Source organism: Nitrospira sp. (genome assembly GCA_005116745.1).
Lineage (GTDB): Bacteria > Nitrospirota > Nitrospiria > Nitrospirales > Nitrospiraceae > Nitrospira_D.
On sequence record SWDS01000010.1, the window covers coordinates 57,672 to 115,342 of the forward strand.

Annotated in this window: 55 protein-coding genes (2 of these 55 cut by a window edge); 42 read left to right on the plus strand and 13 right to left on the minus strand. The window is 55.9% G+C overall.

Annotated elements, in window-relative coordinates; genetic code table 11:
- The 12 genes from E8D52_15060 to E8D52_15115 form a co-directional block, all read left to right on the plus strand.
- A protein-coding gene (locus E8D52_15060; GenBank protein ID TKB65719.1) for a glycosyltransferase crosses the window boundary here: on the plus strand, positions 1-2,230 show its 3' portion. 4,235 nt of this gene lie to the left of the window's left edge; the window shows 2,230 of its 6,465 coding nt (coding positions 4,236-6,465); its start codon lies off the left edge, out of view; the stop codon is at positions 2,228-2,230.
- 75 nt (positions 2,231-2,305) lie between these two features.
- Positions 2,306-3,481 (plus strand): glycosyltransferase family 9 protein, encoded by a 1,176-nt coding sequence (locus E8D52_15065; protein TKB65720.1) that lies wholly within the window; start codon positions 2,306-2,308, stop codon positions 3,479-3,481.
- A gap of 12 nt (positions 3,482-3,493) precedes the next feature.
- On the plus strand, positions 3,494-5,311 hold the full coding sequence (locus E8D52_15070) for a hypothetical protein (GenBank protein ID TKB65721.1): 1,818 nt from the start codon (positions 3,494-3,496) through the stop codon (positions 5,309-5,311).
- Entirely contained in the window at positions 5,308-7,023 is a 1,716-nt protein-coding gene (locus tag E8D52_15075) for a glycosyltransferase family 9 protein (protein TKB65722.1), read from the plus strand. Before E8D52_15070 ends, E8D52_15075 begins: the two co-directional genes overlap by 4 nt.
- Before the next feature lie 27 nt (positions 7,024-7,050).
- Positions 7,051-7,578: a hypothetical protein gene (locus tag E8D52_15080; GenBank protein ID TKB65723.1), complete on the plus strand. Its 528-nt coding sequence runs from the start codon at positions 7,051-7,053 to the stop codon at positions 7,576-7,578.
- Between the two features lie 192 nt (positions 7,579-7,770).
- Positions 7,771-8,598: a flagellin FliC gene (locus E8D52_15085; GenBank protein TKB65724.1), complete on the plus strand. Its 828-nt coding sequence runs from the start codon at positions 7,771-7,773 to the stop codon at positions 8,596-8,598.
- Positions 8,599-8,674: 76 nt separating this feature from the next.
- On the plus strand, positions 8,675-9,025 hold the full coding sequence (locus E8D52_15090; GenBank protein ID TKB65725.1) for a flagellar protein FlaG: 351 nt from the start codon (positions 8,675-8,677) through the stop codon (positions 9,023-9,025).
- A 21-nt stretch (positions 9,026-9,046) separates the two neighbouring features.
- Positions 9,047-10,444 (plus strand): hypothetical protein, encoded by a 1,398-nt coding sequence (locus tag E8D52_15095; protein TKB65726.1) that lies wholly within the window; start codon positions 9,047-9,049, stop codon positions 10,442-10,444.
- 20 nt (positions 10,445-10,464) lie between these two features.
- Positions 10,465-10,857 (plus strand): flagellar export chaperone FliS, encoded by a 393-nt coding sequence (gene fliS / locus E8D52_15100; GenBank protein TKB65727.1) that lies wholly within the window; start codon positions 10,465-10,467, stop codon positions 10,855-10,857.
- Entirely contained in the window at positions 10,854-11,180 is a 327-nt protein-coding gene (locus E8D52_15105) for a hypothetical protein (GenBank protein ID TKB65728.1), read from the plus strand. The genes fliS and E8D52_15105 overlap by 4 nt, the downstream gene beginning before the upstream one ends.
- Before the next feature lie 22 nt (positions 11,181-11,202).
- Entirely contained in the window at positions 11,203-12,357 is a 1,155-nt protein-coding gene (locus E8D52_15110; GenBank protein ID TKB65729.1) for a GGDEF domain-containing protein, read from the plus strand.
- A 19-nt stretch (positions 12,358-12,376) separates the two neighbouring features.
- Positions 12,377-12,982, plus strand: a complete 606-nt coding sequence (locus tag E8D52_15115; protein TKB65730.1) for a PilZ domain-containing protein — start codon at positions 12,377-12,379, stop codon at positions 12,980-12,982.
- A 289-nt stretch (positions 12,983-13,271) separates the two neighbouring features.
- Here E8D52_15115 and E8D52_15120 read toward each other — a convergent pair whose 3' ends face one another.
- Together E8D52_15120 and E8D52_15125 are read right to left on the minus strand one after the other, a co-directional pair.
- The gene (locus tag E8D52_15120) at positions 13,272-13,670 is read right to left on the minus strand and encodes a hypothetical protein (protein TKB65731.1); all 399 of its coding nucleotides are present in this window, start codon (positions 13,668-13,670) and stop codon (positions 13,272-13,274) included.
- 391 nt (positions 13,671-14,061) lie between these two features.
- The gene (locus tag E8D52_15125) at positions 14,062-14,961 is read right to left on the minus strand and encodes a MinD/ParA family protein (GenBank protein ID TKB65732.1); all 900 of its coding nucleotides are present in this window, start codon (positions 14,959-14,961) and stop codon (positions 14,062-14,064) included.
- A gap of 179 nt (positions 14,962-15,140) precedes the next feature.
- Between E8D52_15125 and E8D52_15130 the strand changes: the two genes are divergently transcribed.
- The 26 genes from E8D52_15130 to E8D52_15255 all read left to right on the plus strand — a co-directional run bounded on the left by E8D52_15130 (position 15,141) and on the right by E8D52_15255 (position 43,140).
- Complete coding sequence (locus tag E8D52_15130; GenBank protein TKB65733.1) at positions 15,141-15,374, plus strand: helix-turn-helix domain-containing protein; 234 nt, start codon at positions 15,141-15,143, stop codon at positions 15,372-15,374.
- 338 nt (positions 15,375-15,712) lie between these two features.
- Positions 15,713-16,075 carry a response regulator gene (locus tag E8D52_15135; protein ID TKB66354.1) on the plus strand — a complete coding sequence of 121 codons (363 nt, stop codon included), beginning with the start codon at positions 15,713-15,715 and terminating at the stop codon, positions 16,073-16,075.
- A 47-nt stretch (positions 16,076-16,122) separates the two neighbouring features.
- Entirely contained in the window at positions 16,123-16,710 is a 588-nt protein-coding gene (locus E8D52_15140) for a hypothetical protein (GenBank protein TKB65734.1), read from the plus strand.
- Positions 16,711-16,723: 13 nt separating this feature from the next.
- Positions 16,724-17,494, plus strand: a complete 771-nt coding sequence (locus tag E8D52_15145) for a flagellar motor protein (protein TKB65735.1) — start codon at positions 16,724-16,726, stop codon at positions 17,492-17,494.
- 64 nt (positions 17,495-17,558) lie between these two features.
- On the plus strand, positions 17,559-18,398 hold the full coding sequence (locus E8D52_15150) for a flagellar motor protein MotD (GenBank protein TKB65736.1): 840 nt from the start codon (positions 17,559-17,561) through the stop codon (positions 18,396-18,398).
- Positions 18,343-18,795: an STAS domain-containing protein gene (locus E8D52_15155; GenBank protein TKB65737.1), complete on the plus strand. Its 453-nt coding sequence runs from the start codon at positions 18,343-18,345 to the stop codon at positions 18,793-18,795. The genes E8D52_15150 and E8D52_15155 overlap by 56 nt, the downstream gene beginning before the upstream one ends.
- 31 nt (positions 18,796-18,826) lie before the next feature.
- Positions 18,827-19,426: a hypothetical protein gene (locus tag E8D52_15160; protein ID TKB65738.1), complete on the plus strand. Its 600-nt coding sequence runs from the start codon at positions 18,827-18,829 to the stop codon at positions 19,424-19,426.
- Between the two features lie 49 nt (positions 19,427-19,475).
- Positions 19,476-19,853, plus strand: coding sequence for a response regulator (locus tag E8D52_15165; protein TKB65739.1), 378 nt, complete (start codon positions 19,476-19,478; stop codon positions 19,851-19,853).
- Positions 19,854-19,969: 116 nt separating this feature from the next.
- On the plus strand, positions 19,970-22,171 hold the full coding sequence (locus tag E8D52_15170; protein TKB65740.1) for a chemotaxis protein CheA: 2,202 nt from the start codon (positions 19,970-19,972) through the stop codon (positions 22,169-22,171).
- Positions 22,172-22,304: 133 nt separating this feature from the next.
- Positions 22,305-22,823: a chemotaxis protein CheW gene (locus E8D52_15175; protein TKB65741.1), complete on the plus strand. Its 519-nt coding sequence runs from the start codon at positions 22,305-22,307 to the stop codon at positions 22,821-22,823.
- Between the two features lie 23 nt (positions 22,824-22,846).
- Entirely contained in the window at positions 22,847-23,050 is a 204-nt protein-coding gene (locus E8D52_15180) for a hypothetical protein (GenBank protein TKB65742.1), read from the plus strand.
- 295 nt (positions 23,051-23,345) lie between these two features.
- Positions 23,346-23,591, plus strand: coding sequence for a type II toxin-antitoxin system Phd/YefM family antitoxin (locus tag E8D52_15185; protein ID TKB65743.1), 246 nt, complete (start codon positions 23,346-23,348; stop codon positions 23,589-23,591).
- Complete coding sequence (locus tag E8D52_15190; GenBank protein ID TKB65744.1) at positions 23,588-23,974, plus strand: type II toxin-antitoxin system VapC family toxin; 387 nt, start codon at positions 23,588-23,590, stop codon at positions 23,972-23,974. Before E8D52_15185 ends, E8D52_15190 begins: the two co-directional genes overlap by 4 nt.
- Positions 23,975-24,286: 312 nt before the next feature.
- Entirely contained in the window at positions 24,287-26,872 is a 2,586-nt protein-coding gene (locus E8D52_15195; GenBank protein ID TKB65745.1) for a PAS domain S-box protein, read from the plus strand.
- Entirely contained in the window at positions 26,862-27,620 is a 759-nt protein-coding gene (locus E8D52_15200; GenBank protein ID TKB65746.1) for a response regulator, read from the plus strand. Before E8D52_15195 ends, E8D52_15200 begins: the two co-directional genes overlap by 11 nt.
- Positions 27,621-28,161: 541 nt before the next feature.
- Positions 28,162-30,954, plus strand: coding sequence for a PAS domain S-box protein (locus E8D52_15205; GenBank protein TKB65747.1), 2,793 nt, complete (start codon positions 28,162-28,164; stop codon positions 30,952-30,954).
- Positions 30,955-31,016: 62 nt separating this feature from the next.
- On the plus strand, positions 31,017-33,845 hold the full coding sequence (locus tag E8D52_15210) for a PAS domain-containing protein (GenBank protein ID TKB65748.1): 2,829 nt from the start codon (positions 31,017-31,019) through the stop codon (positions 33,843-33,845).
- A 273-nt stretch (positions 33,846-34,118) separates the two neighbouring features.
- Positions 34,119-36,881, plus strand: coding sequence for a PAS domain S-box protein (locus E8D52_15215; GenBank protein TKB65749.1), 2,763 nt, complete (start codon positions 34,119-34,121; stop codon positions 36,879-36,881).
- Between the two features lie 286 nt (positions 36,882-37,167).
- Complete coding sequence (locus E8D52_15220) at positions 37,168-37,986, plus strand: protein-glutamate O-methyltransferase CheR (GenBank protein TKB65750.1); 819 nt, start codon at positions 37,168-37,170, stop codon at positions 37,984-37,986.
- A gap of 7 nt (positions 37,987-37,993) precedes the next feature.
- Positions 37,994-38,611 (plus strand): chemoreceptor glutamine deamidase CheD, encoded by a 618-nt coding sequence (gene cheD, locus E8D52_15225; GenBank protein ID TKB66355.1) that lies wholly within the window; start codon positions 37,994-37,996, stop codon positions 38,609-38,611.
- A 63-nt stretch (positions 38,612-38,674) separates the two neighbouring features.
- Complete coding sequence (locus E8D52_15230; GenBank protein TKB65751.1) at positions 38,675-39,739, plus strand: chemotaxis response regulator protein-glutamate methylesterase; 1,065 nt, start codon at positions 38,675-38,677, stop codon at positions 39,737-39,739.
- A 16-nt stretch (positions 39,740-39,755) separates the two neighbouring features.
- The gene (locus tag E8D52_15235; protein ID TKB65752.1) at positions 39,756-40,094 is read left to right on the plus strand and encodes an STAS domain-containing protein; all 339 of its coding nucleotides are present in this window, start codon (positions 39,756-39,758) and stop codon (positions 40,092-40,094) included.
- 51 nt (positions 40,095-40,145) lie between these two features.
- Positions 40,146-40,496: an STAS domain-containing protein gene (locus E8D52_15240; GenBank protein ID TKB65753.1), complete on the plus strand. Its 351-nt coding sequence runs from the start codon at positions 40,146-40,148 to the stop codon at positions 40,494-40,496.
- Between the two features lie 161 nt (positions 40,497-40,657).
- Positions 40,658-41,854 (plus strand): response regulator, encoded by a 1,197-nt coding sequence (locus tag E8D52_15245; GenBank protein ID TKB65754.1) that lies wholly within the window; start codon positions 40,658-40,660, stop codon positions 41,852-41,854.
- A gap of 30 nt (positions 41,855-41,884) precedes the next feature.
- On the plus strand, positions 41,885-42,244 hold the full coding sequence (locus E8D52_15250; protein TKB65755.1) for an Hpt domain-containing protein: 360 nt from the start codon (positions 41,885-41,887) through the stop codon (positions 42,242-42,244).
- Positions 42,241-43,140, plus strand: a complete 900-nt coding sequence (locus tag E8D52_15255) for a response regulator (GenBank protein ID TKB65756.1) — start codon at positions 42,241-42,243, stop codon at positions 43,138-43,140. Before E8D52_15250 ends, E8D52_15255 begins: the two co-directional genes overlap by 4 nt.
- Before the next feature lie 86 nt (positions 43,141-43,226).
- On the opposite strand, the gene E8D52_15260 is transcribed toward E8D52_15255, so the two are convergent.
- The 11 genes from E8D52_15260 to E8D52_15310 form a co-directional block, all read right to left on the minus strand.
- The gene (locus tag E8D52_15260) at positions 43,227-44,171 is read right to left on the minus strand and encodes a general secretion pathway protein GspK (GenBank protein ID TKB65757.1); all 945 of its coding nucleotides are present in this window, start codon (positions 44,169-44,171) and stop codon (positions 43,227-43,229) included.
- Positions 44,158-44,706: a type II secretion system protein M gene (locus E8D52_15265; protein ID TKB65758.1), complete on the minus strand. Its 549-nt coding sequence runs from the start codon at positions 44,704-44,706 to the stop codon at positions 44,158-44,160. Before E8D52_15265 ends, E8D52_15260 begins: the two co-directional genes overlap by 14 nt.
- A complete protein-coding gene (locus tag E8D52_15270) occupies positions 44,703-46,286 on the minus strand; it encodes a hypothetical protein (protein ID TKB65759.1) in 1,584 nt (527 codons plus the stop codon). The genes E8D52_15265 and E8D52_15270 overlap by 4 nt, the downstream gene beginning before the upstream one ends.
- Before the next feature lie 93 nt (positions 46,287-46,379).
- Positions 46,380-47,372, minus strand: a complete 993-nt coding sequence (gene gspN / locus E8D52_15275) for a type II secretion system protein GspN (GenBank protein ID TKB65760.1) — start codon at positions 47,370-47,372, stop codon at positions 46,380-46,382.
- A complete protein-coding gene (locus E8D52_15280; GenBank protein TKB65761.1) occupies positions 47,261-47,884 on the minus strand; it encodes a prepilin-type N-terminal cleavage/methylation domain-containing protein in 624 nt (207 codons plus the stop codon). The genes gspN and E8D52_15280 overlap by 112 nt, the downstream gene beginning before the upstream one ends.
- Complete coding sequence (locus E8D52_15285) at positions 47,856-48,293, minus strand: prepilin-type N-terminal cleavage/methylation domain-containing protein (protein ID TKB65762.1); 438 nt, start codon at positions 48,291-48,293, stop codon at positions 47,856-47,858. The genes E8D52_15280 and E8D52_15285 overlap by 29 nt, the downstream gene beginning before the upstream one ends.
- 9 nt (positions 48,294-48,302) lie before the next feature.
- Positions 48,303-48,857: a hypothetical protein gene (locus E8D52_15290; GenBank protein TKB65763.1), complete on the minus strand. Its 555-nt coding sequence runs from the start codon at positions 48,855-48,857 to the stop codon at positions 48,303-48,305.
- 142 nt (positions 48,858-48,999) lie between these two features.
- Positions 49,000-49,515 (minus strand): type II secretion system protein GspG, encoded by a 516-nt coding sequence (gspG, locus tag E8D52_15295; GenBank protein ID TKB66356.1) that lies wholly within the window; start codon positions 49,513-49,515, stop codon positions 49,000-49,002.
- Between the two features lie 100 nt (positions 49,516-49,615).
- Positions 49,616-50,908 carry a type II secretion system protein GspF gene (gene gspF, locus E8D52_15300; protein ID TKB65764.1) on the minus strand — a complete coding sequence of 431 codons (1,293 nt, stop codon included), beginning with the start codon at positions 50,906-50,908 and terminating at the stop codon, positions 49,616-49,618.
- 44 nt (positions 50,909-50,952) lie between these two features.
- Entirely contained in the window at positions 50,953-52,674 is a 1,722-nt protein-coding gene (gspE, locus tag E8D52_15305; GenBank protein ID TKB66357.1) for a type II secretion system protein GspE, read from the minus strand.
- Between the two features lie 224 nt (positions 52,675-52,898).
- A complete protein-coding gene (locus E8D52_15310; GenBank protein TKB65765.1) occupies positions 52,899-53,810 on the minus strand; it encodes a hypothetical protein in 912 nt (303 codons plus the stop codon).
- A gap of 147 nt (positions 53,811-53,957) precedes the next feature.
- Here E8D52_15310 and gmd point away from each other — a divergent pair, with 147 nt between their 5' ends.
- The 4 genes from gmd to E8D52_15330 all read left to right on the plus strand — a co-directional run.
- Positions 53,958-54,965, plus strand: a complete 1,008-nt coding sequence (gene gmd, locus E8D52_15315; protein ID TKB65766.1) for a GDP-mannose 4,6-dehydratase — start codon at positions 53,958-53,960, stop codon at positions 54,963-54,965.
- A 14-nt stretch (positions 54,966-54,979) separates the two neighbouring features.
- Positions 54,980-55,942 (plus strand): GDP-L-fucose synthase, encoded by a 963-nt coding sequence (locus tag E8D52_15320; protein ID TKB65767.1) that lies wholly within the window; start codon positions 54,980-54,982, stop codon positions 55,940-55,942.
- A 244-nt stretch (positions 55,943-56,186) separates the two neighbouring features.
- Positions 56,187-57,287 (plus strand): UDP-N-acetylglucosamine 2-epimerase (non-hydrolyzing), encoded by a 1,101-nt coding sequence (locus E8D52_15325; GenBank protein TKB65768.1) that lies wholly within the window; start codon positions 56,187-56,189, stop codon positions 57,285-57,287.
- A gap of 215 nt (positions 57,288-57,502) precedes the next feature.
- Positions 57,503-57,671, plus strand: the 5' portion of a protein-coding gene (locus tag E8D52_15330; GenBank protein TKB65769.1) for an AbrB family transcriptional regulator. The gene runs 32 nt beyond the window's last position; 169 of the gene's 201 nt are visible here — the first part of the coding sequence; its start codon is at positions 57,503-57,505; the stop codon falls past the right edge of the window.

Consider the following 57,671-nt stretch of genomic DNA (forward strand, 5'->3'; position numbering starts at 1 on the left):
CACGACGATCTGCCATGATCGAAACCGTGGGTTGGCCGCGGCGCGAAACAGTGGACTGCGCGTGGCGAAGGGCACGTACGTAGCCTATCTTGACGATGATGATCGGTATCTCTCGAATCATCTGGAAACGCTGGCTGCGTATCTCGATCGCCACGAATGCCGTATTGCCTACACCGATGCGTGGCGCGTGCATGAACGACAGATCGACGGCCAGTATGTCGAGACTGCGCGAGACGTGCCGTACTCGAAGGAATTCAGTCCGGCTGATCTCCTGGTCAGCAACTATTTTCCCGTGTTGTGCGTCATGCATGCGCGGCAATGTGTGGACGAGGTAGGGGGATTCGACGAATCGCTGTTTGCGCACGAGGATTGGGATCTCTGGATTAGAATGGCGACCAGGTTTCCTTTCAAGCATCTGCCTGTGACGACGGCGGAATTCACATGGCGAAGTGACGGCTCGTCCATGACAAGCGGAACCAGGGATGCCTATTGGCGCACAACCGAGATCATCTATCGTAAGTATGCGCCCTACGCGGAACGCATTGCCGGTGTACGGGAGGGCCAGCAGCGGAATCTCCAAAAGTTCCAGGCCGAAGCGTCCGCGAAGTCCTACGTCTGTTCGGTAATCATTCCCGTATGGAACTGCTGTGAGTTGACTCGTCAATGTTTAGCGGCTCTAGTCAAGACGACCGAGGGAATATCATGGGAACTGATCGTCGTCGACAACCACTCGACCGATGATACGGCTTCCTTCCTCTCTAGCCTTGCTGGCGACGTTCAAATAATCAGCAACCAGGAAAATCTTGGATTTGCGAAAGCCTGCAACCAAGGGGCACGAGTCGCGCGCAGCCAATATCTTGTGTTCTTGAACAATGACACGATCCCACAGCCAGGCTGGCTTTCCTCACTGGTGTCCGAAGTGGACGCCCATCCGGAAGTGGGTATCGTCGGTAGCAAGCTCTTGTATCCTGATGGCACGGTGCAACATGCTGGCGTCGTTCGGGACCTGGAGCATCGCTTGCCCTATCATATCTATAAATCCTTCGCTGGTGATCATCCGGTCGTCAATCAACGGCGTGAATTCCAGATCGTCACGGCTGCTTGTCTGCTGATCCGGAGATCTTTGTTCGAGGAAGTGGGCGGGTTCGACGAAGGATATGTGAACGGATTCGAAGATGCGGATCTGTGTCTGAAAGTGCGGGAGCGCGGCTATGTGATCGTCTATCAACCCCGAAGCGTTGTTCTTCATCTCGAAAGCCAAACTGCCGGAAGGAAGATTCACGACGACACAAACGCGATTCGTTTCTTGGATCGGTGGGAGGAGCAATGGTGGGCGGCCGACGAAGATCTGCACTTCTATATCAGTGGCTACAAATTTAAACGCATCTTCCGTAATGGGCAACTGGGTGGCGATATTGTGCGATTGGACGATGTGAAGGATGGGGCCATTTGGGCGCATGTGGCGGCAGTCCAAACCGCTGCACTGAAGAAGGATTGGGAATCTGTCAAACGTGAACTACAATTGGTGGAGAATTGGCCGAACGACCAGTTTGTGCTGTCCTGGGGCGCGATGGTGGCCGAGCGTCTCCAAGCGCCGATCAGCCGTACTAAGTTTCTCTCGCGCTATGTGGCGTTGGTCGATGCGCCCACAGAACGGCTCGCGCTGATCCGAGCCTTGCTGGAACAGAAGGATTTGGTGGGGGCAGAGGAACAGCTCCGGGTCTTACTCGCGTCTTCCCCGAGTCATGCAGAAGGACTGTTGCTGAGAGGCATCCTGTGCATGCAGCGGGAACAGTATGAGCAAGCGGAGATGGCCTTTGGTTTGGCGATGCGAGAAGGAGCCGATCGCAAGAAATGTCTCATGGGAATGGGAATGGCCGCAATGGGACGGGCCTACACACAGGGAGCCTGGGAGCATTTTCTACACGTGTTAGAGGAGCATCCAGACGATGCCGAAGCCATCCATTGGCTCTTACGCGCCGGTACGGCACAAAACCGCTGGGATGAGCTGAGCCGGCATTTGTGCAAGTATTTGGTGCGCAATCCGGCCGACTTGGCGATCCGTTTTGCGCTGGCGGGTGCGTTGGTTCGGGGAGAGCACATCGAGGCGGCAAGTCTGGAATACGAAACGCTTCGTACGCTTGCGCCGACATTCGATGGTTTGAACGAACTTGGTCAAGTTATCGCAAGAAAACAAGCCGTCTCCACAATGGAAGCCGCGCACTCTTGAATGGATTCAGCGTGCCGTGTGTGCTGAACCCGACGCGTTCTCCACTGGCTTAGTGCGAATAGAAGGTAAAAAGAAATGCCACGCGCACTTGTCATACAACTGGCCCGATTGGGAGATCTGGTGCAATCGCTGCCGGCCATTACACAGCTCCGCGTCCGTCATCCCGAGACGCAATTGGATCTGCTCTGTCCGTCTCATCTTGCTGAGGTGGGACGTCTGCTGCCTGGCATTGAGAAGGTCCTTGAGTGGGATGGAGCGGCCTGGCAGCGCCGGGCAATGGCTGCCCAGCAGGACGTACGCGCGGAGCATCTTGCCGAGGTCGAAACAACCTTGATGGCGCTGGCGCCGGACCGCTACGACTGCGCGTATGTCCTCAATCAACATCGTCGGGCGCTGGTGGCCGGCTCCTTACTTGCTCGAGAGGTGAAAGGACCATTGCTATATGGGCCGCTCGGCGAGACGCTGACACCTTGGGCTGCCTACGTACGTGATGTGGCGCAGCGGCGTCTAGGGCAACGTGTGCATTTGGCTGATGCCTTCTGCGGACTCTGTGGAGTTTCTCCGCCTGGGCATATCACTCCCCTCGTTCCTCCCGCTGTCCGATTGCCTGAGGACTTGGAACTGATCGGCAAACATGGTGATCCATGGATCGCGCTTATTGTCGGAGCAGGGGAGGTCGAGCGGTGTGTGCCCACGGAGGTCTGGCGCCGGTGGATCACCTCATTTCTTGCGTCCACGTCGCGGGGACGTGTCGTACTTGTCGGAACAGAGTGCGAACGAGCCGCAGAGATTCAATCGCTGCTGCCTCCATCGGCTCTGGGTCGGATTTGGGACACGACGGGTCGCACGTCGCTGTCGCAGCTTGCGGCCATTCTCGTTCGCTGTCATCAAGTCGTCGGTTCGGATACAGGTCCCCTGCATCTCGCTGCGGCGCTTGGCAGGCCGGTGATCGGTTGGTATTTTGCGCGGGCACGGGTCCATGAAACGGGACCGTATGGAACGAACCATTGGGTGTGGCAATCAGAGCATGGAGATGTGGACGAACGGGGGGTGCTCGCGCCATGCCAATGGCCGGTCGATGAGACCATCTCGCTTTTGTCTCATCAAGTTCCCACATCCACAGAGAATTGGTCGTTGTGGGCAAGCCACCGGGATGAGTTGGGAGCCTACTATGTTGAGGCAGGGCATGAAGCGATCGCGCCGCTTCAGCGAACGCAGATCTGGAAGGAACTACAACCATCTCCGGTGTGACAAGAGGTTTCGGTGGAGTATCTCAATCAAAATATAGAACGCCTACATCACTCCTCATCGGCTCTTATTCGTGCTGTGAAGGAAAGTTCCGGTGGGGTACTCGCGGTTGTACCCTCTCGCGAAGGCTCTCCTTCGGCCATGTACCAAGGGCAATGGGTCCATAGCGCGTACGATCCGAAGAAAGAGGCCAGATCGTGGGCTGAGCAACAAGTCAAGGAATGGAAAACCGGAGAGTTGGGCGTTGTTCTCGGCGTCGGGCTGCTCTATCACGTGGAGGCACTGGCGATTGTGAAGCCCCACGATTCGCGCCTAGCCGTCGTGATTCCTGATGTTGCGGTCTTCAAAGATGCGCTTGGCATTCGCGCTCTTGGAACATGGCTCGATACGGTTCAGTGGATGATCGGCACACCGGAGGAAATGGCCGAGCAGCTAGCGTCACAATCAGCACCTCTGCGGTTCTTTACATACGGGCCAGCTGCGCGACTGCATATCGAAGCGCATCAGCGGCTTGAGACGAACCTGCGCCGACTTGTGGCCAGCAAAGCAGGAGGGCAGTTGCATGTTGCAGTGGTCGGCCCGATCTATGGGGGATCCTTACCGATTGCTCGGTATGTCGTGTCGGCGTTGAACGAGCTGGGGCATCGGGTCAGTTGGCTTGACCACAGTGCCCATCACGCGAGCTACGAAACCTTTGGATCCTTCCGCGAGGATCGGCATCGACTGACTGTGCAGAGCCGCTTTGCCGACGTGCTGAGTCTGAGCACGATCACCCACATTGCAGAAGATCCCCCGGACCTCGTTCTAGCTATCGCGCAGGCTCCGTTGACGTTGGCGGTCTTGCAGCATCTGCGGAAGAAGAAGTTTCCGACGGCGATGTGGTTCGTGGAAAACTATCGACACCTCACCTACTGGCAGCAACTAGCGGGGGGGTATGACTACTGGTTCGTCATTCAACAATCCGAATGTATCGAGGCATTGAAACGCGCTGGGGCTGCTCACGTTCATTACCTTCCCATGGCGGCGGACCCCAGTGTCCATCATCCCTTAGCGCTAACATCCGCCGAGCAACTGGAATACGGCGCTGATGTGTCATTTGTCGGAGCAGGGTATGCGAATCGACGGAGTCTGTTGCCGCAGTGGCTCTCTCCTGAGTGGACCTTCAAGCTATGGGGGAATGAATGGGATGGAGTCAGCGACCTTTCCAGAGTCCTTCAACGGAACGGCGCCCGTATCGACACCGAGACATGCATGAAGGTGTTTAATGCGACAGCTGTGAATCTGAACCCACATTCCTCTTCCGGCATGGGCTTGGATCCTCATCCGGATTTCGTCAATCCTCGCACCTTTGAGCTGGCCGCATGCGGAGCCTTTCAATTGGTCGATGAAAGAACGCTCCTTCCCGATCTCTTTACGTCCGAGGAAGTCGTGCGGTTTCGTCGAGCTGAAGAGGTACCACAGTTGATCCGGACATGGCTCAAGGAATCGCCAGGTCGACGAGCCTCTGCCGAGGCTTCACGCCGGCGTGTTTTGCGAGACCATACCTATCGGCACCGTCTGCAAGAGCTCCTGGCTGTCGTCGGTATGCGTCAGCCAGATCGAATCGGCTCGATCTTGCGAGGGGACCGATCGACGACCGTACTGAAGGAACGCGCTGCTACGATGCCTGAACTTATTCCCTTACTCAGCAAGTTTCCGCCCGGTCAACGAGTCGAGCTGAAAGATCTTGCCGCAGATATTCGAACGCGAGCACCAGGTCGCCAACTTGCCCGCGAAGAGTTGTTAGTGTTGATGCTCGACAGTTATCGAGCTGAACAAAGAGACTTGGTATGAAGAGATCAGGAGCTGAACACAGAAGGTCCAACGTCGAGATGAAACAGGTCCTGATCATCAACATCACCCGGATGGGCGATCTCGTACAGATGGGAGCGCTCTTGAGCCGGCTTCAAGAAGAATGGCCGGGCGTGGCCGTGGATCTGGTTGTGGATCGCCGGTTCGCTCCAATCGCTGGGCTGCTGAAGGGTTTGCGAGATGTGATCACGTTCGACTTTCATGCTCTGATCGATGAAAGTCGGGCAGCGGTAAAGGATGTGACCGCGCTCTATCGGGATGTGGCGGTATGGGCCAAGCCATTGCTGGAACGTCGGTATAACCGGGTCATCAATTTAACGTTTAACCAACCGAGTGCATTGTTGGCAGGCTATATCGGCGCTTCCGACATTCGTGGAGCCCGAAGTGCTTGGGATGGCGGCATGGTTGTCGACAATCCATGGATGGCGTATTTCTGCGACTTCCACCAATTCCGTCGGTTGAATCGATTTAATCTGGTCGACGTCTATGCGTTGGGTGGGAGCGGACCTGGAGCGTTTAGTCCGTTGCAGCTTTCAATTGCCGAGGAGGCACGAGCGTGGGCGCGGCAGGCTCTCGATGAGGCCCCTGATTGGATTGCCGTTCAGGCCGGGGCGAGTGACAGTATGAAGGCGTGGCGTCCGCATCTTTTTGGACTCACGCTCGCGCGCCTCAGTCAACAATGGCACGGGGGGATCGTCTTCATTGGTAGCACCGAAGAGGAAGCGGCTATTGCCGAAGTCACGCAAGTGTATAAACAGGCTGGCGGGCAGAACCCGGTCAAGAATATGGCAGGCTGTACGACCGTGAGTCAGCTTGCCGGGTTGTTGGCGGAGTGCCGAGCTCTGTTGACGAATGATACTGGCCCCATGCATGTCAGCGTGGCGGCGGGCACACCTGTCATCGATCTTTCCGTGGGGCATGTTGATTTTCAGGAAACTGGACCCTATGGCCCAGGCCACTGGGTTGTTCAGCCGGATCTTGAGTGTGCCCCCTGTGGATTCGAGCAGGTCTGTGCCCACCATGCCTGTAAAGATCGCATCTTGCCAGATTTTGTCGGGGATCTGTTGCTGCATGTATTAAAGAACACACCCTGTGCATCACAGGAGTCGGGAGTGCGCCTGTATCAGTCTGGTGTGGACGAGGATGGGTTGGGGACATTTCAACTGCAGCTGGGCACGGAACCTCTTGCGACCGCGTGGTATGCACGCTTCTGGCGTCGGTATTGGTACAAGAGCCACACCGGGCTCTGTAGTAATGTGCCGGCTCCTGAAGAGCCTCCTCCCGACGCAACAGAAGTACAGGAGCTCATTCGACGCCTGCGACCACTTCTGACAGCCGCCTGCAGAAGGGCAGACGACATTGCCCGCCTTGCCGCTCGAGTATCCGTGAATGTATCAGAGTTGAAGAGACTGCAGCGCGAGCAGAGAGCGGAGCAGGATCGGCTGTTCCTGCTCGGTATGAGCACCGCGGCTACGGCACCGATAACGGCAGCGTTCTTTCGGCAACTTCACAATGACAACGTTGAAGGAGTGGGTCGGCTGGCGCGGCATCAGGCTGATGCCTATCGAGCCTGGCTGACACGAGTGACCGAGATTGAACCACTTCTTGTGTATTCAATCGACGAACAGTCGACTCTCCAGCCTGATCGCAGACGAAACATGGTGCCGGCGGGAATTGAACCACGAGTAGCGTGACCTCGTTGATGTCAAAGGAGATACCGTATGAACATCAAATTGGATAATGACCAATGGCAAGCGGCCAACGGCACGACGCTGGGCGAGATTCTAGCCGACCTGAGCGAGCGGGCGCATGCAAAGTTGCGGATCGTGACGACCGTGATGCTCGATCGTCGTCGGATTACCGATCGGGACATTGATCCGACATTACTCCAGGAGTTATCCGGAAAATATCGTGAGCTTGTTGCGACGTCGGCCACGCAAGAAGCCATTCTCGAGTCCGCACGAGGGGCCATTGACCGGTTCCGAGAACTCGTCGTTGAGGAAGGCACCTCGTTAGTCGGCAAGCTTCGATTGGGTGTGCAGGATCTGTCGTTGTTGGACCTCTGGTTGGGTAAGCTTGCAGATGTTGTTGAGATTATCGGCAACCGTCCGAAACAACCAGGAATGGAATCACCTGCACGCGTCGTCGCAGGATGGATGGAAGAGTTTTTGGAAGCGAGGCGTCTCCGGGATACCGTCCGTATGGCGGACCTTCTTGAATATGAAGTCTTACCGAGGCTTTCCAATTAGAAGCACGGTGCTCATTCTGTTCCGTTGTGGCCCGGTAGCCGTGATCTATGCGAATTCGTTCAAAAGCTCAAGTCCCCCCGGGATTGGCCGATAAGACAGGCACGCCACGTACGGGCGTAAAGGAATTCGGCTTCTGCACGGATGTCGGAAGCGCAGCAACGGATGGTGTTCTAGTTTCAAGGAGGACGGGCAATGGCTCTTATCGTTAACAATAACCCAGCATCGATTGCGGCTCAGCGCAATCTCTCAATTAACACTCTGGGCCTGAATCGTTCGGTGGAACGATTGTCATCTGGCTTGCGGATCACGCGCGCCGCGGATGACGCTGCCGGTCTCGGTCTGTCCGAGTCCTTGCGGGCGCAGATTCGCAGCATCAACCAGGCGACTCGAAACGCGTCGGACGGCATTAGTTTGACGCAGATCGCCGACGGTGCCGCGGCGACGATTGGTTCGCTCTTGACCCGACTCCGAGAATTGGCGTCGCAATCGGCGAGCGGCACAGTCGGTAACACGGAGCGTTCGTATATCGATCAGGAATTCGTCGCGTTGCGATCGGAAATCGATCGTATCGCACAGACTACGGAATTCAACGGTCAGGCACTGACCAGCGGCAGCTCGATCAGCTTCTCGGTTGCGATCGGGTTCCGCAGCGGTACGGGCAACACGCTTGACCTGTCCCTCAACGACATCACGACATCGTCGTTGGGACTCTCCAGTGTAAACGTATCGAGCTCTGCCAATGCAACCAGTGCATTAGCCAATGTTGACAATGCGATCAGCGCCATTGCGAGCGCCAGAGCCGAATACGGGTCGATTCAGAACCGGTTCGAGGCGACGATTGCCAACCTGCAGGTCACGAGTGAAAACCTCACGGCTGCAGAGTCTCGGATCCGCGATGCAGATATCGCGCTCGAAACGTCCATCTTTACCAAGAACCAGATCTTGGTACAGGCTGGTATCGCGACGTTGGCACAAGCCAACACGCTACCACAACAAGCGCTGGCCCTACTCAGAGGATAATGGCCGCACGCCGTCCACCGGCCCTCTCCTGACTAGGAGAGGGCTCCGGTGAACGGAGTGATACAAGGGGGTATTTATGATCACCAATGTAACATCGAAGGTGGATCTCCCGGCCATTGCCAGTAACAAAAGTCAGACCAGTGCTCCTCCCAGGAACAAGCCTGTGGAAGCACCCTCCAAGGGTTCTGACTTTGCTCCCACGGATCGGGTCGCGCTTGAGCATGCCGTGAGTAAAGTGAAGGCAGCGTTTGAGGAAGCGGGTTCGCACTTGCAGATAGAGGTGGACCCGGATCTCGATCGAGTCGTCGTGAAAATTCTTAGCGGAGAGTCTGGTGAAGTGATTCGGCAGATTCCTCCCAAAGAAGTGATCGATCTAGCCAAGAATCTCTCAGGATCAAAAGGGGCGCTATTCGGAGAACATGCCTAACCTGGTGCACAAGGACGTGCCATGCCATCTATAAGTTTCGGCGGACTCGGGAATGGAACGGATTTTGGACAAGTCGTCGATCAACTGGTCAAGATTGCGGCGTTGCCAGTTGATCGACTAACCAAAAAGAAGTCGGGTCTCAATACCAAGTTCACTGACCTGACTAGTGTGAGCACCAAAGTGGCGGCTTTCCAAAGTGCTGCTCAGGCGCTGCGGCTTTCGACATCTTTTGATAAGACGACGGCGTCTGTCTCGGATACCACGGTGTTATCCGTCTCGGCCTCTTCGTCGGCTGCAGCGGGAACCTACAGTGTTCGGGTACTTCAACTCGCACAGTCCCATCAAGTCGTGAGTAAGGCTGCTAAAGCGGTGTCTTCTGCAACGGCGGATATTGTTAGCGCAGGATCGGCGACCTTTACCTTCAGGGTGGGGGCCGGCGCAAACCAAACCGTGACCCTCGGGTCGACCGGGAGCTTGACGGATCTGCGGGATCAGATCAACTCCGTAGGAGCTGGTGTGACGGCATCAGTGATCAATACAGGTACGGAAGCTGCCCCGGCGTATCGTCTGGCTCTTACAGCGAACAATACTGGTAGTGCCAATGCGATTACTATCGTGGCGGATGGCACGGATTTGGACCTCCTGAACGGTAGCGGTAGCGGAGGACTCGACACACTGGCTGCGGCACAGAATGCACAAATTCAGCTCGGCGATCAAGCGCTCAATCCGCTGTCGATCGAGAGGAGCTCCAATACCGTATCCGATGCGATCACCGGCGTGATACTGACGCTCACGAAGACAACGGAAACTGGGACGGTTCAGGTGAGCCTGTCTCAGGACGTCAATGCAGTCAAGACGAACATCCAGGCTTTGGCAACGGCGTACAACGAGGTCGTGAAATTTATCAACGAACGGACCACCTACGACGTTGCATCAAAGCAAGGCGGGGTATTCTTCAATGAAGCATCGGCAAAAACCGTATTGTCGCAACTGAGAACCGCATTGTCATCCTCGGTGAGTGGCGCCACTGTATATTCAGGTGTTGGGCAGATAGGGTTTAAAACTGGACGAGAGGGAACGATTACGGTTGACGACGGGCAGCTGACCACCGCCTTGAGCACGAACTATAACGGGGTTAAGGCACTCTTCAGTAATCAGGGATCGGCCACTGGCTTGGCGCAGTCGATTGTCTCCGCAGTTGATGCATTGAACGATGTCTCGGGTGGAGTGCTCACGCTTCGGAAAAGCGGGTTGACGAGTGAAATTTCACGGATCGGGAACGACATCGCACGACAAGAGGACTCCGTGAGTCGGTACGAGGAAAGACTGAGGCGGCAGTTTGCTGCGCTGGATGGGTTGTTGCGACAGCTTCAGGGACAAAGCAGCTTTCTTCAATCACAATCTTCATCCAAGCAATAATCAAACAGGGAAAAGTAACCATGCTCACTCAGTACGCTCGTCAATATGAACAGACCCAGGTTGTCACGTCCTCCGGTGTTCAACTTATTGTCTTGTTGTACGATGGCGCCATCCAATCGATTGAACTCGCCCGGGTTGGGATCGAGTCGAACAATCCAAAGGACAAAGGCCGATTCCTCGGACGAGCCATTTCCATCATCGGGGAGCTCAATAGTGTGCTTGATTTCCAACAAGGCGGCGAGATTGCACGTTCGTTGCATCGTCTCTACGAGTATATGCTCAGCGAACTGGTCACGGCCAATGTTCAGAATGATGCGCGCCGACTCGCTGGTCCGCATCGTTGCCTGACCACGCTTCGTGAGGGGTGGCGGGAGATCGCGGCGCAGCAGACTCGTCTGGTTGGTGTACGATGAACTCCACAGGCGGGAATAGTCAGGCGGACATCGTGAGGCTCACGAAGACTGCGGTGGAGGCGGCTGAGCGTGGACAATGGGATGCGGTTGCGCAATGTTATGGCGAGCGTGGTGCCCTCTTGGCTGATATGCAGACACCGCTGCAAGAGGTGAGCGATTTGCTGAAACTTGATGCACAGATCCGCGATCGTGTGCATACTGTGCAAGCTGTGTTGGTATCATTATTGGGAGAAGCGGCAGCGACTAAACAGCGTCTTCACGGTCTTCAGCAAGGACTCGGAGGGCAGCCTTCGACTCCAGTGACCGTATCCATGAAGGCATAGCAGAGGAGAGCAGGAACGGGCGATGGCCAAGCAGACACCTTCCGATGCGAGTAGGCTATCCGATGCATTGGCCAAGGTCACGCAGGAGTTGGCGCAGGCTCAGGACGAACTGCAACAGTACCACCAAAGGCTGACCGCGTTGCATCGTCTTACCGATGCACTTGCGTCCTCACCTGACGAAGAAGCGATCATCAAGGTTTTGACGAAAGGATTGCCACCCCTGGTCGATCCCGTCATGGTCGGGGTTGCGCGATCACACTGCAATCGAGTATGGATCTGGTCAGATTCCCAGAATCGGGAACGGGAGGCACAGGTGCGTCGGTACCTGCTTCGTAGACTCGGCCAATCTCCTTCTCACGACGCTGAATCGAGTGCTCCTCTGCGGGGCGGCCGTTCGCGGCATCTTCGACTCGTTTCACCGTCGGCGTCGCACGCGTCCATGCAAGAGCCGGATTCCACAATGGGACAGGAGGTGCCTCTTGCTCTCGGATCAGAGGAGAGCGGCATGCTCCTTATTCAGCTGAGAAACCTAGATCGCTTTACTCCACGCGAACGAGAAGCGTTCGAGACAGTCGGTGCCGCTCTGTCGCTTGCCCTTCGTTATGCCGAGACTCATCAGCAAGCAAGGACGAACGCTCTTCGCGATCCACTCACGGACTTGTGTAACCCTCAGGCATTCGAGAGTGCGCTGATGCGGGAGTTGAGTGTTGGACTTCGTTACGGTGTACCGGCTTGTCTTTTGCTGCTGGACTTGGATTTCTTCAGGATCGTCAATGACCGTCTTGGCCATGCCGCTGGGGATCAGGTGCTCAAGATGGTAGCTGATGTCATGCGGGAGACGGTGCGCGACAGCGATATTGTTGGTCGATATAGAGGTAACACCTTCGCGGTCGTACTGCCGCATACCAATAGGCAACAGGCTCATTCTCTTGCTGAGAGGTTGCGCGAGCGTGTTGAGCGATACCCCTTTACGATCAAGGCCGGACAGGTTCGTACCACGGCAAGTATCGGCTTGGCCGCGGTTCAAGATAATGCCGTAGCGTCCATATCTGAGTGGATGATGGTCGGCGATGCCGCTCTGAAAGAGGCAAAGGCCCAAGGACGGAACCGCGTGATTCTTCATGCTCCGAAACCGCCTGGAGTTGCCTGCGCTATGGCGCTGAGTTGTGCCGCATAACCTTGAAGGTGACCTGACCATGGCGTCTTCTGTCACGACACCGTCCGCCCCATCCACGAGCACCGCCGATGAACGGCGCGAATGGATCAGAATCGATGATCGAGTGCTGATGGAATATCGCGTGCTCGCTGAGCTAGGAGCCGCCGTTCCCGTCGAGGCAACCAACGCCACTCCAGAGATGATCTCCGCAGTCGTTAAGCAGCCAACTGTGGATCTGTGCGCGCGCGCAGGAGAGTCATTGATCGACTCACCGATGCTTCCATGGATCATGAAAGTTGACTATTTACTTGAAGTCATCCTCAACTCTTTGGCCATCAGCCATCCGGCAAGTGTGACCATGGTGCAACCGATGGATGTCAATCTGAGCGGGGGAGGAGTCGGATTCATCGCCTCTCGGGAATTCATGACCGGTGAGCAGCTGGCAATCAAGATAATTCTTCCGCCATTCAGGCTCATCCAGACGCTAACGAAAGTGATTCGTTCGATCCCTCAGGCAGACGGACAAGGGTTTGCTATCGCCACTGAATTTATCGATCTGAAGGCCGATGATCAAGAACATCTGATCCGCCACATTCTTCATACACAAGCCGAACGATTGAGAGCCCGTCGGGCCACGACCGTGTAAAAAAACAAAACAGGGCGGTTTCAAGTTCCACATGCAACGGGTGCATGATGGCGTAGTTCCGCATAGACCTCCAGGGGTGTGGCAACGGCCATCAGCCTATGGGCAATGGCATTCAACTCACGTTGGGTAGAGCCTGACAGGTCCATGCCTTTGGGAAAATACTGACACAGCAGCCCATTCGTATTCTCGTTGGAGCTGCGCTGCCAGGGCGCATGGGGATCCCGCAAAGAAGATGCGGATCGCGAGTCGCTGGGCTAGGCGCTCATGCTCTGCCATCGCTTTACCCCGATCATCCGTCAGCGTTTTCCGCATCGCGGCAGAGATCTACCGAAGCTTCTTGGTACATCCCTGGTACGCCCCCTCCAGCCATCTGTACCGTCCATGAGGGCCAGGAGGACAAACTGGGTGGTTTGCTCGACCCGTGTGCCGACAGCCTCGAGCCAGTGCGCGCTCCGTTGAGGAGGTTGCCTTCCCAGGGCCCATGAACCTGACGCCTGATGACTTCAGCGGGCTGGTCCGCAATCGGCGTGATATGAGGGAGCTGGCCGCGGTGATCGATCCCACGAGCCCGTGGCCAACGTGTCTTACGGGCCTGACGCAACGCCCACAGCAGTTCGCTCCGCAGGGTGCCGCGAGGCAGCACATACAGGTCCAGATAGAGGGTCTCGGCTGAGAGCGGTTTCCGCATGTCGTCAGGATACGCACGCCGGAGGCGCCCAGCAATCTATTCGAGCGAGCCGCCTTCAGCCAGATCCGTCCGTACTTACTGCCACAGCCAGGGGTCGAGGAGTTTCCGCAGTCGCGCGGGGATTGAGCAGATTGAGCTTTGCGCCGCACAGGCTCACTACGGGAGGCTCCGTGTGGTATTGCTGGCCAACTTGCGGCTTACGGTGCTAGGCGCGTGGCCCACACGCGGACTATCACCCGGAGCAAATGTCCCAGGGCCAGGCTCAGGATCGCTCGTTCTTCAGGACTCACATGCGTAGAGCAGGTCTTCGTCATGGCAACACCGTAGCCCATTTGGGCAGCAGTGGTGTACGTGGAGTGAGAACTCAAGTAGGCAATCGTGAGAATGGCAGTTAGGCCGCTTGAATCGAAGGGTTTGTCAGGAGCTGAAGCAGCGCATCGCCCGTCTTCAGAAGCGCTGCGGCGGCCGGAGAAGAAGGAGCGTGCTGAACCACAGGGACGTACGCGCGTACCGCTTGTTCCATCGCAGGGTCGTCCGGAATCTCACCCAGCAGGGTTAAGTCGCCGCCGACGTACTCTTTAAGCAATTTCTTCAGTTGCAGCACGTTGACGCGGGCACGTCCCGACACGCGATTGAGAATGAGGGTTGGCTGAAACGCTCGCAGGGTAGTTTCTGCAATTGCACGACCGGACTCATCCGTCTTGCCTGCAACATCCAATACTTCTTCCACGCTGCTGTAATCCCGGTTCGCGAGACCTTCTGTCAGGACATCCCGCATCACGAACATCGACAAGACCCGACGAATCGCTGCGAGCTTAAGAAACCGGTAGAGATCCAGGACGGAGGTTGGGTCTGGGGTTGCAACGGCAACGTGATGATCGGCCATGAGAAAAAAGTCGAGCGTATGATAGCTCGCCCCTGCTCCGATATCGACGACGATCATGTCTGCGCGGATATCTTGAAAATTCCGGATCAGACGTTTTTTCTGTGAATAGGACATGTTGGCTGTCGCCAAGGTGTCTCCGGTACCTGGAATAATCCGCAAGTTTGGGTGAATGAGGAGACGTTGAGCCAGATTATCCAGCTGCTCAATGCGATGGTTGAGGAAGTCGGTCAGGGTGAGCGGCGGGTTGAGGAGGCCGACCAGCACATGCGCATCGGCGCCGCCGACGTCGAGGTCTGCGAGCACCACTTGCTTCCCCTTTTGTGCCAAGACGAGAGCCAGGTTGGCCGCCACCACACTTTTCCCGACCCCGCCTTTTCCAGACGCAACCGAAATCACATGCGCCATTATATTCAGTTCCTAGTGGTTTGAGCCCAGTCGCACCTCCTTTGTCGGTTGGCCGTGGAGAAACATGAATAGGTATACGGTATCCGAGTGGAACGGGTGCAAAGAGAAGGGTGTAGGACAATATTCGCTTCCACTGGGTGCTCAAGTTTTCAAACCGCCACACCGATACCTCAGTTGTCATGAATAATGAAGTATCTACAGCAACGACGACTCAGACCGAGGAGGCCTCCGCACGGGAAGGCGAAATTCTCACGGTGATGGAGGTGGCTCGGTTTCTTCGGGTACCAAAGTCCACGGTCTATAAGCTCGCCCGAGTCGGTGAATTGCCAGCATCAAAAATTGGAAAGCACTGGCGGTTTCTGCGCCGTGATATCCATGAGTGGATGCATGGCCGATCCCGGCAAGGCTCGTGATCTCAGAGTGACTGCCTGGTTGATTAGCAGAAAGACTCGACGTTCCTGCTCTCAGACGGCACGGCGCTACAGACATGAGTGGTGGCATGATCCAACCAGAGACCGCCGCTTGAGAACATGTCTTCATCCACACATGACGATCCTCTCTCACCCCTGTGATGAAGTTCGTGCCAATGCGGGCCGTTACGGCTCAGGTCGCTGGGCGAATATGCCGATATTTGATGAAGCGTCGAAAGGCTGTGGAACGGTCCGATCATCCCACCATGGACAGGCCGTGCGTGATCGCCGTTGTGTCAGTCGAGTAAGAGAAAGGAGGTAGTATGCCAGCGGATCTAAACATGAAGGTCCTGGTGGTCGATGACATGGTGACGATGAGGAGAATCGTCAAAAATATCCTGAAGCAGTTGGGGTTTGGCAATGTGGATGAAGCGGAGAACGGACAAGAAGCGCTGCAGAAGCTGCGAGCCGATACGTTCGGGTTCGTGGTGTCCGACTGGAATATGCCAGTCATGACAGGCATCGATATGCTACGGGCAATTCGGGCGGATGAAAAGCTCAAGGCCCTTCCTGTGCTGATGGTGACAGCCGAGGCGCAACAAAGCAATTTGATTGAAGCAGTGCAGGCCGGCGTCAGCAACTACATTGTTAAGCCGTTTACCGCTGAGACGATGCAAGAAAAGATTGCAAAGATCTTCAAGTAGTCCGTGATTAAGCCAATCCGTGTTTACACGGAGTAGAGAGAGGGACTGTGGCCAATCAAGAACATAGACTATACGAAGAACTCGGCTCTTTAGCTCGCTTTGTGGACAGCGCGAGGAACGCCATCTCAGCGGCCAGCCCCCAGATCATTTCCAGCAGCACCCAGCTTCCGACCGCGACGTCCCATTTGAGCGACCTGAGCAAAATGACGGAGGACGGCACGCTTGAGGTCATGCGTTTGACGGAGATGATGCAGGACACTCATGGACAGATCGCCAAGGAGCTTTCCGCAGTCATTGAGGTGTTGCGGGCAATGGATTGCCTGACCCTTGCCGGACGTCTTCGAAAGGTGACCTCCGTTCTTACGCAGGACGATAAATATCTGATGGAAATCATGACGGCTCTCTCCTTTCAAGATCTGGTGGCTCAACGAGTGAAGAAACTCGTAACCATTCTCGACGAAGTGCAAGGAAAACTGATGAAGCTCGTCGTCGTGTTTGGCTTGCAGGGAAACCCCGAAGCGGCCAGTGACGTGGGGACCGCGGGGGACTTACTGAAACAACTCGAAGAATCCAAAACGACGGCGATGCAGCAGAAAGTCGCCGACGATATTTTAGCTCAGTTCGGATTCAAGTAAGGTCACGGTAGAGATGGATATCGCAACCATTATTGGGATCGTCCTTGCGTTGGGCTCCATTATCGGAGGCCAAATCCTTGAGGGCGGGCACGTCAGCTCGATTATGCAGCTCACCGCCCTCATCATCGTGGCGGGCGGGACGTTCGGCGCGGTGTGTGTGCAGAATCCGCTGTCGGTGGTCATTAAGGCGTTCGGTGCGCTGTCTCTGGCGATCACAGGCCCCCATATCGACAACAAAGGAACCATTAAGCTGATCCTGGACCTTGCGAACGTCTCGCGAAAACAAGGCCTCTTGGCGCTTGAAGGGAAACTCAAAGACGTCAAAGATCCCTTCATGAAGAAGGGAATCCAGCTCATTGTCGATGGAACCGATCCGAAAGCTGTACACGAGATTCTGGAAATTGAAGTGGAGCACCATGAAGAGCAAGGTGTCCATGCGGCCAAGGTATGGGAAGCGGCTGGTGGATACGCACCGTGTGTCGGCATTATCGGTGCAGTGCTTGGGTTGATTCATGTGATGGAGAATCTGGCCGATCCCTCCGCGCTCGGAGGTGGTATTGCCGTCGCCTTCGTCGCGACCGTGTATGGCGTTGGCTTGGCGAACCTCTTCTTTCTGCCGTTGGCCAATAAAATCAAGTTTAAGCTGAAAGAGGAGGCGGGATCACGCAACCTGATCATTATGGGTCTGGTGGGACTCGCGCAGGGAGAGAATCCACGATTGCTTCAGGAAAAACTGGAGAGTGTGCTTCCACACAGCGAGCGCACGCACGAGAAGAAGAAATGAGGAGTCCTGTGTTTCTCGTGGCACGTGTGATGTTCACCAGAAACTAGAGACTAGAAACTAACGCATGTCCAAGAAGAAGCACGAAGAGCATGAAAATCACGAGCGGTGGCTGGTGTCGTATGCCGACTTCATCACCTTATTGTTCGCATTTTTCGTCGTGATGTATTCGATCTCTTCTGTCAATGTCGGAAAATTTCGAACTGTCAGTGAGTCGATCAAGGCTGCACTGAATCCAATCGTCAGTCCTCCATCCTCACCATCACCGATGATACTGAGTGCCAGCAAAGCTGCGCTGACGGCACCAGACTCACCTGGGAGCAAAGACGTCGTCATCCGCAAACTCAGGAATTTAGTCAAAGCCATCAAGGCGTCGCCTCAATTGGCGATGGTGCGGATTACCGAAATGGTGAATGGAGATATCGTGATCACCATTCCGGACCAGCTCCTCTTTAACAGTGGAGAAGCCGCCGTGCGTCCTGAGGCGTTGCGGTTTCTTGAGGGGCTTGGCACGGCCATTGTTGAATTGAACCGGCATACCAGGATTGAGGGACATACGGACAATGTTCCTATTCGCACCGCGCAGTTTCCGTCCAATTGGGAATTGTCCTCAACACGGGCGGTGATGGTTGTGCGAGTATTGTCGGAGCTCTACGGCGTACCGGTTGATCACCTCGCCGCAGTGGGGCATGCCGAGACGAGGCCTGTGACGGCGAATGCAGATGCCGAACAGAGGGCGAAGAACCGTCGAGTGGAGGTCGTGATTCTTGAGCAAGCCCCGCCCACGCCTATCGTACAAGAGGAGACCGATTCAGATGTGCTCGGACGATCGACTGACGAGGAGTCGTTGAATGCGTCACAGGTTGTTCCGAAACTATCGGGAGAGGGACGAGCGTCAACACCGTAGGTGGGGTAGGCGTGTCATGCGGGTAACACTCAAGTCTTGGTCTTCAGCAGTCGACAAGAGGACTCGGTACGTTCAGTTAGGAGGGGCTTGTACTATGGCCACAGAATCATCATCCCCGCAACCAGCTCAGGCGAATGATCCGATCCCCAGACATCTCGCTCCGAAAGGAGATATCACCATTTTTGAAGCGAGCGAATTTAAAGACTCGCTGACGAAGTTGTTTCAAAACGATGGGTTGGTGTCCGTAGACCTCAGCGGCGTGGCTCGAGTCGATACGGCGGCGATTCAACTATTGCTGGCCGCCAAGAAGCAAAATCGCATGTTTGTGTCTGGGATGTCCGAAGACTTACAGGGAAGATTACAGCAGCTCGGATTTACCGGCTCACTCAGTGAATGACGGCCATCGCGAATGAGGCTGAGGAGCTGTTTTGAAGGGCGATACGCGACGTGGTAGTGACGACGGCCACGAGCGGATCGAGAACACAATGATGAATTCCGCGACAGGGTCTAGTGGAGGCAGTGGAGAGGCGGCGGCTGTCGGAGATGTGAGGGGTGAGGCGCATCGCCGAGCGTGGGAGAGCTTTGGAAGCGATGCCGTACAGATCATTCCGATTCTCAAGGCTCAGATGGTAGCCGTGACACAGGAAACCGAGCGAGCAGCGATGGAGTTGATGGGGCATCTTCAAGTCCTAGGGTCTTCGAGTGAGGGGATTACTCCAGCAGATCGGTCGGCAAGTTTGGCCCAGGTCGTGATGGCCATGCAGTTCCAAGACATTACGCGCCAAAAATTAGAGCACGTGAATCTGGCGCTCGACCAACTTCAGAGGCATATACGGGCTCTGATGAAAGGCCCACAAAACCAGGAGGCTCAGGACGAGATTGCGGCTCTGCAACACGTTGAACGGAGCTACACCATGGATGCGGAACGCCGTCTGCACGAGGCGGCCATGATGTCCGATTATCTCGATCCTGTCCCAAACGACATGGAGACCGCCGATGGTGAGGAAGACCCGGTGACGCTCTTTTAGGAGACGCGTTGAACGGAGAGAAAAGACAGTCTGCGGATGGAGGGAGAACATGAGTAAGACAGCACTGATCGTCGATGATTCACGGACCATGCGGCAGATGGTCGCATTCACCCTCACCAACGCCGGGTTTACCGTGATCGAAGCAGAGGATGGGAAAGACGCGGTCAACAAGGTGAAAGCGGCAGGTCAGGTAAAGTTGGATATCGTCGTGACAGACCTGAACATGCCGGAGATGGATGGCATCGCCCTCATCAAGGAACTGCGTAAACTGACCACATTTAAATTCACGCCGATTCTGATGCTGACGACGGAGGCGGCGATGGAGAAGAAACAAGAGGGCAAGGAAGCTGGCGCCACGGGATGGATCGTCAAGCCGTTCAACCCGGAAGTCTTGCTGAAAACGATCGCCAAGGTCTTGCCGGCGTAATTGCCGTGAAGTGTGAAAGGTCATACGTAAACAAGGAAATGTGAGATGGGTGAGGCAAGAGCGATGGGAAGTTTCTTGACGGGTCACGTCTCACGGGTTACGTCTCACGAGGTCATATGAGCAACGAGTTTGCACAATTCCAAGACGCCTTTTTTGATGAGGCCGCAGAGCATCTGGCCGTCGTCGAGGAAGGCTTATTGGAACTGGAACAACATCCAGAAGATCGGGATCTGCTCAATAAGATATTTCGCTCGGCTCATTCAATCAAGGGCGGGAGCGGCATGTTCGGCTTCAACGTGGTCGCCCAATTTACACACAAGATGGAGACGCTGCTGGATTTGCTGAGAAATGGGCAGAAAGCCGTCTCGCCAGAGATTGCAGACCTCCTTCTCAAATCGACCGACTGTTTAAAGACTTTGATTGAGGCGGCCAAGACGGGCGCGTCGGTGGATGATGCGACGGTGCAACGACTCACGGACGAATTAGCGTCCGCGAGCGCATCCGGTCCCCAGCAGTCAAAGCCCAATCCAAGCGAGGCCACACCGAGTCAGGCTCAAGAGCGGCAAGGGGATCTGACCTACGTCATTACATGGACTCCGCCTGCATGGTTGTTTCAACGGGGGCTCGATCCACTGCAAGTCTTGAGAGAGCTGCGAAATCTCGGGAATCTGACCGAGGTAGTGATCGATATGTCCCGGTTGCCGGATCTCGCCGAGATTGATCCGGAGCGATGCTATCTCTCATGGCGCATGCGGCTGACGACCGGCAAGGATCGCAAGATGATTGAGGCCGTATTTGAGTTCGTCCGAGAAGACAGTGCGCTCGCCATTGAAGCGGTGAGGGGGAATGAGATAGGGGGCAAGAGTGACGAGGGAAAGGCTTCCGGAGAATCTATCGTTCCTCCTCATCCCTCATCCCTCCCCTCTGACGGCATTGAGGGACGGGCCAAACACCTTGGAGAGATTCTCGTCGAAGATGGGGTGGTGTCTCCCGCTGCACTGAGTCAGGCACTGGCGCAACAAAAGCGAGTCGGGGAGATTCTCGTCGAGCAAAAGGCGGTGACTCCTCAACAGCTGGAGCAGGCGCTGAACAAGCAGAAACAACAGGAATCTTCCACATCCGCTAAGAAAACCGATACGGCGTCTATTCGTGTGGATACGGCCAAGATCGACAAGTTGATCAATCTGGTCGGCGAACTGGTCATTACGCAGTCTATGTTGAGCGACTTAGGGTCTCGGTTCGAGATTCGGCAGCTTCCCGTATTACTGGAGCGCGTGGCTCAGCTGGAACGGAACACCCGAGAAATTCAAGAACGCGTCATGGGGATCCGCATGCTGCCGATCGGCACCGCATTCAGCCGATTCCCACGGTTGGTTCGAGACCTGTCGGCCAAGGCCGGGAAAAAAATCCAGCTGGTCCTCTCAGGCGAAGAGACCGAACTCGATAAGACGGTCATCGAATCCATCGGGGATCCGCTGACACATTTGGTCAGGAATTCAGCCGATCATGGCTTGGAAGGACCTGATGAACGTCTGGACAATAATAAGCCAGAACTGGGAACGATCCGGCTCAATGCCTTCCATGAAGGCGGGAGCATCTGTATCACGGTCGAAGATGATGGTCGTGGGCTGAATCGGGAGAAAATCATAGCCAAGGCCGTGAAACAGGGATTGATCAGCGAGAGCGACAAACTGACCGACGACCAGATCTGGCCCTTAATCTTCAAGCCTGGGTTTTCGACTGCGGAGAAAGTTACGGATGTCTCCGGCCGCGGCGTCGGGATGGACGTCGTCAAGCGCAATATCGAGGCGCTCGGCGGCACCGTCACGATCAAAACAGAACAAGAGAAAGGTACCACCTTCACCCTCAAGCTGCCGCTCACGTTGGCGATCATCGAAGGGATGACGGTTCGGATTGGACAAGAAACCTATATCGTACCATTGCTCTCGATTCTGGAATCCATCCAGCCGAAGGAGGGTGTGGTCAAGACCGTTGTCGGAAAAGGCGAACTCATCAACGTGCGGGGGACCTATCTGCCGGTGATCCGCCTCTACGAAGTCTTTGCCTTGAAGCCTGAACATACGCTGCCGACGAAGGCCATTCTGCTGATTCTCGAGACCGAAGGCGAGCGTGTGGCGGTGATGGTCGATGAGATCCTCGGGCAGCAACAAGTGGTGATCAAGAGTATGGAACAAAATTTCAGGAAGGTCGAAGGAATCGCGGGCGCCACGATTTTGAGCGACGGCACCGTCGGATTCATCTTGGACGTCCGCGGATTGCTGGAAATCGCCCGCCATGGAGATCAGGTTGCGGCGTGAGGCGCGAAGCGCCTCGGTTTCAAGCTGCGAGTTTCAAGTGTCTAGTTTTTAGAGGCTGTTTCCGGACGAACGTCGCTTTACGAGATATGCTCAGCCTCGCTGAGCGGGCTTCACGCTTTAGGAAGGAGGACCCATGGCGGCAACAGCAATCGAAACAGCCACAAGAGAGCTGCATCAACAGATTGGACTGACCACAGATGACAATCAGTTCCTCACATTCAACTTGGGCGAGGAGCTCTACGGGGTGGACATACTCCGCGTTCAGGAGATTAAGGGCTATACGGCTGTGACGAAGATTCCCAACACTCCGCCCCACATCAAGGGTGTCTTGAATCTTCGCGGCACGATTGTGCCGATCGTCGAACTGCGGACCAAGTTTGGGATGCCGACGATCGATTACACGGCGTTCACCGTCATCATCGTCGTCGTGGTCCGCGACAAGGTGATGGGACTGGTGGTAGATGCCGTGTCTGACGTGTTGAACATCGACAAGAAGGATATCCAGTCATCTCCGCAGTTCGGCGTGAAGGTGGATGTGAGCTTTCTCAACGGGATCGGAAAGTCCGGGGACAAACTCGTGGCACTCTTGGATATCGATCGCATGTTGCCGGAAGGAGAGGCGCCGGTGGCGGCGGTATCTGAGGGGGCATAGCCCACATGATTTGACGAAACCGCTTGAAAAGCGTATCTCGTGAAGCGTCCGAATTCAGAACCAAACACGCTTCACACACGACGCTTCACGCAGGGAAGCCGGTCTTTGGGAAGCCGCTGCAACACAAGGAACTGGTCGGTGTCGTGGCGGGGAAGGATCCAGAGGATGAGTTCGAAGAGTTCTACCCTGCAGTATCCCTGAGTCCCTGTATTGCAACTGCGGCGTGACCTACCTGGCTGCGGTTCAATTGCAGCCAGGTAGGTAGTCTTGCCCTTTGTGGCCTTCCATATACCGTATACCGTTTCAAGAAACCCCAACTTTTCTGGGCTTCGCGTGCCTATCCTGCGAGGTGTCTTGGCGGTTTTGGTAAAAACCAACATGATTCATGTGGGAGAGGAGACGTGCTGGGTCACGTGTGAAGTGGTCATGGGCAAAGACCTGCGGTTCTCTGCGCCTGGTCATATCGCTCCATGTAGTGTTCGCCTTCTTGACTGAACTCGAAAGTTAGTTTATTGTTGAACTATGATTAGACTGAATATTCATGAAGCGAAAACCCATCTTTCCAAGTATCTCACCAGACTCAAAGCCGGGGATCGAATCGTACTGTGTCGGCGCAATCAGCCTGTGGCACAGATCACTCCACTGTCTGAAGTTCCGACACGTCCGCGCCCCATCGGTTTGGCCAAACAGACGTTCTCTGTCCCGGCATCATTTTTTGAACCACTTCCCGATGACCTGCTTCACACCTTCGAGGGCGGGAAGGCGTGAGGTGTCTCCTCGATACCTGCACCTTCTTGTGGATTATCGCAGGCTCGCGCGAACTCTCTCCTACCGCAGCGAATATGTTTACCGATCCCACCCATGAAATCTACCTTAGTGCAGTGTCGGTGTGGGAGATCTCGGTCAAACATTCGCTTGGAAAGTTGCCTCTACCGACGTCCGTCGATCGGTTTGTCTTGGCCCAGCGGGAGATGCACGGGATATCGGTTCTGTCGCTCGAAGAACGGGCCGTGTTTCACTTGCACAAACTTCCCACGCTGCATCGCGACCCGTTCGATCGGATGTTGGTCTGCCAGGCCATTGAGCACGATTGCGTGCTGTTGACTCCCGACCCGCTCATTGCTCAATATCCCGTCAGAACGCGATGGTAATTGGAGAGGTGTGGAATCGATCCGCGCGAGATTCCGTGCGCCTCTGGGTAGGGCTATTCAGACTCGGCAGAACATTCGATAGACAGGGTTTTCTAAATCATGTAAATAGTATTGAAAGCTAATAGTTAAAGAAAGGAGCCTGCATAATCAGGACAGGAATTCCTGGCCGCTTTAAGGCTCAGCCATCTGTCTCTTTTCTTACCTGGTTGACCATCGGTCAACAGCGGTTCCCCTTTTCTCCTCTTCTTGTGACTGCGCTATTTCCCGTCGAGAGTCTTTTGCAAATAGGTGTTGTGCTTGAAGGAGCCGCTCGTGGCCGGTAAAACGCCGAAGCGCCGGAGGGTTGTGAAAGGCGCTCACAGCAAATCCAAGCAGCGGGGCACCAAGCAAGCTGCGGTACGCGCTCAGGCCAATGGGGCTCGACGCACAGAGGTTACTGAACGCCGCCAACTCGAAGCGTCGCTGCGTGAGAGCGAACAACGGCACCGGAGCGTCGTGGCGGCGATGGCGGAGGGGGTCGTCATTCAGGATGAGCAGGGGGTCATCCTCTCGTGCAATGCCAGTGCCTGCCAGATTCTGGGACTCACCGAAGCCCAGGTGTTGGGCCGTACCTCGTTCGATCCACGGTGGTGGGTGATCCACGAAGATGGCTCGTCGTTTCCCGGCAAAACCCATCCGGCGATGGAGACGCTCCGAACGGGTCTCCCCAGTGAGCATGTCATCATGGGTGTGCATCGGCCAGATGGGACGCTCGTGTGGATTTCAATCAACACGCACCCCATCACCATGGGCAAGGATGAGTTGCCGTCAGGCGTGGTTTCGTCGTTTCGTGACATTACCGAACAGAAGCGGGTGGAGGAGAATCTTCTGCGGACGCAGTTTGCCATGGATCAAGCGGTGGATGCAGTCTACTGGATCGATCCCCATGCCAGGATTCTTTATACCAACGAGGCGGCCAGTGCGATGTTGGGCTATACCAAAGAGGAATTCTTACGCATGACGGTCCACGATCTGAATCCAGACTTTCCGGCGGAAGTGTGGCCTGGGTGGTGGGCGGAGACGAAAGAGAAAAAGGTCATGTCACTGGAGACCGTCCATCTGGCGAAGGATGGTCGACGGATTCCCATCGACATCCGTGTCAGTTTCCTCGCCTATGAGGGCCAGGAATTCCACTGCGCCTATGTCCACGATATCCGTGAGCGGAAGCGAGTGGACGAAGCCTTACGTGCAAGCCAAGAGCGGTTTGAATTGGCGGCCCGTGCCACCAACGACGGCATCTGGGATTGGAATATTCTGACCGGAGAACAGTATTGGTCTGATCGCCACTTGGAACTGTTCGGGCTTGAGGCTGGCGCCCTCACTCCCACGTATGAAACATGGATTTTGAGAGTGCATCCAGATGACGCCGATCGAGTACACCACGCCACCTGTCGTCACCTTGAGACTCGTGAACCATACGATATCGAGATGCGGGTGAGGATGAGGGACGGCCATTATCGCTGGTTCCGGGATCAAGGCCAGGCGGTGTGGGATGGCTCCGGCCGACCGGTGCGTATGGTCGGGTCAATTTCTGATGTGACCGAGCGAAGAAACGCTGAAGCAATAATTCAGAAAGTCCATGCTGAGCTTGAACAGCGTGTCGTCGAACGGACGTCACAGCTCGCGCAGGCTAACCGCTTGCTTCAGGATGAAGTTGCCGAGCGGAAAAGCGTGGAAGAGGCGGTGCGTGATAGCGAATTGCGATACAAATTGTTGACAGAGGCGACCTTCGACGGCATTGCCATTCACGATCAGGGGATCTTGCTTGAGGTGAATGCTGGGTTGGAGCGCATGTTTGGATACGAAGTGGGTGAACTTGTCGGCCGACCGCTTCTGGATCTTGTTGCGGAAGAGTCTCGCGAGCGGGTTGTTGCCAATATGCGGGATGGCGTGAGTGGGCCTTACGAATCCATAGGCCGCCGAAAAGACGGCACCACCTTTCCTGGAGAGGTGGTGGTCCGGCCTTATCGGTATCGTGGAAAGGATGTCCGACTGGTGGCGGGCCGAGACATCACTGAGCGAAAACACCTGGAAATGGAACGGACTCGGCAGACGGAAGAGCTGGAACGCCAGGTTATTGAGCGGACCATCGATATTGCGAGGCTGGAATCGCAGCGAGTACAGGGGGAACGGCTGGCGGCGCTGGGCCGTTTGGCGGCCGGCGTCGCCCATGAAATCAACAACCCGATCGCCGGGATCAAGAATGCGTTTGAGCTGGTGAAGCAGGCGGTCGATCCTGCGCATACACAGTATGAATTCGTCGGTATGATCGACCGTGAGATCACGCGCGTCTCATCTATCGTGCAGAATATGTACCAGCTCTACCGACGGGAGTCCGGTAAGGTGGAGACCGTCGATCTTCGGACGATGATCGGGGATATCGAGGCTCTGTTTGCCAAACAGTTGCAGCAGCGACAACTCACGCTGGCTGTTGAGGCAGCATCTAAGGTCGACAGACTCGATGCGCCGCGAAGCGATCTCCTGCAAGTCTTGTTGAATCTGCTGAATAACGCCATCGATTGTTCCTACGAAGGAGGAACAATCACGATGGCCATCTGTGAAGAAGCAGAGGTCATCCGTATTTCGGTGGCCGATCAAGGGGCAGGAATATCCCTGGAGGTCCTCCCGCATATCTTCGATCCGTTCTTTACGACGAAGACGGAAGGCGAGCAGAAGGGCATGGGACTAGGCCTGTCTATTTCTCAAAGTCTGGTGGCCTCGATGGGAGGGAGGATCGATGTCCAGACGCAGCGTGGGCGGGGATCGACCTTTTCGGTGTTGTTGCCACGCCGTAAGATCGTGGTGCCTGTGCCTGATCAGATATCCATAATCAAGGAGGAGGTCACACATGGTTGCTGAAGCTCCGCGGATTCTTCTGGCTGATGATGAAGAGACGTTTCGCCGCTCGACGGCAAGGCTGTTGGAGCAGGAGGGATATCAGTGTGACTGCGCCCAGGACTCTCAGGAAGCTAGCCAGATTCTGACACAGGAACATGGTGTACTCATCTCCGATATTCGGATGCCGGGCAACATGCAATTCGAGTTTCTCCGAGAGGTCCGCAGCCGATTCCCGCTGCTTCCGATCGTATTGGTGACAGGCTATCCCTCCGTTCAAACGGCCGTGGAAGCGCTTCGGTTGTCGTTTACGGATTATTTGCTCAAGCCGGTGGATTGGCCGGATTTGCGCCAGGCGGTGGCCGACGCGGTCAAGAAGACCAGCCTGGTGCGCATGACGACCTCGGTGCAAGAAGAAGCCGGTCGGCTCGTGGCGTCGTTGGAGCATCTTCAGGAAAGCCTGCCTCGGCTGGGCAGTGGAGCCAACGAACGAGAACTAGCCTGGTCGCTCGATACGTTTCTGGCCCAGAGTTTTTCGTCGATGGCGGTCTTGTCTTCCCGGATCCGGTCCGTGCTGGCCAGCCAGATGCAAGGCCATGCCGAGGCGCCCATCGATGTGTGCCGCATGATGGAATGCCCACGACTTGCCGTGTATCGAGAAGCACTTGAGGGGACGGTGGAGGTACTCGCGATGACTAAAAACTCGTTTCGGTCCAAAGAACTGGGGTTTCTCCGGGCCAAAATCGAGCAGTTGCTTCGGGATGATGCGTGAAGACACCTGAGTTTCATGTTTAAAGTTTTAAGTTATTGGACAGCCTGAAATGTGAGACAGTCACGGGGAGAAGCCTGAGGTTGGAAGTTAGAGGCAGGCATCTCCCGCTTCACACCTCGGACCTCCAACTCCCCAACATACGACGCTTTACGTGATCCGATAACTTGCAACTTGACACTTCCTCTCTCACCCCACGAGTCAAGATTTCTTCGCCCGTACCGATAAAGTGTCAGACCAGGCCATAGCGGTGGGTGTGAGCGTGAGGCTCAGACCGCCTGAACGGGCAGGAGCAAGACCTGTTAGTTGGAGGCGCATTCCGGCACTCTCAAAGAGAGCGGCAGGGAGTGCGTCTTTTTTTTGACTTGTTTCGCCTTGGTGGGTTTGAAGTGGGGCAACCGTTGACATGGAGTCAGAGTATTTATAGGTACGGTCACCACAGGACTCACCATGCTGCGGAGTCTGAATCTCAGTAAACAATGGTGACGCTGCTGGTCAGCTCTGTATTCTGGGTCCTACACTCTTTAGCAGCGCTGGAGAGATCATGAGGAAACTAGACAATCTTAAAACCGTTCACAAGCTGATCGTCATTGTGACCATCTTTGTGGTCGGCCAGGTGGTCGGGACGATCTTCTCAACGTGGGGGTTGTCGGAACTGAGCCAGCGTGCGGAAGCGCTCTATCGAGTGAACTTGCTCCCGGTCAAGGAGCTCGGCGAATTGAAAGCTCTCAATTACAAAATGGTCGCCCAAATCGGATTCCATATTCAGGCCTTCGACAGCGCCGCTGTGACCAAGGCGGAGAAAGACATCGAGACCATCGACAAAGAGATCGATGATCTTTTGGCTACGTATGTCCCAATTATTGTCAGCGACTTGGAGCGGAAGACGTTTGCGAAGTATACCAGCAATTTTTCGAAGTTTAAGGAGGTCCGAGAGAAAGTCTTGAAGCTCAGTCGACTCTACAGCAAGGACGGCGCGACAGAGGTGCGCATGAAGGAACTGGTGCCGGTTCGGGAGGCGATGCTTGCCAACCTCCAATCGCTGATCAGAGAAAATGAACAGCAGGCTCAAGCGAATTATCAGGGAAGCCAAGCGTTGACCGTCCGGCTGACGACGCTTCAGATCATCATCGTCGTGCTGATGTCGTTGCTGGGTATGGTGACGGCGTGGTTGGTTGCGGCGCGTATCACCAAGAATGTGACGGATGTCCTGGGGGCGGCGCAGAAGCTAGCGGGAGGAGACCTGACCGCGCGGAGCGGCGTGACCACAACCGAGGAGACGGGGCAGTTAGCGATCGCGTTCAATCAGATGGGCGAGGCCCTGGCTCAATCAGCAGCGACACAGCAGGACACGATTGAGGAAATGAACGCCCGGATCGACATTATGAATACGACGAGCATCGTGTCGGAAGCTGATCTCAAGGGTGACATCATTGCCGCCAATGACAAGTACGTGGAGATTTCAAAGTATTCACGCGAAGAGATGATGGGGCACCCACACAGCATCACGCGGCATCCGGATGTGCCCAAAGAGATCTTCAAGACTATGTGGCAGACCATCGGACGGGGTGAGATCTTCCGGGGCATTATCAAGAATCGCGCGAAGGACGGCACGCCCTATTACGTCGATGCGGTGATCAAGCCCATTATGGGTTCAAACGGCAAGCCGAGGAAGTATTTGGGCGTCCGTTACGACATTACTCAACATGAGATCGCTCGGCTGAATATGAAGGGGTTGGTGGAGGCGATCGACAAGACATATGCCACGGTCGAGCTTGATCTCACCGGTACGATTCAAACCGCCAATGGCCTATTTCTCCAGACAATGGGCTATAGCTTGGAGGAACTCAAAGGCAAGCATCACAGCATGTTCGTTGCGTTGTCATACCGCAGCACCACTGAGTATCGCTCCTTCTGGGAAAAACTGGGGCGTGGCGAGTCTGAGGCAGGTCAATACCAGCGTGTGGCAAAGGGCGGGCGGGAGGTCTGGCTGCAGGCCAGCTACAATCCGGTCATGGACGAGATGGGACGGCCCTTCAAAGTGATCCAGCTCGCGATGAATATCACCGGCCAAAAACAGGCGCAGGTCGAGGTCGAGAAACTGATCAAGGCCGCGACGGCTGGGCAGTTGTCCGAACGGATTGAGACGAGATCGTTCAGTGGCACCTCACGAGAGCTGACGGAAAGTGTCAATCGGCTGCTCGATGCCGTGGCCAGCCCGCTGCGTGAAGCGCAGACGGTGCTCGCCGCGCTGGCCAAGAAAGATCTGACGTACAGCATGTCAGGGTCCTATCAGGGTGAGTTCGAACAGATGAAGGCCAATGTGAACGGCGCCCTTCACAGCCTCTCGGAGACGATGACGACGGTGCAGGCGGCGGTCGAGGCGGTGTCCTCTGGGGCGGATCGCATCTCAAAGGGTAATGCTGACCTCTCCCATCGCACGAGTGAGCAAGCGGCGTCCTTGGAAGAGACCAGTGCGTCCATGGAGGAAATGACTGCGACGGTGAAACAAAACGCGGACAACGCGAAGCAGGCTGATCAGCTGGCGATTACCGCCCGTGAGACGGCAGACAAGGGTCGGGCTGTCACGCAACAGGCTGTGGATTCCATGGATGCAATCAACAAGAGCAGCAAGAAGATCGCCGATATCATCACGGTGATCGACGAGATCGCCTTCCAGACGAATCTCTTGGCTCTGAACGCGGCTGTTGAAGCGGCGCGGGCGGGTGAGCATGGTCGAGGGTTCGCCGTGGTGGCTGCCGAAGTGCGGAACTTGGCACAGCGGTCGGCGTTGGCCGCCAAGGAGATCAAAGGCTTGATCAATGAGTCCATTCAGCGAGTCAGTGATGGAAGCGAGCTTGTCAATCAATCGGGCAAGACGCTCGAGGAGATCGTCAATTCCGTCAAGCGGGTGACGGACATTATCGCGGAGATCAGCGCGGCCTCGCAGGAACAGGCCTGTGGGATCGATCAGACCAATACAGCCATCCTGGCGATGGACAAGGCGACGCAGCAAAACGTGGCGTTAGTGGAAGAGACCACCTTATCGGCCCAGTCCATGAAGGAGCAGGCCAATGAGCTCCTCAGTCAGGTAGCCGAGTTCAAGATTCGAGACCATGAATCGGCCAAGAGCACGGGTGCTGCCCTCGCCGTGAACCATTCGCGAGAGATTGCACAACCACGGGAGATGTCGGTGACTCACTCTAGCGCGCCGGCGCACCAATCAAAGTTCCCGCAGCGGGGAGCGACGGCGGCGGCCAGACCGGTGCCAGCCAGCCTTGCCACCGGCAAGAGCAACAATCCCAACGAGTTTGGGGAGGATTTTCAGGAGTTCTAGCCTAGTCGCTCGGCTTTACTCGTCACAGGATGATGCCGATAAGGAATCTATCAAGGTTGTGATTGCAGAATTGCACGGTTGGTCAGGAGACAGGCGTTGAAGCGTATCAAGTTGAGGCCGACGGGGAACGCAAGTCCTTTCAGTACCAGAGAGATTGCGGTCGCGAGATGGTGCGAATGTCGTTAGGCGAAGGAGGGGTGATAGTGATGTGGTTCAAGAACCAAACCCTTATGACCAAACTCATGGTCGGGTCTGCTGTGATTGGCAGCATTATGACGGTGATCGGGACGATAGGCGTGATTAACTTGAAGACTATTAATGCGAACACCGAGAATCTCTACGAGGTACAGCTCAACGCGGTGCGCCAGGCGCTCACGATCCAAAATAATCTGTCGATGGTGCGGTTTTGGGTGCTGCGCGCGGTGACGTCTACAGACAAGGCGCACCAGGAGGTGTCGTTCACCAAGATAGCCGATTTGTCGAAGCAGAACGACGAGAGCAAAGCCCAGTTTGAAAAGCTGATCCGCTCGGATTCAGTACGGAACATGTTTGGAGAATTCACCCAGGCGCTCGCCGACTATCGCACGAATCGGATGACTACCATCGAATTGGCGCTGGAGGGCAAGCAGGCGCAGGCGATGGCACGCATTGATCACGAAACGCGGCTGTCGTACGAGGCTGTCAGCAAGCGCCTTGCGCAGTTGGTGGAGGCCACTCAGGCGAATGCTCGGCAGCAATATGAGAGCGCCCAGGCGCTCTATGCCACCGCGAAAGTGATGTTGATCATCGTCAACCTCGGCGGGGTCGTCTTGGGGATCGTGTTTAGTTGGTTGCTGGCTCGGTTCATCGCACGAAACATGACAGTGGTGTTGCAGGTCGCGCAGCAGCTAGGCGGTGGCGATCTGTCGGCACGGGCCTCCGTGGTGACGCAGGATGAGGTGGGGAAGCTGGCGCAGGCTTTTAATGAGATGGGGGAGAAGCTCTACACCGCCGCGACAGCACAACAGGCACAGCAGGCCGAAATCGCCGCCAAGAACTCGGAGGTCAAGGGTATTACGGACGCGATCAGTCGAGCCCAAGCGGTGATCGAGTTCAATATGGACGGCACGGTCATCGTGGCGAACGATAACTTCCTCCAATGCCTGGGATACCGTCTGGATGAGGTCAAAGGCCGGCACCACCGGATATTTTGCGATTCCAGCTATGCGAACAGTGCCGAGTATCAGGCGTTCTGGGCGAAGCTGAACCGTGGTGAGTTCGATGCAGGGGTGTATCCTCGGAAACGCAAGAACGCTCAGGATGTGTGGGTCCAGGCCTCGTATAACCCGATTCTTAACGCCGACGGGAAGGTCTACAAAGTCGTAAAGTATGCGGTGGATGTGACCGCACAGAAGTTAGCGGCGATTGAGTCCGAGGGCATCCTGAAAGCCATCGACCAGGGTCAGGCGATGGTTGAATTCAATATGGATGGGACGGTGCGGAACGCCAACGCCATCTTTTTGAGTGCCGTGGGCTATCGTCTCGATGAAATTAAAAGCCAGCATTACCAGATGTTCTGTTCCCCGGTTTCTGTAAACAGCGGAGAGTGTGTGGCTTTCTGGCAGAAGCTCAACCGAGGGGAATCTGATGCCGGCTTGTATCAGTGGTTGGGCAAAGGGGGCAAGGCGTGCTGGCTGCAAGCCACATTCACCCCAATCCTCGATGTTTCCAGGAAACCCTATAAAGTCGTCACCTTCGCAACTGATATTACGACGCAGAAACAGGCCTCGGCTGAAATGGAGCGCCTCGTGGTTGAGGCAGAAACGATCCTGGGCCGGGTTGCGGTGAGCGATCTCTCGCAGGAGATGACCGGGACCTACTCCGGCGGGCTGGACAAGGTGAAGACCAGTATCAATGCAGTGGTGCAAAATCTCATTCAGACCATCACCACCGTTCGGGAAGTCGTGGAATCAGTCGCGTGCGGCTCGGAGGAGATCAATAGGGGCAATTCTGATCTGTCCCAGCGGACGAGCGAACAGGCGGGCTCGCTTGAAGAAACCGCTGCATCGATGCAAGAGATGACGCAGACCGTGAAACAAAATGCGAATAATGCCAAGCAGGCCAGCCAACTGGCGATTGAAGCCCGTGAAACGGCGGGTCAGGGCGGCGCCGTGACGCAGCAGGCCGTGGAGGCTATGGGGGAGATCAACAAGAGTAGCAAGAAGATCGCCGACATTATTACGGTGATTGATGAGATTGCGTTCCAAACCAACCTGTTGGCCTTGAACGCTGCGGTGGAAGCGGCGCGGGCTGGGGAACATGGGCGTGGCTTTGCCGTGGTGGCGGCTGAAGTGCGGAACCTGGCGCAGCGATCGGCGTTGGCCGCCAAGGAAATTAAAGGGTTGATCAATGAGTCGATCCAGCGAGTCACCGATGGGAGTGCGCTCGTGAACCAATCCGGGAAGACACTGGAGGCGATCGTCACGTCCGTCAAGCGAGTCACCGATATCATTGAGGAGATTAGCGCGGCGTCGCAGGAACAGGCTGGGGGAGTCGATCAGGTGAACAAGGCAATCATGGAGGTCGATCAGTCCACCCAACAGAACGCGGCCTTAGTGGAACAAATCACCAGCGCGAGTTACTCGATGAAGGTCCAATCAGAGGAACTGTTGCGCCGCATGGCCTTGTTTACGCTCACGTTGTCTGAATCGGAAAAAGCCACTATTCCGTCGATTGCCGCTGTCCGGGAACATGCCGCTCGTGCGATTTCAAGAGCCTTCACCGAGCCACCTAAAGGGTCGAGAGCGCTCTTGACTCCCGCGCCTAGCGCGAAGGGACGAGAGTCATCCAAGGTCACAGTGGGTGGTGGGGATGAACACCCTCAATTAGGCGAAACTTTTGAGGCATTCTGAAGGGGCTGTAGATTGGTCGCGTCATTCGCAGCCGTACCCCACCCCCTGAGGGTGACACAGCGAACTGCCGGGGACAGTCGGTCACAATTGATGCAAACGAGCGGACTCTCGCGCTGTACCTGAAAAGTGCTCATTCGCACTGCCTCCCGTTGATCATCCCGGCACAAGCTCCTCCCTGCTCCTGGTGTTCCCCTTGCTCGACAAAGACGCGTTGACCGCGCGCCCTCAAGATCGTCAAGTTGCAACCGATAGAGGGTTATAGCGAGGCTTGGGATGGAGAGGATTCGTTCAAGCCCATCCTTGCAGGGTCTTTCACGGGCGTATGACCACCACGACAGGCGATTAACAGGTGATGGACGAATGATGAACGCGTTAAATAACCTCAAGACGAGATCCAAGCTGTTGCTCAGTTCCGGCATGATCAGCCTGTCGCTGCTGGTCGTGGGTGGCATGGCCATCATCGGGTTGGTGCAGCTCAGCGAGCGCATTGAAACAATCTTCACGATCAATGTGCTCCCGCTCAAGCAGCTCGGCGAATTGCAAGGATACTCGCAGCGGATGAACTCCCTCGTGACCGAGCACATCCTGGCACGCGACGGAGCGACGATGCGAAAAAAGATGGACGAGATCGCCAAGCTCGATGTCAAGATCGATCAGTTCCAAACGGATTATGCCCCGATCATTATAAGCGAATCGGAACAGAAGACCTTCGACCGGTTCAAGGCCGAGTTGACGAGTTACCGGGAGATTCGCAAGAAGGTCCTGACGCTCAGCGATAATTTCAGCAAAGATGCCGCGACCGAATTGCAAGATGCGCAACTGTCGGCGAAACTTGCGGAGTTGCTGGAGTCCGTCGGTAGCCTGGTGAAGGAAAATGAAGTCCAAGCCCAAGAGAACCATGAGTCCAGCCGCAGCGCCGCCATGACGTTGACGATACTCATGCTCGCCCTCATCGGGGGAGCGTTGACCCTGGGGCTGCTGGGTAATTGGGCTATCGCGAAGTTTTTGGTATCGGGGTTGAGCAATGTCTTGCAGGCGGCCCAGCAACTGCAGGGTGGGAATCTCGCATTCCGATCTACCCTAACGACGACGGAAGAAATCGGACAGCTTGCCCAGGCCTTCAATCACATGGCCGGATCGTTGGAAGCGGCGTCGGCCAAGCAGGCCGAGGCGCTGGCGTCGCAGGCGGCGGAGATTTCCGGAGTGACGATTGCCATCGGGAAGTCGCAGATGGTGATCGAGTTTACGCTCGACGGGACGGTCCTCACGGCCAATGAGATTTTCCTGACGACGCTGGGCTATCGGCTCGATGAGATTATCGGGCGGCATCACCGGATGTTTTGCGATCCGTCCTTTACTGCAACAGGAGACTATGCTGCCTTTTGGCAGAAGTTGAGCCGTGGCGAATTCGAGTCCGGCGTGCATCGCTGGCTGGGCCAGGGCGGCAAGGAGTTCTGGTTGCAGGCTGCCTTGACGCCGATTCTCGATACCCAGGGCAAGGTGACCAAGGTCATGACCTTCGCAACCGATGTAACGACACGGAGACAGCGTAACGCAGAGTATGAGGGGAAAATTGCGGCCATCATGAAATTGCAGGCGGTGGTCGAGTTTATGCTGGACGGAACGGTCGTGGCCGCCAACGAGCAATTCTTGGCCTGTACGGGGTACAGTCTCGACGAGGTCACGGGGCGACACCATCGGATGTTCTGCGATGCCGCCAGTGCGAACACGAGCGAGTATGCGGTGTTCTGGCAGAAACTTAGCCGGAATGAGGCGGACACGGGTGTCTATCAGTTGCAGGGCAAGGGCGGCAAGGAGCTCTGGCTGCAGGCCTCGTATACACCGATTCAAAATGCGAACGGGGCTGCCTACAAGGTCGTGATGTATGCCACTGATGTCACGATGCAGAAACAAGCTCAGGCCACGCTGCAGACCTGCATGACGGAAGCACAAGGCACGCTCTTAGCGTTGGCGAATGGCGATTTAACCCAATCCATGCAGGGGGAGTACACAGGCGATCTGGATAAGATCAAGACCAGTGTCAATACGGCGCTCACGAATCTGTCCACCACCATTTCCACAGTGCGCCAGGCGGTGGAAGAGGTCACGGCCGGTGCGGGACAAATTTCGGATGCGAACAAGGATCTCTCGCAGCGCACGAGTCAACAGGCTGCGTCGCTCCAAGAGACATCCGCCTCCATGGAGGAGATGACCTCAACGGTGAAACAAAATGCCGACAATGCGAAGCAGGCGGATCAGTTGGCGATTACCTCCCGTCAGACGGCGGATAAGGGCTTGGGGGTGACGCGGCAGGCGGTGGACGCCATGGAGGGGATCAACAAGAGCAGCAAGAAGATCGCCGACATTATTACGGTGATCGATGAGATCGCGTTCCAAACCAATCTGTTGGCCCTGAACGCGGCGGTCGAAGCGGCGCGGGCGGGTGAACATGGGCGAGGTTTTGCCGTGGTGGCGACCGAAGTGCGGAATCTGGCGCAGCGATCGGCCTTGGCGGCAAAGGAAATCAAAGGGTTGATCAAGGAGTCGATCCAGCGGGTGAATGACGGGAGCGAGCTGGTCAATCAATCCGGCAAGACATTGGAGGAGATTGTCATTTCGGTCAAGCGGGTCACGGATATTATCGCGGAGATCAGCGCGGCCTCGCAGGAACAAGCTATTGGGGTCGATCAGGTCAACAAGGCCATTATGTCGATGGATCAAACGACACAGCAGAATGTAGGAGTGGTTGAAAATACGGCCAATGTAGCCCAGTCGATGCGGGATCAGGCCAGTCAGCTGCATCAACAAGTGCAGGCCTTCAAAATCTCCCATAGTCATCAGGCCAAGCGCGTGCCAGTCATGCCGTCACAGACTGTCTCACCCATGGTCAAGTCTGTCGGCCACGAGGGTGGCCGGACCGCTTCCAGAAAATTAGCTTCTAGGACACCTGTTGCGCAGAATGTGCCGGTCGGCACCACAGGTGGCAGCAAGAAAGAGCATCATGGTGTGGTGGGAGAGGGGTTCGAGGAGTTTTAGGACCAATCCTTCTGCACCGTCTGTCACAATTCCACTCTGACCGTCTCTTCACAGGGCAGGAAGATAATTCGTAACAGTTGCCTCGCCTGAGGTGTAACCAGGCTATCGGACGCATCCGGTCCGCGGTCCTCTCGTGAATCAGCCACGACGTGCGCCTAGGGCTTCTTTCGGTCGTGAAACCGTCGCGGCAACATGAATTAAGAAATCACGCTAACCGACCGATAACGTACGCATTCGAATTCTAGGGTGACGAACCGTCCCTCTCAGGGGCAGGGGAGTGATCGGCATGGACTTTGAGATCTCAACTGAAGAATTTCAACGATTTCGGACGTTGATCTATGACGAGAGTGGGATCTCGCTCAACAATCAGAAACAGGGGTTGGTGGCATCCAGGTTATCGAAACGCCTGCGCGATCTCGGGCTTTCGACATTTTCCGAATACTATGACCAGCTGACAAGGGATTCAAGCCGGGATGAATTCACTCGGATGCTGGACCTGATCTCGACCAATAAGACGGACTTTTTTCGTGAACCGAAGCACTTTGATTTTCTCCGTGAAGAGATTCTTCCTCAACTGGGGTCTCAGCAAAGGATCCGCATTTGGTCGTCGGCCTGTTCGACGGGCGAAGAGCCCTATACGATCGCGATGACACTGTACGATGGTGTGTCCAACCCTACGCAGTGGGATTGCAAGATCCTGGCGTCCGACCTGTCCACTCGTGTGCTGGCAAAGGCTGCGGCAGGCGTCTATGACGTGGACCGTGTCCACGATGTCTCACCGGAGACAGTTAAGCGGCATTTTCTCCGTGGGCGTGGCGAGAGCGATGGCAGGCTCAAAGTCAAGCCGCATTTGTCGGCGATGATTCAATTTCGACGCCTGAATTTGATGGACGAACAGTTTCCCATCAAGAACCCTCTCGATCTTATCTTCTGCCGGAATGTGATGATCTATTTCGACCGTCCGACTCAGGAGCGGCTCGTCAATAAGTTCCATCGGTACTTGAAGCCGGGCGGGCATCTCTTTATCGGGCATTCAGAAAGTCTCCAATGGGTGACCCATCCCTTTACAGTCGTCGCTCCAACTATTTATCGGAAGGATGGGTGAGCGCATGATGGAGGCGAGACTGGATCCATTCATCCATATCCGTCGAATGAAGGATCATCGTTTCCCACATGAGATTGCCGCGATTCTTCCAGGAGAATATTTTGTCAGCGACCAGCCGATGATTGTATACACGGTGCTCGGATCCTGTGTGTCCGCCTGTATCCGTGACCCACTGGCCGGTGTCGGGGGTATGAACCATTTCATGCTGCCCAAACCCAAGGATGGAGGAGGTGACTCATGGGGCGAATCAACTCGTTATGGGTCCTATGCCATGGAGTCGCTGATCAACGACATTTTAAAGCGGGGTGGAGTGAAGAGCCGTCTTGAGGTGAAGTTGTTCGGGGCTGGACGTATCTATGAGGGGAACATCGATGTCGGGGCGAGAAACGCCGAGTGGGTCCTCAAGTATATCAAAACAGAAGGACTCACTGCATGCAAGACGGATCTTGGAGACACCTTGCCGAGGAAAGTCTATTATTTTACTGAGTCCGGTCGCGTGCTGATGAAGAAAATCGAGAAGGTTAAGAATGACACGATTGTGGCACGTGAACGTGACTATGCGTCCAAGTTGCATACGAAAACATCTGTCGCTGTGGTGGCGGAAGAGGACGTGACGCTGTTCTGAGGGGCGTGAAGCGGCCATTGATGGGTTCGAGACGTTTCACGCTTCATGAGACATGGGGGGGCTATGCCAAAAATTCGAGTACTGACCGTGGATGATTCGGCCCTGATGCGGCAAGTGCTCGCGACCTTACTTGCTAAAGATCCGGACATTGAGGTGGTTGGATCGGCTCCGGATCCATTCATCGCTCGGGAGAAAATCAAAGCCCTGAATCCCGACGTGCTTACGCTTGACGTCGAAATGCCAAAAATGGATGGGATCACGTTTCTTGAGAAACTGATGCGCGGGCATCCGATGCCGGTCGTGATGGTGAGCTCTCTGACGGAAGCCGGGTGCCAGACGACTATGCGGGCCTTGGAGCTCGGCGCGGTTGACTTCATTACGAAGCCGAAGCTCGATCTTCGTGAAGGGATGGAGGAGGTCGCGCAGGATTTGATCGCCAAGGTCAAAGCCGCTGCGGCGGCACGGGTGCGGCCAGTACACGTGAAGCCTATCTCGTCTTCGGAGCCGGCCACTGTTCGCTTCGCGAACAACGCGTCACGAACTTCGATGATCAAGACTACCGATACCATCATTGCTATCGGGTCTTCGACTGGCGGTACTGAGGCCGTGAAGAACCTTTTGGAAATGCTGCCGCCGGATACGCCACCGATTCTCATTACCCAGCATATGCCGGAGCGCTTTACGAAGACCTGGGCCGATCGCATGAACAGCCTCTGCCGGATTTCCGTCAAAGAGGCTGAAGATGGGGACAGTGTGTTGCCGGGGCATGCGTTAGTCGCGCCGGGCGGCTATCACATGACGCTGGAGCGGAGTGGGGCTCGCTATACGGTTCGGATCAATCAGGACCCTCCGGTGAATCGCCATCGGCCGTCGGTGGATGTGACGTTTGCCTCAGTGGCTCGGTGCGCCGGCGCCAACGCGGTTGGGGTGATTCTCACCGGGATGGGCGGTGACGGCGCGAAGGAACTGTTGACGATGAAGCAGGCCGGCGCTTTCACGATTGCGCAGGACGAAGCGAGTTGTGTTGTGTTTGGGATGCCCAAGGAAGCAATCAAAGCCGGTGCGGTCGATAAAGTTCTGCCGCTGAGTGAGATTGCCGGTGCGATCTTGGCTCACGTGAGCCGCTGATTCTCGCGGAGGTTGTATGCCGATTACTCAACGCCCTTGGCGTGATACGACCATGATCCATGTTGAGGACGTGTGCACCCATCGCAATCGTAAAGAGTTTTCATCTGTGGTGATGGCGTTTAAGGCGTCAAACATTCGTCATCTCATCGTGAACTTGCACGATGCGGTCTATGTGGACAGTGCCGCCATCGGGCTGTTGGCTCTGACGTCTCAACAGCTCACGGCTGACGAGCGACAAATCAGTCTGGTTGGTCCGCAAGGTACCGTGAGGCAGATTCTCGAGATGGCAAATATCGATAAGATGATTGCGGTATTTCCGACGGAAGATGCCGCGGCTGCCGCTCGAGCCGCATAGTGGAATGACACGAGCAGGTCAGGATGTATCTGAAAAAAAAGGGGGGGAGTCATGGCGATGCAAACAAAAGAACGCCCCGTGCCGAACGGTGTGATTCTTGAGATGACGGGTGATCTCACTTATGCCAATCGTGAACAGTTCAAGACAGCGGTTGAAGCGATCCGACAGAAGGGCTGTCGTCATCTGATTTTAAACATGGCCGAAGTTCGTTTCGTGGACAGTTCCGGCCTCGGCTTGCTGGCGCTTGTGTCTCAGAATTTCAAGTTGAGTCAGGCAAAAGTAAGCATGCTGAAGCCGCAAAGTTATGTTCGGGAAATTATGAGCCTGGCTAACATTCAGAAACTGATTCCAGTCTATGATAATGAGCAGGATGCTTTGACCGGACATCAGCGCGCAGCCTAACAGGATGTTCAAACAGGCCGCCAGCGTCGTTCTCGCATCGCTCAGCGGCTCAACGTACCGGAACGTACGCTTTGCCTCTTCGCTCGCTGCGGCCTTGCTGGACAGCCTGTTTGAACATCCTGCGGAAACCTACACCTCACAGCCGCAAGTCTGGATACTCAATGCCGTTAACGTCGGTTGAACAGACAGCTCAGATGGTGCCGCAAACCGTGCTAGTCGTGGATGATGAGCCCACGGCACGGCTGGCTTTGGCGGCTCGACTGAAACGGCTCGGCTATCGGGTGATCCAAGCCGGTGACGGGAAAGCCGGGTTGGAGGCGCTTCGGCGTGAACGGCCCAGTCTCACCATCCTGGATTGGATGATGCCGGAAATGGACGGGCCGACTTTCTGCGAACAGGTTCGGCAAGATCCTGAACTCCTGACGAGTCAGATCTTGATGATGACGAGTCACGATCAGCCGGAGCAGATCGCTGAAGGCTTGGCTCGCGGCGCCGATGACTTTCTGAGTAAGGCCGCCAGTAAGTATGAAATTACGGCCCGCGTGCAGGCCGGAATGCGTGCGGCGACGTTGGTCAGACGGTTGAGGGATGCCACCGAGGAGATTCGCCAGAAGCAGGAGGCGCTCGAACAGGAGTTGCAGTCTGCTGCGCGTTATGTGGAGTCGCTGCTTCCTCCCCCGGGGGCCATCTTGCCGGGCGTGCAGATGGTCCATGCCTATCGGCCCTCTCTCGCCTTAGGCGGCGACCTCTTCAACATCGTTCCGTGGAGCGATGATTTCTTGGGGCTGTATCTGCTGGATGCGTCGGGCCATGGTGTGTCACCGGCGTTGCGATCCTCATCATTTGCCACCTTTCTTCGAAGAGACAGTTTGCTCCGTCATGTCGGCTCGAATGACCCTGGAGCCATTCTGACGGAAGCCAATAAGCAATTCCCACTCTCGGAAACTGGACACTATTTCACGATCGTCTTCGCGAGTCTTGATCTCCGATGCCATACCCTCTCCTATGCAACAGCCGGGCACGGCGGAGCGTTGCTTCACCGCCGGTCCGGTGAAGTCTGTTGGATGGCTCAACCGAATTTGCCGCTTGGGTTTGATCCTTCAACAAGCTATGTCACCACGACCCTTCCTATTGGACCGGGCGACCGGTTGTACCTGCTCAGCGACGGACTGTACGAATTCCCTGCAGCGAACGGGGAGTTGTGGGGACAGGCTCGGTTGGAAACGACGATTCACGCACTGGGTCGGCAACCCTTAGAGACTGTCATCACGGAGATGATCGCAGCGGCGGTGCGCTGGCAGGGGCATGAACAATTTCCTGATGATGTGGCCTTGATGGGTGTCGAGGTTGGCATCTGACCGCTGAGATAGATCGGGAGGAGTGAGCTCGTGAGTCAGGATTGTGTCTTCAGCTTCGATGAAGCCCTCGCTCGTGTCGATGATGACCGAGAGACGTTCCAGATGATGATGGAATTGTTTCTGGAGCATGGTCCGAAGGACTTGGCGGATACGCACTCGGCTTTGGATGCCGGGGATGCGCTCGCTGTGGCCCGATCAAGTCACAAGTTGAAGGGAGCGATCTTACTGTTTTGTGCCCCGGCGGCCCTTCACGCGTGTAAAGAATTGGAAGAGTCCGCGAAAGCGGGAAATCTCGCGAAGGGCAGGCAGCTGTATGCCACGTTAGAGCAAGAAGTTCAACGGCTTCTCGCTGCGCTCCGTCTGGTGTACGACAAAGGAATAGCCGCATGAATTTGCCACTACCAGCTGATCATCTCTTGGTCATTGATCCTTGTTTGGAGACGCAATCTCGTATTGCGCACTATGTGAAAGACAGAGGGTTTGCGGTTATGAGCGTCCCGGACGCTGTGGCTGCGATGGCCAAGCTTGAGGAGGTCGCTCCTGATATCGTGATCACCGACATGTTTCTTCAGGACGGTGCCGGATTGGCATTGCTCAAGGAACTCAAGGCTCGGCATGAGCCATTCCCAGTGATTGTTATGGGGCACAATGCGCCGGAACCGCTTATTGTCGAGGCCCTGCGTGGCGGGGCGATCGATTATCTACATAAGCCGATTACCGAAGAAGAGCTGTCCTCTGTGCTGCAGCGTGCTCAGGACTTCTTGCCCTGTTATCCGTTGGACGTGCCAGGGGCTCGACAATTTGACTATGAATTAACCGTTGATACGGATCCTGCGAATATCCCCGGGGTTATTTCGTGGCTCCTCAAGATGACCGCTTCCGCATTACCGCCGGTCCAGAGAATCCATATTCAGGGTGCGCTGCAAGAGTTGCTCTTTAATGCCGTTGAACATGGGAATCTGGAGATTCAGGATCGTGAAAAACAGGAGGCCCTGGCCGACGGTTGTTATGATCAGTTATTGGCTCAACGCTTGGCGCAGTCTCGTCTCAGAGCACGCCGCGTGATGATTCGTGTGTTTCATGAGCGGAGCAACAACCACTTGGAGTACCGAATCACCGATGAGGGAAAGGGATTTCCGTGGCGGACTGTGCTGACGCGATCTCAGGAGATGCGCGAATCTGAGGGCGCGAGCGGCCGAGGGATTCTACTGACGCGAGCCTTCTTTCCCAGTCTGACTTACAACGAACGGGGAAATGAGGTCACGATCACGGTGCCGATGGGGTAGGCTGTAGGTTTTCTATTTTATCTCGTGCAATGCGGGTTTCGAGTTTCATGTCGGAAAACTAAAACATCAAAACTCCTCACGTTCCGCTACAAAATTCTCAGATATTCCACCGTGCTCTCTCCCTTAGCGGCATCTCGTTTCAAAATAACCAGCGAGCTCTTCGTGGTGTCATTGACGGTGATGGCTAACCGCGCCGAGAAATAATCCGATTTCACATCATAGTCATTTCGTAGGGTTCGGCCGATTTCCTGAAAGCTACTCACCCGATCGAGTTCCACTTTCGTCTTGTATGGGCGTCCTTGGACGATCTCTATGGCCATCGTTTGGGTGACACTTGGATCCAACGTCTGAAGGATGATGGGATCTGCGGTGTTGAGGTTCATCGGCACGCCTCCCTCTTGTGGGAAAACCGTTACGTAGGGGGAGATCCGCTCGATAATTTCAGGCGTGAATCCCTTGATGAGCCGGAGATCTCCCAGTCCAGGTAACGGGCTATTCGCGGCCCGATAGGGTGGCCTCAACGATTGGTAGTAGAGGCTCTCGGCGCCAGCTGGCTGAGGCACTTCATCCTGGTCGGTCCAATCGATTAGCGCATCAACCAGAGTGGGGCTGACTCTGAGCAGTTCAAACAATCGCTTGGCTCGGAGGATTTTCTTCTTCTGTTCAATGTCGCCTCCCGTAGCCGATGCAAGGTCATTCAGGTTGAACTTTCCTGTCTCATCCTGGATCTGCGCGGTCAGAAATCCGTCCCCAATCGGATAGTTCTTGATCGGCATGGCCCAGATATCGGTTGGCGCATCGTATTTCTGCCCCGTCGTCTTCTCACGCAAGAGATCCTGCAGCAGCACAGCTCGCGCGGCCTGCACGCCAGCTCGGGTCAGCATGCCTGTTTTGTAGTCGTCCCGAAAGGCGGCGGCGGCTCGGTATTCACGGCGCGCTTCCGCATCGAACTCAAGAATCATGGCGGTGAGCAGCGTGAGCACCAGGAGGGCTAAGAGCAGTGCGACGCCTCGTTCATCAGCTTTTCGCATAGCTCAAGACCCGCACGGTTGCGTCGAGATTGACCGGATTGTCGAATTTTGGGCGGATCTGCAGGTGGCGAACCTGAAGGTCGTACGGGGCTTGATCAATGGCCACGAGTAATGCCAGCAAGTCCGGCAATTGGATGCCGTCCAATCGGAGATCGACGGCCGTTTCTTCGTAACCTTGCGCCAGCGATTGGACTTGCGGCTGCATGCTGGTGATGCGCTCGCGCACATGGGCGGTGGTGGCCGCTTCCTCCATGAACGTCAGCAGGGAGAAATGGCTGTCGGCTCCGGGCATGCGACTCTCGGTCTTGGTCAAGCGCTCCCGTTTGGTGAGATAGGCTTGGCCGAGCACCGTGAGTTCGGCCAGCTCTTTCTGCTTTCGAACCTCTTGGCGCCCGAGGCGGTCCAGGGTGTCCAACAGGGGGTCGACGATCAGGATAAAGAGGAGGCTAAGGCCAAGCACAATGCCGCCTGCCAGGACAAGGGTGCGCTCACGTTGCGACATCTGGCGCCAGCGTTCTCGAAAGCTCTGCGTCATGACTTCTCCACCGTGACCGTGATTCGAAAGACGACTTGATTGGGGCCTGCGCCCACTCGTGTTTCCGTCACCGCGACATCTCTCAATCGAGGACTCGAGGCGAAGGTTTGCTTGAGTCGCTCCACGGCGTCGAAGGAGGTCGTCTCACCCTCCATGAGGACGGTCGTTCCGTCGACGGTCAGTTCGCGCACCTTGACCGTCGTTCCGGGCGGGAGTTGTTTTACAAACGTTGACAGCGTGTGCAGGACCTTGCCCTCCGCCGTATCAACGGCGCCGAGCGCTTTATCCAGGACTCCGATGCGGTACTGGGCTTGATCGAGCTCTTCCCCGGGCGACGCGCCCGGTCCAAAGAACTGCTCATACTGGCTGTGCAGTGTCGTTTTCAGCCGAGCGACTCGCTGGTTGTGCAGCCAGAAGTGAATCGAGAAATCCACGATCGCCAGGATTGCAATGACTAGACCGGCGGCGATCGCCAGGCGACGGTCTTGCTTGGTCGTGGCACTATCCGGTGAAGCTGCGTCGGTGACTCCTTTGAGATCGAGCGCGAGCTCCATGGGCGCTGACGCGAATCGCCATCGTGGCCGGATGATCTTGGGGTGAATCGCCAAGCCGAACGCGATGGAAAATGCCCGTGGGGTTTCGGCTCCGAACCCTTGGCGAGGTCCAACCGGATAGAGTCCCAATTGTCGCGAGAGGTAGCCGCCGACTTCTTGAAGTTTTGACCCGCCTCCGCATACCCAACAGTGCGTCAAGCGGCTGCGCTCGTTACCCAGTTGGCCCTGCAAGGTGATGCGGAGTTCTTTCAGGATCGGCTCCAACAACCCGTGGACTTGCTCCACGGCCATCGTCCGCTTCAGACGCTCTGCGTCGGCGAAACTACAGGCGTGCCGGACGGCCAAGGCATGCGTCAGATGATTGCCGCCCCACAGAATCGTTCGCAGGAGCAGAGGACGTCCTCCCTGCACGAGGCAGAGCGTCGTCTTCGAGGCTCCGACGTCGATGATAGCGAGGTCTTGCGGGACGGCCGCTCCTTCTTCTTGTAGGTATTGGGTGACGGAGAAGAGGGCCATCGCGTCGACATTGATCGCCGAGGGTTCCAGATCGGCTTGAGCCAGAAACCGGAGATGCTCCGCGACCTTGTCTCTCGGTGCGGCCGTGACCAGGACCTCCGAGCCCTTGCTTTCGCGGGCCAGGCCTTCTGCTGTATGTCCGGGCGGTAAGATCAGGCTTCCGATCGCGAGATCTTCGAGCGGCATCGGAACGAGATTCTCGACCTCAAAGGGGACGACTTGAGCGAGCTTGGTCGAATCCTTGAAGGGGAAAGACAACGTTCTGACGAACAGATCCTGACAGGGAATCGCAGTCACCAACTGGTCTGTGGCATAGAGTCCGTTTCGCCAGAGGAATCCGCGCAGTGACTGTACGCGTCGAGCCGGTTCGAGATCCTCGGGACGGGAAAAGGGCAGGGGCTGTTGAAAGTAATCGATTGTTTCTCGCCCGCTCAGACGGCGGCGGAAACGCACGGCCTTCAAGCCCGTTTGCCCAATGTCCAGCCCGACACATTCGTTTGTAATGGACATGAATCTACTTGAGTCTCATCTTTCTCGTTTCGCGTGTCATGTTGTCGGAATACGTGAAACCTGAACCTTGGAACGTGAAACTTCCGAACTACTTTACAATGCAATCCTTGCTTGTGCCAAGGTCCCGACGATCTTAACGGTCATAGGCGTTCCAGGCGGCGGCGAGGGAAAGCCCAGTGTACCGGCTTTCGAGGCAAATCCTGGGCCGGGGACAACCGTTACCGTGAGATTCACGAGGCTCTGTTGTATGGGCTGCTGGAGGGTGAGGTATCCTTCGCCTGTAAAAGAGCCGTCGATGCCATCGCCCTTCAGTTGCGTCACATCGCAACGGAGGTCGCGGCATGTCAGTCCGGCTATGACCTGGCTGAATGTGAGCGACAGGGTGCGCCCGTTTCCGAGGGGAATTTGATCGATCACCAGGTCCGTCGCTTCGGCTGTCCACATTCCTTCCCCCTTCATCGCGGTGAGGGTCGTCTGGGCGGAGTTGACGCGGTGGGAGAAGTTGCCGGTGAGTGTACCGTGCGTGACATAGCGGCGGAGGAGTTTGGACAGGTCCACGTGTTGCACCTGTCCCTTGATTGTGATGGGGCCGTCGAAGGACAGCGACGAGGCCATGATGATGCCTTTCGCGAGGTCTGTCGAGGACGCGGTCTCCGTCAGTTTTGCGACGAGATCGAGCCCGAGCGTGCCGCTTAGCGCGGATGTGACGCCGAGCTTGGCTTGCATCGTGGCCAACTGGATTGGGATCCAGCTCGGTTTCGATAAGGTGACGTCTCGCCATTCAAGACCGGGTGGGAGGCCTACTGTCCAATCGGTCACTCGGACGTCCATCCCCGTGGCCCGCGTGAGTTCCGCCACGATCCGTGCCTGGAGCATTCCGTACGGGAACGTCGCGATCAGACACAGCACCAGGATGGAGATTCCCCCTCCTGTCCACGCTAAGATTTCTCGCCATGCTTCAGGCCATTTGATGGTCATGATGCGCCGATCGTCACCCATTCCCGCACCGTCCATGGATCGGCATCGGGGTATTGAAACGTCACTTCGATCAACAGGGCCTTGGGGATTTTTGAGACCGCCGGCCATTCGTCAATCCAGATCCGGTTCTGGTCGTCGTAATAGCGAATATTGAACGCGTGGACACGGTCGGCCAATTCCATCTGGCTCAACGACTCATTGGTATCGGTCAGCGTATAGAGATTCCGACGAACGAACCGAATGAGCCGATCGCGTTCACGTGTGTACACCACGCGAACTGTCTCGCTTTCCTTGACGGTCGACGTGCTCAATTCCTGACTCATGGCGAGGATGGCGAGGATGTCGGCCGGTTGTCCGTCCTGTGTCCCGTTCGTTCCCACCCACGGGTACTGGGGAGTGCGTTTGCTGAGCGCAATTTCTTCGGCCATGAGACGCAATATTCGTCTGATTGTTTGTTCCTTCGCCACATGGTCTCGTCCGGCCTCCACGGATCTCGTCGTCATGACGAGCGACCCAAAGACCATGGCACCGATCATGCCCAGCAAGGCTACGGCCACCAAGACCTCGACGAGCGTAAAGCCAGCGTCGGATTTAGAACGTGGAACGGCTGGCAAAGACATAGGTGCTGACCTCTAGTGATTCTTCAAACTCGCCCCGCAGCCACGAGACTTTGATCCGGATCTCCCGAACCAACTCCAATGGAGTAGGGGCGATCGTCCGTTTCCATCTGTACCCGACCGCTCTCGGAACTGCTTGGATGTTGGTTTGTACACCAAGCGGGAGGTTCAGGAACTCCCCGCTGGTTTCCCCGATCGCATATTGTCCTGAAAGTTCAGTCTCCAATAGTTTCTCTTGGGCCAACAGGGTGGCGGAGGTCAGTTCGGACGCTCTCTCTTGAAGTCCCAGGTCGAAATTCCTGAGGCCAAGCAGAATCGGGAGCGCGATTGCCAGCAGGGCGATGGCGAGTAGCACTTCGAGTAGCGTGAATCCATCTTCGTTAGGCTTGGCTCGATGTCCATCGTGGGCCATTGCAATCTACTACTGGTTCGGAACCAACCCTCTCTGCGAGGCTCCCGCCCCTCCTTGCTGGTTTGCCTTCAAGAGCAACCGGACTCGGTCGGGGATGATTGGGTTGAGGGGAGGGTCGAGTCGTTCATCGCTGACCCGAATTCTTCCTGTCAATGAATCGATCGCCAGTCCCAAGAGATTGTTCTTCGCATCCATCAGATACAGTGTGACCGGCTCAATCCGGCCATTGGCGAAGAAGGACACGTCGACACGTCCAGAAAATCGTTTGTCTTGGCCGATGGAGACCTCCGTAAATCGGATTGATTCCGGGAGCGTACGAGGGATCTTCCAGGCAGGATCAAGCGGGATCCGCTCTTCCTTGCCCTCCACCAGCATCATCCAGTAGGTTCCCTGATCGATGTCGAGGTAGAGCTTCAGGGGCTTTTGGCTTGTAGTCGCCAGCCCTTGAACGGTTCGAAGGACGCCGACCAGTTTCCGTCCTGTGGAGCTCAAGTCTTCGGTAAGACTGATTCGCGGGAAGACGACGACCACGACGACGGTTAGGAGGAACAGGACGATCAGCATTTCGAGGATGGTGAAGCCTGTTGCAACGCGCAAGGGGTGAGAGGTGAAGGGTGAGGGCGATGGATGAAGGCATACGGCACGGCATAAGCCGTCACACGGGGGTGTCCTCTCCAGTGACCAATAGCCGGTGACCATTCCGTTCCTAATCTTTGTCGAGGTTCCAATTGGTGATGTCGGCGTTCACGCCCTCGCCACCGACCTCGCCGTCCGTTCCAAGGGAGGTGATTTCGTACTCCACTTTGTACTCTCCTCGTTGGACCGGGCTGAGATATTTATAGGGATTGCTCCAGGGATCTTCCGGCAGCTTGGGCAGATATCCTCCGAGCTTCCATTTCTTCGGGATCACTCCGACGGCGGGCTTTTCAACGAGCGACTTGAGGCCCTGTTCGGTGGAGGGATAGACACCGTTATCCAGTTTATAGAGTTGCAGCGCTCCCTCGATATTACGAATCTGGACCTTAGCCGCCGTGCGCTTGGCGTCATCTGTTCTGCCCATGATGCGTGGGACGACCAGGGCTGCGAGAATGGCCAGGATGGCCACGACGACCATGATCTCGATGAAGGTGAAGGCCTGCTCCTCGTAAAAACGACGGCGTGACGAGTGCTGGGTGCTGGGTGCTGGGTGAAGACTGGAAGCCCCCTGCGTGCTTCTCCACATCATGATCATGGGCCAATGGTTGCGCTGCTCTCGTGTGCTCATCGAATGCCTCCCTGTTCCTTTCTGCCTATCACGCATCACCCCTTCACAGAAGACTGTGTTATCGAACCATCTGGCCCATTTCGAAGATGGGCAAGAGAATCGCGACGACGATGAAGAGGACGACGGTACCCATGGCCAGGATCATGACCGGCTCCATGAGCGAGGTCAAGCGGGCGATAACCCGTTCCACTTCTCCGTCGTAGATTTGACTCACTCGGCGTAACATTTCCTCCATCTCGCCGCTTTTTTCACCGACGGCGATCATGTGGGTGACCAGGGCCGGAAATTCTCCGCTTCGCTTGAGCGGATCGGCGATCGTCTCGCCCTCGCGGATATTTTGCCGTGCCGCTTCGACCGTTTCTTCCAGCACGCGATTGTTCATGACGCGTTTCGAGACATCCATTGCGTCCAGCAGCTGAACCCCGCTGGCCAACATCGTGGCCAGCGTGCTGGTGAGTCTGGAAATGGACACCATCCGCGCGACGTCTCCGATCAAGGGGAGTCTCAGGATCATCCGGTCCGCCATCATGTGACCGGCACCGGTCCGAATGAATCGTCGCGCCATATAGAGGCCTCCGAGGAGAACCCCGACCAATATCATCCAGTAGTCGGCAAAGAACTGGCTGATGGACATCAAGGCGACCGTCGGCCACGGCAAGGCTTGTTTCTGTTGCGCGAACACCATCGTAATCTTGGGAACGACAAACGTAATGAGGAAAAAGAGGATCGCCGACCCGATCACGAGCATGATGAGCGGGTAGAGCATCGCATTGGTGACTTTGTTCCTCAGGGCCAGTTGTTTCTCCAAGAACTCTGTGAGCCGGAACAGAATCTGATCCAGTGCACCACTGGTCTCGCCGGCCCGTACCATGTGCACATAGATCGGAGAGAAATCTTTCTCGTACGTTTCCAAGACGGCACTCAATGCTTTCCCCCCTCGGACTTGCTCTCGGATATCGGCGAGGAGCGCCTTGATGGGTTTCTTCTCGGCTTGGTCCACTAAGACGCCGAGGGCTTCGACCAACGGAAGGCCGGCTACGAGCAGTGTTGCAAACTGCCTGGTCAGGAGCGCCAGGTCGGTGGAGGCGAGAGTGGCCGATCGGCCGATGGATCGCTCGGAGCGGCCGCGGGATTGTTCGTGCGAGTGGGTCGGGGCTTGGCTCTGCTCAACAACATCGGTCGGATAGACGCCCTCTTTCCTCAGTTTGAGGCGGGCGACCTTGGGGTTCTCCGCATCGATGATCCCGGTCGTGGTTCCGCCGTCGTTTCGGTAGCCCTGGTATTGATAGACCGGCATGATCAGCGGACTCCGGACGTATCGGGCTGGACCGAGCGGTGCCCGACAGTCCATGATCGAACCAGCTGGAGGAGATGGTCAGTGCCTCGGTGCCACATTTAGTCGACGTCGATTTCCTGTTGCGTGATCCGCATGACTTCTTCCAGCGTGGTCTGGCCTTGGAGGACGCGTTCGGCACCCTCCTGTTTCAACGTCACCATGCCGTTCGTGATCGCGGCGTGTTTGATGGCTGTCGAGTCGGCTTTGCCGCCGATAAGCCGCCGGATGTCGTCGTTGAGCACCATGAGCTCGAAAATTCCAATGCGCCCGCGATAGCCAGTTTGGGAACAGGCGGCACACCCGGCTCCTCGATAGAGGGTCACGGTGGACCCAGGCGCGACGTCCAAGCGACTGAGTTCTTCCACGCTTGGCGCGTAGGGACGCTTGCAGTCCGGACAAATTCTTCTCAGCAGGCGTTGGGCCAGGACCGCCACGACCGACGAGGCGACCAGAAACGGTTCGATCCCCATATCGATCAGACGGGTGGCGGCGCTCGCCGCATCATTCGTATGCAGAGTGGAAAATACCAGGTGTCCGGTGAGGGAGGCATGAATAGCGATCTCCGCCGTTTCGCGGTCTCGAATCTCGCCGATCATGATGACATCAGGGTCTTGCCGGAGAATTGAGCGCAGTCCGGCGGCAAACGACAAGTTGATCTTGGGGTTCACTTGCATCTGTCCGATGCCGAGCAGCTGGTATTCCACGGGATCTTCAACCGTGATGATGTTCTTGTCTGGCGCATTGATGTGGCTCAAGGCGGCATACAGGGTTGTGGTTTTTCCGCTTCCCGTGGGGCCGGTCACGAGAATAATTCCGTGCGCCAGTTGGATCAGCTGATGGATCACGGCCAGTCGCTCCTTCGAGAAGCCCATTTCCGAGAGGTTCAGCAGACGATTTTCCTTCTCCAGTAATCGCAAGACGACCCGCTCGCCGTGCGAGGTGGGTAAGACCGAGACTCGAAGATCGACGTCTTTCCCGGAGGTTCGGATGGCGAACCGGCCGTCTTGCGGCAAGCGCTTCTCGGCAATGTTGAGGCCGGCCATGATTTTGAGGCGCGCGATAATGCTGGCTTGCAAATGTTTGGGCGGTGTAAGGACCGGGTAGAGCACGCCGTCGATGCGATATCGCACCACCAACCCTCGTTCGAATGATTCGAAATGGATGTCGCTCGCCCGTTGTCGAACCGCTTGAAACAGCACCGAGTTGACTAATCGAATGATCGGCGCTTCGTCGGTGGCATCCAGCAAGTCTTGCGGCTCATCAAGTTCATGCGCGAGTTGGTCGAGACTCTGGTTGGCTGCGATGTCTTCCATCACTTGTTCCGCGCCGGCCGGGTTGGCGATTTCGTCGTAGGCTCGGTTCAAGCAGGCCAGCAGCGCGACGCTGCTGGTCAAGATCGGTTTAATCGGTTTGCCCAACAGTAATCGAAGATCGTCCAGCGCGACGGTTTCCAGAGGATCGGTCGATGCGGTCAGAATGGCCCCTGCTTCATATCGAAGCGGCAAGACTCGATAGCGTCGACAAAACGCGATGGGGATCTTCTTAATCAGCTCGTGATCCACCTGGGTGGTGTCGAGCTGAGGCATCCAGGACATCTCAAATTGTTGGGCGAGCGCCTCGAGCACCTGCTCTTCCCTCAGGAGGCGCAGATGTAGCAGCACTTCTCCCAGTAGGCCGCCTTTTTCGTGCTGGTAGGCTAAGGCCTCCTCGAGCTTTGAGTCCAAGAGATTGAACTTTTCCCCGAGAATACGTCCCAAGAGAGGGCGATGAACGCGAGGAATGGACTGATCGTTGTCGAGCTGTTCGGACAATGTACCCTGACCTCTTCTGCCTGGAGACCCGCGCCGTTATTGGTCGTTTCTCCACTCTGTTACTATCTCGGTTGTAAAGATACTCTCCCTTTCGACGGCCTGGCAAGGACAGCGCGCATTCCTTGCGTACCATAGAAGGCGTTGAGGAGTGCCAGTTGACAGGAATACGAAGGGGTCGCGTACTGACTGCCGTGTCAGCGAAGCTCGTACGTAATCGTCGAGCGCTGATTATTCCGGAGCATGTCGAGCTTGACGATCTGCTCATTCTTCAGTTGTTGCAGTAAATTCAACATGGTACTGGGATCGCGAATATCGACTCCGTTGACGCGCTGTAGGACATCTCCCGTCTGGACCCCGATTTTTTCATAGAAACTGGTCGGCGCGATATAATCTAGGCGAAACCCGTTGACGCTTCCGTTCACCATATGTGGTGCGGCTCTGGCTTGGGATAACAGTTTTGGCAGATCGCTCATGGCCTGCTCCACTTCACGGCGATCGACGACTTTGCGGAGCGGAACGCCGGCGGTCGGTTGCTGAACGGCAGACGGCGCGGTACCAGTAGAACCGCCTGGAACCGGTGGGCGCTCCGACATCGCCAGCTCTAATAATTCCTCTAGGTCGCCCTGGCGGACCAGGATTCCATTCCGCCGAATCTCACTCACTTCTCCAAGATCAAGAATCTGATCATGGACACGATACAGGGCCTGTTGTTTGGAGGCCAGCTCCTCGACGATCGCAAACACGCCGCGCTGATCGCCAAACACGATACCGAGCAAGCGCATCCTGGCCGCCAAGCCGAGCGACGCTCGAACTGGGGTTCCGGAGGGTCCTCGACCGGTTGCATTCGTGACTCCACTCTGCGGCGCGGCGGGGAGGGCGAACAGGCCGCTGGAGCGCACATCCTCCACTGCCTGGGTCGGTGAATAGGAGGCAAGCACTGAGGAACCTGTCTGGCGATCGTCGACGGATCCAACTGAATGTGTCGGGATCACGTATAACGCATCGGCAACAAAGGCATTCATCGAGTGGGCAATCAGGAGACCACTTCCGACCAGACAGATGAAGAGGCCGATGCGACGCATATGTTGATGAGGGATTGGTGGCACGATAGTTTCTCTCGTTCTACCTGCCTCATGGTACATGGCCCATATTGGTGGCCGCAAGAATCTTTTAGCAACCTCCTTTAATTCATGGGTAGACAAGTAGACTGAAGCACGCAATAATCTCTTCCTTGCCCAAGGGAGGGTCTCCGCGTGAAGAAAGCCTTGATTACCGGGATTACGGGCCAAGATGGGTCGTATCTTGCTGAGTTCTTGCTTGAGAAGGGCTACGACGTCTACGGCATCATCCGCCGGTCCAGCTCCTTCAACACGGGTCGCATTGATCCCATCTATGAAGATCCGCATGTCCCGCATCGGCGCCTGCACTTGGTCTATGGCGACCTGAACGACGCGAGTTCCCTCAATCGGATCCTGCGAACCGTCCAGCCGGATGAAATCTACAATCTCGGGGCCCAGAGCCATGTGCGGGTCAGCTTCGATATTCCTGAATATACGGGAGAAATCACCGGATTGGGCACCATCCGCCTGCTGGAGGCGATTCGCGAGTCAGGATTGAAACCCAAGTTTTATCAAGCCTCGTCCAGTGAAATGTTCGGCAAAGTCCTGGAGGTGCCCCAGAAGGAAACGACGCCGTTCTACCCCAGGAGTCCCTACGGGGCCGCCAAGGTGTATGCGTACTGGATTACGGTGAACTATCGGGAGGCGTACAATCTCTTTGCCTGCAATGGCATCCTGTTCAATCATGAATCGCCGCGGCGGGGAGAAACCTTCGTGACGCGGAAAATTACGAAAGCGGCGGCACGGATCAAGCTCGGGACCCAACAAGATTTGTTTTTGGGCAACCTCGATGCGAAACGCGACTGGGGATATGCCGGCGACTATGTCGAAGCCATGTGGATGATGTTGCAGGCGCCGACGGCGGAGGATTATGTCATTGCCACGGGGGAGACCCATACAGTCAAGGAAATGTTGGAGCTGGCATTCGATCGTCTGCAACTGGACTGGACTAAACATGTGAAGATCGATGCCGCGTACTACCGACCAACCGAGGTTGACCTACTCATCGGCGATGCCAGTAAGGCCAAGCAACAGTTGGGGTGGCAGCCGAAAGTTCGGTTCGAAGAACTGATTACCATGATGGTGGACGCGGATTTGGCGTCGGAAAAAGAGAAATTGGATGGAACCAGGAAACGAAACTAGAGGGTGAAACGGGTATGACTGCATTCTGGAAAGATAAACGTGTTGTCGTGACCGGCGGTGCTGGGTTTCTCGGTTCGTTCGTCGTTGAGCAGTTGCGCGCGAAAGGCTGTCAGCAGATCGTCATTCCACGAAGCCAGGATTACGATCTGGTGCAGATGGACGCGGTGAAGCAATTGTATAGCGACGCGAAGCCTGATCTGATCATCCATTTAGCAGCCCGTGTCGGTGGGATTGGGGCCAATCAAGCCAATCCAGGACGGTTCTTCTACGATAACTTGATGATGGGCACCCAGCTGATCGAGGTCGGCCGCCAACGGGGACTGAAGAAGTTTGTGGCTACCGGGACCATTTGTGCCTACCCCAAGTTCGCTCCAATCCCATTTAAAGAGGACGATATCTGGAACGGGTACCCAGAGGAAACGAATGCCCCGTACGGATTGGCAAAGAAAATGATGTTGGTGCAGTCCCAGGCCTATCGGCAACAATATGGGTTCAACTCCATCGTGCTTTTTCCTGTGAATCTGTACGGGCTGCGCGATAACTTCGATTTAGAAACCTCTCACGTCATTCCAGCCCTTATCCGGAAATGCGTGGCGGCCAAGGACGCAGGACAGACTTCGATGACGCTCTGGGGAGATGGGTCGTCGAGCCGGGAGTTTTTGTATGTCGAGGATGCGGCCGAGGGTATTCTACTTGCGGCCGAACAATATGATGGAAATCTACCGATCAACTTAGGAACCGGTGAAGAAATTACGATTCGAGACCTAGCCGGATTGATTGCAAACGAAGTGGGATTCACCGGAACAATTCAATGGGATACCACGAAACCGAACGGCCAACCGCGACGCTGTCTGGATGTCAGTCGAGCCAAGCAGCTCTTTGGATTTCAAGCTCAACATGGCCTACGCGAAGGGCTAAAAAAAACGGTCCGATGGTTTCAGACCAACCGTCACGCGATCCGGGAAGTGCATTTTTAGATCGTTCTGGTTGTTCTGCCGGTTCCATTGGGACACAATTAATTCGCCTTCCGCCACTCCCACTAGACAACTCATGACGCTCCTCTCATAATCCCTCCATTAATCACAGCATCCTGATAGATCCTTAGCAGCGACATCTGTTAGCGAAAGCGGTATTCAGTTGCCACGTGTACGTTGACCCAATACCATCACAGAGGCTTTCCAAGGTAGATCTAGAGGAATCACGTCTGAGTTGAGGTGAACAGTGAAGCGTATTGATATCATTGCCGGAGCCAGGCCCAACTTCATGAAGATCGCCCCGATTATTGATGCCCTGAAGGCAGCGGAGAAGCGGGGAGGGCCGCTGCGCTATCGCCTCATCCATACGGGGCAACACTACGACCGGGCCATGTCCGGGAGCTTCTTTGAGGAACTCGGCATTCCCGATCCGGACATCAACCTAGAAGTGGGGTCGGGTACTCAGGCTGAGCAAACCGCCGGCATCATGGTCGCCTATGAAAAGGTCTTACTAAAGGACAAGAGCGATGTGTGCCTGGTGGTCGGCGACGTCACCTCGACCATGGCCTGCTCGATCGCGGCCCGTAAACTTGGAGTGCCTGTGGCCCACGTTGAAGGCGGCATCCGCTCCGGCGATTGGACCATGCCGGAGGAAATCAACCGCGTCGTCACCGATTCCATCACCAACTGGTTCTTCACCACCAGCGACACGGCCAACGAGAATCTCCGCCGCGCAGGAATCACCGACGATCGCATCTTCTTCGTCGGCAATACCATGATCGATACCCTCTTGAAGCAGATGCCCCGGCTGCGGCCGCCGGTTTGTTGGGACTCGCTCAAACTGGAGCAGGGTAAGTATTTTGTCATCACCCTGCATCGTCCGGCGAATGTGGATGGGGAGCAACAACTCCTTCGACTCCTGCACGCCATTGCGGATGGAACAAGAGGTCTACCGGTCATCTTTCCGGTCCACCCCAGGACGGCTAAGAATTTGAGAGATGCGGGGAACACGCTCCCATCAATGCACTACGTTGACCCCTTGAGCTATCTTGAATTCAATTATCTCGTCAAACATGCCAAAGGCGTGATCACCGATTCGGGGGGGATTACCGAGGAAACGACGGTGCTTGGTGTGCCCTGTCTCACGTTGCGTGATAACACCGAACGCCCTGAGACTATCACTATCGGCACCAACGAACTGATTGGGACTGATCCAAACAAGCTTCCACCAGCACTCACGCGACTGATGGCCGGGCAGTGGAAGAAAGGCGCGATCCCACCGAAGTGGGATGGCAAGGCCGCGGAACGGATTGTGGAGCAGTTGGAGAAACTGCTGTTCGCAGCGTGAGTTCGTTTTGATACTGCAGACCGAGGGAGGTCTTGCAGTACTCAAGGCCTTGCAGCAAAATGAATATGTCACGTTCGTCCACGTGAGGTACACATTACTCAGTGGTCAGTAAATTAGACAACACAAACAACCCTGCAACCCGCATGGATGCTGGGTGTACTGTTGTTCAAATTGCTGACTTCTAAGTAACGCTGATACGTACGACATAAATCATCATGCCCAAAGACATCCAGAAGCGAATCAACTTGGAACCAGGAGATCGTCCCGATCTTCTCATCTATGAGGGTGGTCGATTCCTTGTACCGCCGGCGACTGTCGATGTATCGGAACTTGTCGGGATGCTCGAACGGCTTGCAAGGGCTGTCACGGTCACAGAGATGAATC

Coding starts and splice junctions, on each gene's coding strand:
- E8D52_15185 (TKB65743.1), top strand. CDS start 23,346: ATGATTAGACTGAATATTCATGAAGCGAAAACCCATCTTTCCAAGTAT.
- E8D52_15240 (TKB65753.1), top strand. CDS start 40,146: ATGGCGATGCAAACAAAAGAACGCCCCGTGCCGAACGGTGTGATTCTT.
- E8D52_15245 (TKB65754.1), top strand. CDS start 40,658: ATGCCGTTAACGTCGGTTGAACAGACAGCTCAGATGGTGCCGCAAACC.
- E8D52_15110 (TKB65729.1), top strand. CDS start 11,203: ATGGCCAAGCAGACACCTTCCGATGCGAGTAGGCTATCCGATGCATTG.
- E8D52_15115 (TKB65730.1), top strand. CDS start 12,377: ATGGCGTCTTCTGTCACGACACCGTCCGCCCCATCCACGAGCACCGCC.
- E8D52_15130 (TKB65733.1), top strand. CDS start 15,141: ATGAATAATGAAGTATCTACAGCAACGACGACTCAGACCGAGGAGGCC.
- E8D52_15095 (TKB65726.1), top strand. CDS start 9,047: ATGCCATCTATAAGTTTCGGCGGACTCGGGAATGGAACGGATTTTGGA.
- E8D52_15090 (TKB65725.1), top strand. CDS start 8,675: ATGATCACCAATGTAACATCGAAGGTGGATCTCCCGGCCATTGCCAGT.
- E8D52_15285 (TKB65762.1), bottom strand. CDS start 48,293: ATGGCCCACGATGGACATCGAGCCAAGCCTAACGAAGATGGATTCACG.
- E8D52_15150 (TKB65736.1), top strand. CDS start 17,559: ATGTCCAAGAAGAAGCACGAAGAGCATGAAAATCACGAGCGGTGGCTG.
- E8D52_15265 (TKB65758.1), bottom strand. CDS start 44,706: ATGACGCAGAGCTTTCGAGAACGCTGGCGCCAGATGTCGCAACGTGAG.
- E8D52_15200 (TKB65746.1), top strand. CDS start 26,862: ATGGTTGCTGAAGCTCCGCGGATTCTTCTGGCTGATGATGAAGAGACG.
- E8D52_15120 (TKB65731.1), bottom strand. CDS start 13,670: ATGCGGAAACCGCTCTCAGCCGAGACCCTCTATCTGGACCTGTATGTG.
- E8D52_15155 (TKB65737.1), top strand. CDS start 18,343: ATGCGTCACAGGTTGTTCCGAAACTATCGGGAGAGGGACGAGCGTCAA.
- gspG (TKB66356.1), bottom strand. CDS start 49,515: ATGTGGAGAAGCACGCAGGGGGCTTCCAGTCTTCACCCAGCACCCAGC.
- E8D52_15320 (TKB65767.1), top strand. CDS start 54,980: ATGACTGCATTCTGGAAAGATAAACGTGTTGTCGTGACCGGCGGTGCT.
- E8D52_15145 (TKB65735.1), top strand. CDS start 16,724: ATGGATATCGCAACCATTATTGGGATCGTCCTTGCGTTGGGCTCCATT.
- E8D52_15205 (TKB65747.1), top strand. CDS start 28,162: ATGAGGAAACTAGACAATCTTAAAACCGTTCACAAGCTGATCGTCATT.
- cheD (TKB66355.1), top strand. CDS start 37,994: ATGGAGGCGAGACTGGATCCATTCATCCATATCCGTCGAATGAAGGAT.
- E8D52_15125 (TKB65732.1), bottom strand. CDS start 14,961: ATGGCGCATGTGATTTCGGTTGCGTCTGGAAAAGGCGGGGTCGGGAAA.
- E8D52_15290 (TKB65763.1), bottom strand. CDS start 48,857: ATGCTGATCGTCCTGTTCCTCCTAACCGTCGTCGTGGTCGTCGTCTTC.
- E8D52_15255 (TKB65756.1), top strand. CDS start 42,241: ATGAATTTGCCACTACCAGCTGATCATCTCTTGGTCATTGATCCTTGT.
- fliS (TKB65727.1), top strand. CDS start 10,465: ATGCTCACTCAGTACGCTCGTCAATATGAACAGACCCAGGTTGTCACG.
- E8D52_15080 (TKB65723.1), top strand. CDS start 7,051: ATGAACATCAAATTGGATAATGACCAATGGCAAGCGGCCAACGGCACG.
- E8D52_15165 (TKB65739.1), top strand. CDS start 19,476: ATGAGTAAGACAGCACTGATCGTCGATGATTCACGGACCATGCGGCAG.
- gspF (TKB65764.1), bottom strand. CDS start 50,908: ATGGACTGTCGGGCACCGCTCGGTCCAGCCCGATACGTCCGGAGTCCG.
- E8D52_15235 (TKB65752.1), top strand. CDS start 39,756: ATGCCGATTACTCAACGCCCTTGGCGTGATACGACCATGATCCATGTT.
- E8D52_15220 (TKB65750.1), top strand. CDS start 37,168: ATGGACTTTGAGATCTCAACTGAAGAATTTCAACGATTTCGGACGTTG.
- E8D52_15135 (TKB66354.1), top strand. CDS start 15,713: ATGAAGGTCCTGGTGGTCGATGACATGGTGACGATGAGGAGAATCGTC.
- E8D52_15075 (TKB65722.1), top strand. CDS start 5,308: ATGAAGAGATCAGGAGCTGAACACAGAAGGTCCAACGTCGAGATGAAA.
- E8D52_15170 (TKB65740.1), top strand. CDS start 19,970: ATGAGCAACGAGTTTGCACAATTCCAAGACGCCTTTTTTGATGAGGCC.
- E8D52_15085 (TKB65724.1), top strand. CDS start 7,771: ATGGCTCTTATCGTTAACAATAACCCAGCATCGATTGCGGCTCAGCGC.
- E8D52_15230 (TKB65751.1), top strand. CDS start 38,675: ATGCCAAAAATTCGAGTACTGACCGTGGATGATTCGGCCCTGATGCGG.
- E8D52_15280 (TKB65761.1), bottom strand. CDS start 47,884: ATGTCTTTGCCAGCCGTTCCACGTTCTAAATCCGACGCTGGCTTTACG.
- gspN (TKB65760.1), bottom strand. CDS start 47,372: ATGGCCGGCGGTCTCAAAAATCCCCAAGGCCCTGTTGATCGAAGTGAC.
- E8D52_15260 (TKB65757.1), bottom strand. CDS start 44,171: ATGCGAAAAGCTGATGAACGAGGCGTCGCACTGCTCTTAGCCCTCCTG.
- E8D52_15105 (TKB65728.1), top strand. CDS start 10,854: ATGAACTCCACAGGCGGGAATAGTCAGGCGGACATCGTGAGGCTCACG.
- E8D52_15175 (TKB65741.1), top strand. CDS start 22,305: ATGGCGGCAACAGCAATCGAAACAGCCACAAGAGAGCTGCATCAACAG.
- E8D52_15215 (TKB65749.1), top strand. CDS start 34,119: ATGGAGAGGATTCGTTCAAGCCCATCCTTGCAGGGTCTTTCACGGGCG.
- E8D52_15065 (TKB65720.1), top strand. CDS start 2,306: ATGCCACGCGCACTTGTCATACAACTGGCCCGATTGGGAGATCTGGTG.
- E8D52_15270 (TKB65759.1), bottom strand. CDS start 46,286: ATGTCCATTACAAACGAATGTGTCGGGCTGGACATTGGGCAAACGGGC.